Here is a 54,529-nt window from a genome sequence, read left to right as displayed (position 1 = left end):
TGTGAATTTCCGAAGTCGTCTGCACAGGCGACCTGCACGTTCGAGACAGTGTGCACAGAAGTTTGATCGCCCGGCGTGTCCGTACCCGTGTGCACGATCGGCTTGTTGTTCCATAGTTCTGTGCACGACGAAGCGGTCGCTGAGGACCGGGTTCCTGAGCGTGGCCTGCTGACCGTCCCCGAAGAGGTGTGGGCGGTTGCGGTGCGCCGGGCGGAGGTGATCGGCCCGCTGGCCGAGGCCGGGATGGCCGGTGAGGAGGCGGTGGCGGCGGCAGCCGAGCAGCTGGGCATCTCGCGCCGGCAGGTCTATGTCTTGATGCGTCGGTGGCGCGAGGGGCAAGGCGTGGTCTCCGATCTGGTCCCGGGGCGCTCCAGCGGTGGCCGCGGCGGCCAGCGGCTGTCGGTCGAGGTCGAGGCGGTCATTCGGGAGGTCGTGCGCAAGCACTACCTGACCCGGCAGCGCAAGACGACTGCCGCGGTCCACCGCGAGATCACGCGGGTATGCCGTACCCGCGGCCTGCCAGTGCCTTCACTGGGCGCGATTACGCGCCGCATCGCCGGCCTTGACCCAGTGGCCGAGACAACAGCACGTCAGGGAGCAGACGCGGCCCGGGCGCTGGAGTCGGCCGGCGGGCGGGTGCCACCGATCACCGGTGTGCTGGAGCAGGTGCAGATCGACCACACCGTGGTGGACCTGATCGTGGTCGACGAGCACCACCGCCTGCCGATCGGCCGGCCGTACGTGACGGTCGCGATCGACGTCTTCTCCCGGTGCATCGTGGGCCTGGTGATCACCTTGGAGGCACCCTCGGCGCTGTCGGTGGGCCTGTGCCTGGCGGACATGGTGACCGACAAGCGGGCATGGCTGGAGCGCCTGGGGCTCGAGGTGGACTGGCCGATGGCCGGCAAGCCTGGCGAGCTGTATCTGGACAACGCGGCGGAGTTCAAGAGCGAGGCTCTGCGGCGGGGCTGTGAGGAGCACGGGATCACGCTGGGCTACCGGCCACCGGGGCGTCCGCACTACGGCGGGATCGTTGAGCGGGTCATCGGCACGCTGATGGAGATGGTCCACGAGCTGCCCGGCACGACGTTCTCCAACCCGGCCCAGCGCGGCAGCTACGATTCCGATGCCGAGGCCGCCTTGACGGTCGCGGAGCTGGAGAAGTGGCTGGCCCTGGCGGTGGCGAGCTACCACGGCACGGTTCACGGCACGACGGGGCAGACGCCGCAGGCCCGCTGGGCGGCTGGCACGGCCCAGACGCCTGCGGTGACGGTGGCCAACGAGACTGCGTTCTTGGTGGACTTCCTGCCGGTGATTCGCAGGACGCTGACGCGCACCGGGTTCGTCATCGACCACGTGCGCTATTTCAGCGACGCGCTCAAGCCGTGGATCGCCCGTCGTGGGCAGCTGGACCGGTTCGTGATCCGCCGCGACCCGCGCGACATCAGCCGCATCTGGGTGCTCGACCCAGAGGGCGGGTCCTACCTGGCGGTGCCCTACCGAACGCTGTCCCATCCGGCGGTGAGCGTGTGGGAGCACCGCGCCGCGCTGGAACGACTCCGGGCGGAGGGTCGGGCGCAGGTCGATGAAGAGGCGCTGTTCCGGATGGTCGAGGAGATGCGCACCATCACCGACACCGCCAGGTCCACCACGCGCAAGGCCCGCCGTGACGCCGAACGCCGCAACAGAGCCGGCGCCGCGGCCCCACGGGACAAGCCAGCCGCGGCGGTCCCGCCCGACGACACCCCGGCTGATGGCGCCAGCAGGGCCAGCACCGCTGATGCGGGGTCCGTGGCGCCATTCGAGGTGATCGAGCAGTGGTGAGCCAGGGCGACTACGGGGCCGGTGAGGACGTCGCAAGTGATGACCTGGATCATCTGCACGACAGCGCCCGGGCCGTGGCCCGGCTGCCGGCGGAGGAGCGCGTGCGGCGCGTGCGCGCCGACCGGTGGATCGGCTACTCCAGAGCCACAGCAGCGCTGGAGCGACTGGAGACGCTCTACAAGTGGCCGGGCAAGCAGCGCATGCCCAACCTCTTGCTGATCGGCCCGACGAACAACGGCAAGTCGATGATCATCGAGAAGTTCCGCCGCCTCCACCCGCCCACGTCCCACTCCGATCGTGAGCAGATGCCGGTGCTCGCGGTCCAGATGCCGTCAGAGCCCTCGGTGATCCGCTTCTACGTCGCGCTGTTGGCCGCGATGGGAGCACCGCTACGCCCGCGCCAGCGCCTGGCCGAGTTGGAGCAAGCCACCTTGGCGCTCCTGCGCGCGGTCGGGGTACGGGTCCTGGTCATCGACGAGCTGCACAACCTCCTGGCTGGGCGCGGTGAGACCCGGCGCGAGTTCCTGAACCTGATCCGGTTCCTGGGCAACGAGCTGCGCATCCCGCTCGTCGGGGTCGGCACCCGCGAGGCCTATCTGGCGATCCGCTCGGATGACCAGCTGGAAAACCGTTTCGAGCCATTCCCCCTGCCCCGCTGGGAACCGAACGAGGAGACCCGCACACTGCTGGCCAGCTTCGCCGCCGCCTTCCCGCTGCGCCGACCCTCGACGATCGCCACCGAGGACATGGCCCGCTACCTGCTCTCTCGCAGCGAGGGCACCATCGGAGAACTCACCCACCTCCTCACCGACGCCGCAGTCGCAGCAATCGAGTCCGGCGAGGAGGCAATCAACCAACGAACCTTGCTCATGGCGTCCTACGTCGGCCCCACCGAACGACGCCGAATGTTCGAACGCGAGCTGGCATGACCGCTCGCTGGCCCCTCCACCCACCACCAAGTGAGGGCGAGGCGCTGACGTCCTGGCTCAGCCGACTCGCCGAGGTCTACGGCTTGAGCGTCGAGGAACTCATCCGGCACAACCTCGGTTCGCCGGGCCGCGATCTTCTCGACCACCGCACCAGCGCCCTGGATCTGAACCCGCCCTCTGTGGTGCTTTCCGTGCTGGCCGAGCGCACCGGCGTACCGCTGGACCAGCTGCGCCATATGACGATCGCCGGCCAGGTGCCCTGGCTCGTGGACACACTCGATTCCGAGCCAGTGTCCGGGGAGGCGTTCGACACCTACGTCCACCAGGACTCGGTGCTCCTGACCGCGAAGGAACGCCCCGGGCGGCAGGTGCCCGGCTGGCGTGCCTGGTTGCCGACCGACCCCAAGCGCGGGCCGCTGCGCCGGGCCTGCCCGACCTGCCAGAGCACCTCCGCGGCCGGCACCTTCGGATTCACCCTGATCTCCCAGCTCCCGCTCACGCTCAGCTGCCCGCACCACGGCTGCTACCTCGAACCCGCCTTCGGCGGCCTTGGCGCCTTCGCCGCCTGGGAGGAGCAGGACACCCGCGCCCGGGCTGCACCGGCCGCGGTCTTCGTCATGGACGCACGCACTCACCAGGCCCTACGCACCGGCACGGTGACCCTGCCGCGCCGATCCGTGCACGCGGGAGTGTGGTTCCGGCTGCTACGCACCCTCATCGACGAGCTTTCCGGCCCCGTCTCGGCGCTACGCACTCGCTCCCACCGAAGCGTCCGGCGCATCTGGCACACGGCCGGTCACCCCATCCGCGCCGGCATGGTCGCTCCCTGGCACCCCTACGAATCGCTGCCCCGGGCCCGACAGCAGATGCTTCTCGAAGCTGCCGCCGCCACCCTTGACCTCATCGAGACGGGCGAGGTCATCGCCCACGGCACCCTCGCGTCTCTCCTGACTCCTGAGCCGCACCGGCCCGTCCCCGACGGCACCCCACCAGACCGTCACTACTGGCAGGAAGCCGAGGACGCACTCAACACGGCAATCGCCCTCGCCCAGCATGACCCCGCCGCCGCCCGGCAGCTGCTGGCCACCCTTACCGCCCTGACCCGCAGCGAGGCGACCTTCCAGCGCATTCGCGATGACCTGATTGCCCTCGGTATCCCGGACGACCACCTCCCACCGACGCTGGCGGAGCAGCGTGCACGGCAGATACCGGCGAACGCCTGTCACATCTTGAGCGACGACCCTTCGCAGGACATAGAATAGATGACGGATTAAGTGACATGTTCACCATGGAGAGCCGTCTCGCTGCAAACTGTCACGTAATCGGTCGAATAAGTGATGGAGGTCGACGCCGGTGCTGGTGGGGTACACGCGGGTCTCGAAGGCCGACGGATCACAGACCACCGACCTGCAGCGCGACGCGCTCACCGCCGCCGGGGTCGACCCGAACGCTCTGTATGAGGACAGGGCCTCGGGTAAGAAGGAGGGCCGTCCCGAACTCACCGCCTGCTTGAAAGCCTTACGTCGCGGCGACACCCTCGTAGTCTGGACGCTCGACCGGCTCGGCCGGGACCTGCGCCACCTGGTCAACATCGTGCACGACCTCACCCAGCGGGGCATTGGCCTGAAAGTGCTGACCGGTCAGGGCGCGGCCATCGACACCACCACAGCCTCCGGCAAGCTCGTCTTCGGCATTTTCGCCGCGTTGGCCGAGTTCGAGCGTGAGCTCATCTCCGAACGCACCATCGCCGGCCTGGCCGCCGCGCGAGCACGGGGCCGAAAGGGCGGACGTCCCTACAAGATGACCCCCGCCAAGGTTCGACTGGCCATGGCCTCGATGGGGCAGCCCGACACCAACGTTGGCGAGCTGTGCAGGGAGCTCGGCATCGCCCGACAGACGCTCTACCGCCACGTCTCACCCAGCGGTGAACTTCGCGAAGCTGGACACAAAGTCCTCGCGCAGAGCCGGAGCAGGTGACGGCCCCCGGGTCAAGGACCGGTCGCAACTCACCTCGATGGTAAGCATTCCCCACGACCGGGTACCGGCGTCCACCCAATCGGCGGACGGCCCGGGTGGCGGCGAGCCTGCACCGATGACCGGCGATGAGCACCTGCGGCTCGTTTGGCCGCAGTGGCAGGGCGGGGGAACTTCCCGTCAACGTCACTACTCGGGCCGGTTCTGGTCGGCGACCGCGGGTGGGCACGTGCCGTATGAGAGCCGGCTGGAGCTGGCATGCGCACCGGCGAGCGGCGAAGCCTTGCGGTTTATCGCAGCCACAGTAAGGCGACCCGGCCGACACCGCATGGCGCGTCGAGTCGATCTGTTGTGGCCGCGAAATCCGAGAAGAGCTACGTGAGGCCCGTATCCCCGCTCGCGGCTGTCGATCCTGCCGCCGTGTGAGTCCCATAGGTCCGATGCCAATAGATCAGCGGCGCCGTTGGCGTGGCGTGCGCGGTATTGACAGTGCCGATGACAAGGGTGTGGTCGGCGATGGTGACGAACTCAGTCACGGTGAACGTAATCCAGGCGTGAGCGGTCGGCAGTCGCGGAGGCTCAGCGTCGATGAGTTCGTACTCGGCGGGGAGGTCGTCCTTGTTCTTGCGGGCGTAGCGTGCCGCGATGTCTGCTTGGTCGGCGGTGAGGACATTGACCCCGGCGACAGCTCCCACATGGAGCCTCGACAGCAGCGACGAAGCGTTGTCGAGTGAGACCAAGAGCATCGGCGGGTCCATCGACAACGAGGTGAACGCACTGACGGTGGTGCCGTGTGGTGAACCGCCCGCCCGCACGCTAACAACGGCAACGGCAGCCGGAACCTGCGCCATCACGCCACGAAACTGCTGCGTCGTGGTTCCGTCATGCACGTGCTGTGATGTCATCGGCTGACAGGCCTCAACGGTTCCGGCGACAGGTGTTCGGCGATGCGGTGCAGCACCCTAGCGGCATCGGAGAGCTGTTCCTGATCGATGCCATCCAGGGCATGACGCAAGATCTCACGACGCGCGGCATGGACGCTGCGCAGCGCACGGGCGCCTTCGGCAGTAATGCTGATCAGGTACGCGCGAGCGTCGCTGGGCACCCGCTCACGGCGCACCAACCCGGCATTCTCGATCCGCTTCAAGCGCGGCGTGATCGAGGAGACATCGACCCTGTGACAGGCCGCGATGTCCGAGACCCGCAGGGCACCGTAGGTGTCCACATACTCCAGCAACGCCCACGACGCCGGCGGCAGGTCATAGCCACATCGCTGCGCCACATCGCTGGCGGTGGCGCGATCGGCCAGCAGCCGCAACACCGTCGCCAGGGAACGCTCCAGATCATCCAGGACCCCGTCATCGAGGATCGCACCATCAGCCATGCTCGCCACGCTAACCACAACCACACCGAGAAACAAGTTTGGGCTAACTAACTACCTCACGTAGCATTGTGTGGTGCCCACCACCCACGTCGAGGAGCATCTGCTGTGAAACTATCCATCGTTGACCTCGGTACGGTCGCCCCCGGAACCACGGAGAAGGACGCCCTGGCCGACACTCTGGAGAATGCCCGACACGCGGAGCGGCTGGGGTACCACCGGGTCTGGTTCGCCGAGCACCATCTGAGTCGCTCGGGAGCCTCGCACCATCCCGAGCTGCTGATCGCGGCGGCAGCAGCATCGACCTCCCGCATCAGGTTGGGCTCGGGCGCGGTGCTGATGAACCACTACAGCCCGTTCAAGGTCGCGGAGATGTTCAAGCAGTTGGAGGCAATGGCGCCCGGCCGGATCGATCTGGGCATGGGACGAGCCACCGCGGGTCCGGTGCTCGATGCCGCGTTGCAACAGAACCGCCAGCACCCCGCTCAGGCCGATCACCAGCAGCAAGTCCTGGAGACTCTGGCCTGGCTGTATGAGTCATTCCCCGAAGACCATCCCTTCGCCGGGCACCCGCTGATGACCACCGTGCCCGAGGTCCCGCAGACCTGGCTGCTGGGGTCCAGCCCGAACGGGTCGAACCTGGCGGCTGGCCTGGGTATCGGCTACACCTTCGCCGGGTTCATCAACCCGCCGGGCGCAGCCCCGGCTCTGCGCCACTACCGCGAGAGCTTCGAGCCCCAAGGCTTCGGGCTGGACTCGCCGCGGGCGATCCTCGCGGTCAACGTCGCCGTGGGTGAGACCAGTGCTGAGGGCCTGCACCTGGCAGGCTCCCCCAAGGGCTACTACGCGCGGCTGCGCCGGGCCGGCCGGGAAGCAGGGGCGGTCATGGTCCCCACCCCCGAAGAGGCCGCCCGCGAGATGAGCCAGACCGAGAAGGACGAGCCGGTCACAATCATCGGCGGACAGTGGCCCAAGTTCGTCGCGGGCAGTCCCGACGAGGTGCGCGCCACGCTGGAGCAGATGGTCGAAGAGAGCGGGGCCGACGAGCTCATGATCCAAGACCTCATCGCCGATCCCGCCGACCGACGCCGCTCTCACGAACTCCTCGCCCAGGCATTCGACCTCAAGCCACAGCCGGAACCCGCCGAGACCGAACAGGGCCAGCGGTGAGATTCGAGGACTACTACGAGATCATGCAGACCATCGCCCGGTACGGGCATGCCCTCGACGCTGGCACAGTGCCCTTTGCTCAAGTGCTCACCGAAGACGTCGAATTCGACTTCACCCATGCCGTCCCGCCCGGTCAGCCGGGCTCCGTCGTCAAAGGCAGGGAACGTGTCCTTGAGGCGATGACCGGCAGCGCCGACGACCCGTACACCTACCGGTCGACCCTGACGCGTCCTGCGCTGTCCCACCACACAACCAATAGCGAGGTCGTCGCCGATCGCGGTGACGAGGTCCAGGTGCGCAGCAAATTCCTTCGGCTGGGAAACACCCAACCCGGCCCCATGCCAGTGCTGATCGGGCAGTACCTCGACACACTCAGGCGCACGGATGCCGGCTGGCGCATCAGCCGCCGCGAAATCATCTCCCACGGACTATGAATCTGCGCAGGAAAGACCGACGGAGTTGCCTTGGTCATCCTCAGCCGCGGGAGGGCGAGGGTGTGGCACCCAGCGTAGCCGCGACGCCTCTGCGCACTCGAACATGGATGCATGCCGATGAGCATGAGTGGGCGGAGGCTCGGTGAGTATCAAGTGTTACTCGCGCGGACCCGGATCGTGCACTGGGCCGGTTGGCCCTCTGCCTATGACCGCGTGACGGTTATCGTCGTGCGTGACGGCAGCGCGCTCCTTTAGCTCGTGCAGAGGACTTCGGGCATTTGTGCAACGGGCTTCGGACATTGACAAGAGGATGGATCACATGAAGGACAAAGCGATCGACGAGCTGCCCCAGGGGCACCCCGCCTGGATTGCTGCCTACGCGGGAGTGGTGATCGGCGGGCTAGTAGTGCTCGGCTGGTTCCTCACTCGCCTGTTCGAGGCCGCGCACCAGGAGGGCCGGTTCCCGTCCCTGTTCGAGCTGCTGACGGTCGAGAACATCTTGATCGGGGCCGGCCTGTTCGCCGTCCCGATGATTGCCGGGCTGATCGTCGTGCAGCTCGTCGCGAGGGGCCGGCGGCGTCGCCACCTGATCGCGCGATAGCGATCCGCCCGCGCCGCGGTGCGGACGTGTCCGATACGCTCCCGGAAGCTCTGGGGGGAGTTTCGATGACTGAGCGGGTGGCCGAACAAGTGCGGCGACTGCTGCACGAGCAGCCGGAGCTTGAAGTCGTGTTCACCGATGCGCTCACCGCCGACAGTTACCTCCACAGTGGGCGCAGCGGCCGCCCAGTGCTGTTCCTGCACACGGCGCACCGCCAGCTCGTTGACGAGCTGCGCGGCCGCGGTGATGACCCCGGCCGACCGCACTAGTCCAATGGGCGGGAGGCGTTGCGCAGCTCGTCGACGACTTCGCGATGCTGTGGGTGTACGAACAGGATGAGGGCTTGGCCGTGCGTGCTCAGAAGATGACTGTCGACGGTGATTGCGTCCACGAATCGGATGTCGACGGCAGGATCTTCCAGGAGAGCGCGGCGAATAGCCGCGAGGGTGCGAGCAACGGTCATGGCCGCGTCGGCAGGCTAGTGGGCCGCGCCGAGTTCGACGAGGAGGACGCCGCCGATGATGAGGGCGATGCCGAGCGCCATGACCCAGGTGAAGGGTTCTTTGAACAGGAACTTGCTGGCCACGGCGGTGAGGGCAACGCCCGAGGCGGCCCAGATGCCGTAGGCGACACCGATGCCGAGCCCGAGGGCAAGGACTTGGGTGAGGAAGAAGAACGCGCCGAGGTAGCCCACGACGACGGCGATGTAGAACAGTTTCCGTCCGCCGGTTGCGAGGCGCAGGGAGAGCGCCGCGCCGACTTCGAGGACGATCGCGAGGATGAGGAAGAGCCAGACCATCAGATGCTCGCCTCCCTCTTGCGCTGCGCCGCTTGCGATCCGAGTTCGACGGTGAGAACACCGCCGATGATCAACGCCAGGCCGAGGATCATCACGCCGGTCAAGGGCTGTCCGAACAGAAGTGCCGCCAGCACCGCCGTCAGGGCGACGCCCATCGCGCCCCAGATCCCGTACGCAACCCCGAGGGCCATCCCCTCGCGCAAAACGAGCGCGAGAAGCGTGAACGCGCCGACGTAGCCGATCGCCACAAGGATGTACCAGGCCGGGTGGTCCTGGCCGGCTTGGAGGGCGAGAGAGCCGGCGACTTCACTGATGATCGCGCCGGCAAGCAGGAGCCATTTCTTCATAGTCAGTCCTTCACGAGGTTGTGGGCGAAGGCGCGGAGCTGCGCCAGGTCGCCGGGGGTAGGAGGGGAGACGTTGGCGGCTTCAGCAAGCCACCCGCCGTCGGCCAGGAGGCGGGCGGCGAGCAACCGGGTGCGTTCGTCCGGGGCGACGTCATCGGGCACGACAAGCCAGGGCGCGAGACGTTCGGCCCAGCGCTGCGTGAGCGAGCGGCGCAGCTTCGGATCACTCATCGCCACCAGGTCGGTTTCATCGAACCCCCCGGACAGTGACCAGTCGACATACGCGCCGATGCGCGCGGCCGGGGCCGCGCCCTCCGGTGACGACCCGAGGCGTGCGACCAGTCCCTCTTCCCAGCGGTCCAAAACGGAGTCCACCAGGGCGAGCATGAGAGCTTCCTTCGTGGGGAAGTGATACATCACCCCCGGCTTGGTCAGCCCCACACTCCGGGCCACGGAATCCAGAGACACCGCCCGCCCCTCGTCGAGCTGAGAGAAGGCGGCCGCCAGGATCGCGGGGCGAGGATCGGTGCGCATGAGTGTAGGTTACCATCCGGAAGGTAAGGGTCATCACCGCGAGCCGAGTAGGCCGAAAACGATCGATTCCGGCACGGCCGCGAGCTGCACCGCGGCTGTCATTTTCAGGAGCCGGCTGCACGTCCAGCCCCGTGTTCTCGGGGTTGTGCAGTCAGGCTGTTGAACGCTGATCGTTCAGTACTCGTGTGCGCAACGTTGCGAATTGTCAGAAGTCGCCTGCACGAAACGCCCTCGTCCCGGGTGGCACAGCAGCCGCCGTCGGTCCTACTCGTTCGCCTCGTCGGTCACCAGTGCCAGGTATCGGTACACGGTGGCCCGGCTGACGCCCAGCAGTTTGGAGATCTCTGGAGGAGTGAGCCCCGCGTGCCGGTACTGGCCGGCCTGCCGGACCTTCTCGCTATCGGGGGTGACGGTCGGTCGGCCACCCTTGCGGCCGCGGGCGGCGGCCGCGGCCAGGCCGGCCCGGGTGCGTTCGGCCAGCTGGTCGCACTCGAGTTGGGCGAACGCGGACATGACGGTGAGCATAGCTTTGCCCATCGGTCCGGTCGTGGTGATTCCCTCGGTCAGTGACCGGAAGTAGATGCCCTGGGACTCGAGGGAGTCGACGAGGTCGAGTAGCTGTCGGGTGTTGCGGCCCAGCCGGTCGAGCTTCCACACGACCAGCTCGTCCCCGGCCCGGGCGTTGTCCAGCAGTCTCTCCAGCTCCGGGCGCTTGGCCTTCGTCCCGCTGACGCCGTGGTCGGTGTAGACCCTCAGGCACCCCGCGCTTTCGAGGGCATGGATCTGCAGGTCCGCATTCTGCTCCAGTGTGCTGACTCGCGCGTATCCCAGACTTGCCATCCGTACCTCTTCTCAAAAACTCGACCTGTTTCGCCTAGTTGAGACTGTAGCGAATGAGACAGGGTATTGAGACGAAACGCGCTGGCGGCCGCGGTTGGGAAATCGTTGAAATCACGGTCGAACTGGATGCTCGTTCGGTGTGCTTGGGCGAATAGGCCGGGCGTCGCATCAAGCGAACGATTGCTGAGGCAACTGGAACGCCGTGCTGTGCATACGACTTCTGGCATTCGTGCAGGCGACTTCTGAAACTGACAGGCGGCGCAGCGGCAGGATGCTGTCAGAGGAGGTCTAATTTTGCCTAGTCAGACAGAACTGCCCATAGGATCCGAGGACTCTGACGGGCACCCGCGCGGCCAGGTCGTCGGGTACGTGCGCGTCAGCAGCGCAGACCAGAATCCGGCTCGACAGTACGAGGCCATCGGTCGCTGTGACCGGGTATTCGAGGACCGCATGAGCGGGAAGTCGCGAGCGAAGCGGAAAGGGCTGGCAGAACTTATCAGCTATGTCCGTGAAGCGGACACGGTGCGGATCGCGAGCCTGGATCGACTCGGCCGAGACACGCGTGATCTTCACGCACTGGTCGACGAGTTGACCGCGAAGGGCTGCACTGTGGAGTTCGTGTCCGAGGGGATCGCCGTCGCCCGTAACCGCTCCCCCATGCATGAGCTGTCCCTCACGCTGCTGGCTGCTATCGCTCAGTTCGAGCGAGCCAGGGTCCGGGAGCGGCAGGAAGAGGGTATCGCTCTCGCCAAGGCCCGCGGCGTCTACGACAAGCAGCGCGCACTCACCGACGAGGACGTCGAGGCGGTCCGCGCGCTCATCGACATGGGGGTGCCGGCGGCGGAAGTTGCGCGGCGGTACAGCGTCAGTCGCCAGACGATCTACACCGCACTCCGAGGTGTTGGCGCATACAGGAGAGTCGGCTAGCGTGATAGCTCGCTCGCTTGCTAGCATGCCAGCATGAAGCTGCGCGAAGCTGGAGGAGATGGAGGAATCATGGGTGATCGCGAGGCTGGTGCCGCTGCGCCTGAAGCTATGAAAGGGGTCCGCCTCCTTCCTCCGCAGGGTGCAGGCAGTCCTTACGGGCTCCTGATCGAAAACACTCCGCGAGGCACTGCGGTCGTAGCCATGCATGAGGGGGTTCGGTCGGAGCCGGAGAGGAGGGTGGAGGAGTTGCGGGGTCGAATGGCCGCGAACGGGTGGATGACGATAATGCTCGGATTGGTAATGATCGGCTTGACCTCCTTCATCTTGGCGCTATTCGAGGTTCCAGCCGTGATAATCGCGGGAGTCATCATTGTGATGGTGATTGTGTCCTGGGGCATCGCGGCGCACTTCTACCATCCGGGAGATTACAGGGTTGTCGAGACGCCGGCGCCATCCAGGGATGACCGAGGCTGGGCCGCCAGAATGCACTCGAAAATGCAGTCGGAGGGCACCTTCGAGCAGGCAGCCGGGGCCTGCGTGTGTGGGTTTGACCCGCTCGGGAAGTTGATCGGACAGAGGGTGCTCACCGATGAGACCGTGAGCCGGCTTGCAGTGAGTCGAGACACAAAGTGGGCGCTGAAGAGTGGTCCCCGCTGGGCAGTTTTCGTTCTTCCAGGTGGATGGGCGGATGAGGTTCGCGGCATGGACGCTGATGACGCATGGGCGCGGCGAACGGCCTGGGAGCAGTGGTGCATGTCCCGTGAAGTGATGCGAGGAGAGTAGGGCTGCGCGCCATGCCACTAGTGACTCCACCGCCTCCCGAACGTGTGCGCATCCTCAACGCTCATCCTGTTCCGCGGTACTGGGAATACCGTCCGCGACTCCGGGTGCGCGCGCGGGTCGAATGGGAAACCGGCGTCGAGTACCGGGTCGCCAGTGCAGACCGCTACTCGCGCATGGGGCTCGTATTCGTGCACCTTCCCGATCCGCGGCTTGCCACCTGGGGCGCGTGGCTCAGCGTCGCTGACATTGACGTACTGAATGACGTTGCGCTGCCGGAGGACTAGCGCGCTATCCAGTTAGCACGCCTGCGTGCTTGCTCTATATCGTGCTATCACGCTATTCTGCTCGCATGGTATCTCACATTGAAAGGAGGGCGTCATGATCGTTGCGGTCATCAACACCAAAGGCGGAGTCGGGAAGACAACGACCTGCATGTACCTGGCCGAGGCCGCCAGGCGAGCCGGCCGGCGGGTGACAGTCTGGGACGCGGACCCGCAGGGATCGTCGCTCACGTGGAGTGACCAGGCTGCAGCCGACGAGGCGCCCATTCCATACTCGGTCGTCGGTGTGCATCAGCGCCGGCTCACGCGAGCGGCAGCTACGCAGGCCGGGGGAGACGTCCTCATTGACACTCCGCCGGGAGACCCGCAGATCATCTCCCGCGCCGTGGAGGCCGCTGACATTGCCGTCGTCGTCACAGGCCCTGGCGGAGCTGATGTGGAGCGGGCGATGGAGACGATGGACCACTACACCGGCACCACGCCTGCACTGCTCCTGCTGACGCAGTACATCAAGCAGGAGAAGGACTCATGGACCACCTGGCAATCGTTGCGGTCCTCTGACTATCCCGTCTTTGACACTCGCATTCCACGCCGAGCGGCCATTCAGCGGTCCTACGGAGCGACGATTGACGACGACCTGCACGGCTATGAGCGACTACTCGATGAAATCGTGCACGTACTTGATGAACTGAATGCTGAGGGGGACTCTGATGGCTGACGCAGGAAAGCTTGGGAAGCTGCGCGCGCGGACGGGCGCGGCCAAGAAGGATGAGCCGGCCGGCGGCGCTGATCCCGTCCCGCCGATCCGTCCGAGCACGAGGGTGAAGGCTGCTGACCGTAAGGCGCTCATGGTCCGACTCGATGATGACACTCACCGTGCTCTTAAGAGGTACGCCTTCGAGCACGACACGAGCATCCAGGCAATTGCCGAAGGGCTGCTGCTGGAGTTCCTCGAACAGAAGAGTTAGCAGGCTCTAGCGTGCTAGCACGCTAGCGCGCTATGGTGATAGCACCATAGGAGGTCATCATGCTCCCACCAGTCACGATGCTCACGAAACCGCAGTGCGTTCAGTGCAAGATGACGGCGCGCAAGCTCGACGAGGCAGGCATCGCGTACCAAACCATTGATCTGACCGAGAGCGAAGCGGCACTGGAGTGGGCGCAGGGACACGACTTCATGTCAGCGCCGATCGTCGTGGTGGGAGACATGGAGACCGAGGACTTCAACGCCTGGGCCGGCTTTCGTCCCGACAGGATCGACGCACTCGCAGCATTGGGGGAGCCGTGAGTGACCGAGCGTTGAAAGAGAAGCAACACCTTATGGATAGGTCCTGGATCATCGTGGCGGGAATGGTGCTTGCCGTCCCGCTGGGTGTGGTTATCGCGCTCGGACTGGACTTCCTGCCCTTAGGCACCTCAGCGGAACCAGAGGATGGCACGGGCGTCGCAGTGCAGCTCGTGCACGTGATCGACGGAGACACGCTCATCGTGGAGCGGGAAGCCGGCGAAGACGAGCGAGTCCGCGTCCTTGGCATCGACACACCCGAGGCCGCACGAGAGGGCGAGCCGGGGGAGCGGTGCGCAGCCGAAGCCACTGCCCTCACGGAAGAGTTGACCGCCGGCGGAGACGTGACGATCACCCCTGACCCCTCACAGGCGGAGACGGACCGCTACGGCCGCACACTGGCCTACGTCGAGGTCGACGGGGACGACGTGGGCGCAGCCCTGCTGGAGGCCGGTCTGGCCGAGGTCTACAGGGCAGCCCCAGACATCGAGCGATACGCGGCGTATGAAGAGCTGGAGGCGCAGGCTCCAGACCCAGCCTGCGAGGGAGGTTCATGATGATGTTGCGCAGCGACTGACCGTGTGCCCACTTTCATGGCCGGCTGAGCGCATCACGTCACCAGAAACTCGGGCCGGGACTCCCTGTAGTCACGCTCAATGACAAGACGATGTGGGCTCGATCACGGACGGTTACCGTGGGCGTATGGCACGGGGAAAGAAGAGCACGCACGTAGACGGGCAGGGATCGCTTTTTGACCTGCTGGACATGGAGCCAGATGCTCCGCAGCTGACACCCGGAGAGGATGAGCTAGATGCTGAAGCGAACGAACCCGATTCAGGACTACGTACGGCGGTACGCCCCGAGCCAGTACGCGGAGATTCAGAACCCGGAGACGTTCTTCCCGCAGATGCTGAACGAGCTGCAGGAAGCGGAGGACGCCGCCCTGGTGTCGATGCAGGGCGAGACGTGGAGGCCGAGCGACGAGGACAGGGCGAACCCGCTGAAGATGCTGGGCGAGTACCGGGCCAGGACGAACGCCGCGAGCGAACTGGCGTGGCAGGAAGTGGTGCTCGACCGGTTCCCGCCGGAGGTGGACGAGACCGGGGAGCCACTGGCCCAGGAGATTCACCCGCTGGAGCCGGAGGACGAGAGCCTGCTGGACTGACCCCCGACCCGCAGGAGCCGGCCGCCGAACCGTTTCGGCTGGCTGCGGGCGACCAGTATCCGCCCTCTGGTGCCAAGAGCCGCTTCCAGGCGAACCTGCGCGCTATCGAGACAGCCCGCGCCCTCGACGCCGAGGACCGCCCCGCGACGCGCGAAGAGCAGGAGGCACTGGCCGCGTGGTCGAGCTGGGGAGCCATCCCCGATGTGTTCGACGATCGCAAAGACGAGTGGGCGACCGAGCGGGAGCAGCTTAAAGCCGTCCTCAGTGCTGAGGACTACGAGGCCGCTGGCCGCACGATTCTCGATGCCCACTACACCGACCCCGCACTCATCACCGCGATGTGGCAGTCACTGTCCGACCTCGGCCTCGACACGGGGAAGGTCATCGAACCAGGTTCAGGGTCCGGCAACTTCATCGGAGCAGCCCCGGCCGGCATGACGATGACGGGGGTGGAGATTGATCCGATCACGTCCTCCATCGCCCGCCACCTGTACCCCGACGCAGACATTCGGAACGAGTCCTACGCAGAGACCACCATCCGCCCCGACTCGTTCGATGCAGCCATCGGCAACGTGCCGTTCGGCCGCGCGCGATTGCTCGATGAGACATGGAACCCCGGCCAGCGGTTCAACGTCCACGAGCACTTCATCCGTAAGTCACTGGGAGGGCTGCACGACGGGGGAGTGATGGCAGTCGTCACCTCCGCCTCGACCAGTGACCGCCGGAACCCCGTGCTACGCGCTGAGGTCGCTGCCGAAGCAGACCTCCTGGGAGCAGTGCGCCTGCCGAACGGCGCGCACCGCCGGCAGGCCGGCACCGACGTGGCCACCGATGTGCTCATCCTCCGCAAGCGGATGCCTGGAGAAGAACCCACCCAGGAGACCCTGGACTGGCAGACCGCCACACCCGTGACGGTCACCGACTCCCAGCGTGGACTGGAATCCGAGCAACGACTCAACACGTACTACCAGCGCCGCCCCGAGAACGTCCTCGGACGCCTGGATGTGAGTGGGCAGTGGGGCAATCTCGCCATCGTGGCCGATGACCTCACCACCGTGCCAGATCAGCTCCGGGGCAGGATGACGGCAATCACGGCCGCTGCCGTCGCGGCTGGACGAGGATACTCCCCGCTGTCCGCGGCCGCCGAAGCCGCCCGCGACCACCGCGCGGCCACGGAGACCAGCCTGACCCCCGGCACCGTCGTCGAAGAGGACGGGCAGTTCCAGAAGGTCACCGGGCAGGGCTACCTGCAGCCGATCACGGTGCCGAAGAACGCCGCCGCCGAGGTCCGCTCCCTGATGGGGCTGCGGGACGCGATGAGCGCGCTCATGCGCGACCAGGCGGCAACCGTCGCGGACACCGCTGAGTCCGTCCAGCTGCGGGAGGACGCCCGCGCAGCATGGCAAGCGCATGTCGACCGGTACGGCCCGGTCAACCGGTGGACGCCGAAGTGGAAGACGGTCACGCAGAAGAACGAGGAGACCGGCGAGACCGAGAAGGTCCGTGAAGAGACTCGTGAAGCCCCGAAGGCCACGCGGATCATGCGCCAGGACCCTGGCTTCGCACTGGTCATGGCGGCCGAGCAGTTCAACGACGAGGCGCAGACGGCCACACCCTCCGACATCCTCACGAAGCGCACCGTGACCGTGGAGCGGCCACTGCTGGGCGCGGACACCGCCGAGGAAGCTCTCGTGCTGGCGATCAACGCCACCGGCACCGCGGACCTGGAGCAGGTCGCCGTGCGACTGGGCACAGACGTGCCCACAGCGCGGCAGGAGCTCGGCACGCTGGTGTTCGACGATCCAGAGGACGAGTCCTCGATCATCACCCGCGCCGAGTATCTGTCCGGGCATATCCGCGACAAGCTCGACGTCGCGCGCGCGAAGGCCGAGCAGGACCCCGAGGGGCCGTGGCAGACAAACATCGACGCACTCGAAGCCGTCATCCCCGAGGACGTGCCGCTCGAAGACATCGAGGCGACCATCGGAGCAGTGTGGATCCCCGTCTCCGATCACGAGGCGTTCCTGCAGGAGATCTCCGATGACGACTACGCCGAAGTGATCCATCCGGGAGCCGGCTTCTGGGAGGTCAAGCCCGGCGCAGCCGGCCGGCAGACCGTGGCTGCCATGTCCGAGTGGGGCACCCAGGATCGCCCCGCGCACGACTTGTTCCGATCCCTCCTGCGCGGCTCGACCATCGAGGTACGCCGGAACATCGTGGATTCCGATGGGGGCAAGTCCAGCTACATCGACTCCGAGGCGACCGAGGCCGCCCGCGAGAAGGCCGAAGCGATCACCGAGCGGTTCTCCGAATGGGTGTGGGAAGACCCTGATCGCGCGGCACGACTCCACGCCGGCTACAACCGACTCTTCAACTCCTACGTGGCCCGCGATTACACCCCCGAAGCTGAACGCTTGGAGCTGCCAGGACTGTCAGCAGACTTCACGCCGCACGAGCATCAGCGCACCGCTGTCGCGCGCATGGTCGCTGAGCCCTCCGTGGGGCTGTTCCACCAGGTTGGTGCCGGCAAGACCGCTGCAATGGTCATGGGGCTGACGGAGATGAAGCGGCGCGGACTCGTCTCGAAGCCAATGATCATCGTCCCGGGACACATGCTGGAGCAGTTCACCCGCGAGTGGAAACAGCTTTACCCCAACGCACGTCTCTTGGCCGGCGACTCCACCGACATCGCGGCACCGAAGGGTGACACGGCCGCGCGCCGCGCCTTCATCGCCAAGGCCGCGATGAACGACTGGGACGGCATTCTCATGACGCACAGCGCGTTCGAGAAGATCAATGTCCGTGACAGCACCCGGAAGGCATACACCGACAAGGTGCTTGAAGAGCTGCGGGAAACGCTCTCGCGCGCGCAGCAGCTCGAAGGGGGAGACCAGCGCAGCCGCACGCAGAAGTACATCCGATCCGCCATCGAGCGCGCCCAGGCCAAGCTCGAAGGCAAGCTCGCCGGCGCAGACCAGGCGGGGCTCACATTCGAGGACATGGCAGTCGACTACGTGGCCGTCGATGAGGCGCACCTGTTCAAGAACCTCGCCACGACCTCGAACATCCAGGGAGCCGGCATCGACGGGTCCGGTCGCGCCAACGACCTGGAGATGAAGCTGAACTACCTGCGCGACACCTACGGTGAGCGCGTCACAACGATGGCCACGGGTACACCGATCGCCAACAGCATCACCGAGGCGCACGTGATGATGCGCTACCTGCGGCCCGACGTCCTCGAAGCGACCGGAGTCCGGCACTTCGACGACTGGGCCAACACGTTCGGTGAGTTGGTCACCCGGTTCGAGCGCGACGCCGCCGGCAACCTGAAGCAGCGCCAGCGGTTCGCCAAGTTCAAGAACGTGCCCGAGATGCTGGGTGGGTGGCAGCAGTTCGCGGACGTGAAGATGACGGAGGACCTGACCTACCTGAACCGACCTGACCTGCGAATGAACGACGATGGTGAACGGATCGCCCGGTACGAAATCATCCCGGAGTCAGAAGCTCACGCCGAGTTCATGGTCGACCTCGAAGAGCGACTTAAGAACCTGGAAGGCACGCGGCCGGAGAAGGGCGAGGACAACCACCTCACCGTCTACGGCGACGGCCGGAAGGCCGCACTTGACCCGCGCCTGGTCGGCATGGAGACCGACGAGACGGTGAAGCTCGACATCGTGGCCTCGAACATCGCTGAAATATGGGCGGAGAACCGCGACAACCTCTACACGCTCGATGACACGACCGATGAGCAGTCCTCGAAGCCCGGTGCCCTCCAGATCGTGTTCTGCGACCTGAGCGCCCCGAAGGAGGACGAGTGGAACGCCTACGACCAGCTCAAGGACTCCCTCGTGGAGCGGTACGGGATGGATCCCGACCGCATCCGCTTCATCCATGAGGCCGGCGACGCGGAGGAGAAGGCTGCACTCTTCAAGCAGGCCCGAGACGGCGACCTCGACGTACTGATCGGGTCCAGCGAACGAATGGGAACCGGCGCGAACATCCAGCGTCGCGCGGTAGCGCTCCACCATGTCGATTGCCCCTGGCGGCCGGCGGAGCTGACCCAGCGAGAAGGCCGCATCCTGCGGCAGGGGAACCAGAACTCCGAGGTCGATGTCATCCGCTACGCGACGGAGAATTCCTTCGACAGCACGAGCTGGGACACCATCGGTCGCAAGGCATTCGCCGTGCAGCAGATCATGCGCGGGAAGATCGACGTGCGCGAGCTGGAAGACCCCGGCGATATGGCACTCGATGCACAGCAGCTCATGGCCGCCTCCAGCGGCAATCCGCTGCTGGTGGAGAAGGTCGAGTTGGAGACTGAGGTGAACAAGCTCGACCGCCGGCGGCGGGGCCATGACCGCGCGCAGTTCGCGCTACGCGGCCGGCACGAGACCGCGCAGCGGGAGGCCGCCTACGTTGAGGATCAGTTGCCCCGGATTCGCCAGCTCATCGAGGCATCCACGGATACGAAGGGCGATAAGTTCAGTGCGCAGGTCAGCGGCCGGCTCTACGACGACCGCGGCGATGCCACGGCCGCCCTGGTGCGAACGATCACCGGGCAGGTGCCGAACCCGCACATGCCGGTGATTCCGCCGTTCATGGCCAACGATGTGGTGGCCCTCGGAGGCCACACGTTCTCCTTGCGCAGCTCCGGCGGTGACCGCCGGCGGGCTGAAGTGCGGCTGGAGATGAACGCGACAGACGTTCCCGGCACTGCGGTGTCGGTGCCGTGGCGTGACCTCGTGAAGGAGCCGCCGGCCCAGCTCGCTCTCATGGTCGAGAACCGTGTCGCCGGCCTACCGGCCGTCGTGGAGAAGCTGACGGAACGCGGGGCGGCAGCCGCTAAGGAAATCGAAGCGACCGACGCGCTGCTCGGCCAGCCGTTCAAGCAGGCCGCGGAGCTGAAGGAAGCCCGCGGCAAGCTGGATGCCCTCGTGGAGCGGATCACCGCCGAACAGGCAGCCGAGACTGCCACCGAGCCCGCCGAGCCACCCTCGAACGGCAGCACCGATGCGCCCGTCCGCGACCGCCACTCCGCGACCGTGAGCGCACGTGAGCGCCTGTTCGGCACGCAGGGAACCTCAGCGCAGGGCCAGAGTCAGCCGCGACGAGCGGTCACGGACTCTCAGCACACCCGCGAACAGCACGAGGTCGAACGCTCATAGGCAATGGTCTCGTTCCTCTTCTCAGTGAGCGTGAGTCCAGGGAGTCCCGGCCCGAGTATCTGGTGACGTGATGCGCGGTCCCAGCCATGAAAGTGGGCACACGGACAGCCGGCCACACTGCCTGAGAGAATGAGCGGACCAGACGGAGAGGGGAACACGGTGGAGTCATCGAGCGAGAACGCGCTGACTGAGTACATGCAGCAGACCGAGCCGGCAGCACCGCCGGCGGTGAAGGCTGATCTGACCCTTCCAGAGACGACCGAGCGGCGAGTGATGCCGGAGGACCAGGAGTTCGAGGTGATCGCACTCAACGAGCGCGACACCTGGAATGCGGACCTCACGGACGCGCCTCACGACAAGCTCGACTGAGAACCGGCCCCGGACGCCGCCGGCGCCGGACTGTTTCTCTCAGACGGACCCGCTTCGCGGGGCTCTGCTATGCGCCTGCGGCGCGGGTCCGCACCTTCGGTGCAGCCACCTGTCGGTGGCGGGGATGACCGACTGACGGTCCATCGTGCAGTGGTGGTGGGCGGGCGTCAAGGCACGCTCCGCTCTTCGGCCTTGACCCCCGCCCACCACCACAGGGAGGTCAGTCGGTCATCCCGCGGAGCCGCTGCGCGGCGCTGAAAACCTCTTGTCTGCCAGCCTTCGGCTGGCGTCGGCTGACCGTGTGGTCACCTTTATTGCCATCGAAGCGCAACAAGTCTAGCCGAGCGGGGACCCCGACCTTTCAACCCACATGCTCAACGGAACCTCAGAGTCGATCCTCGTTCCTCGTCACGACTCCAAGGTTCCGTCAAGCATTCTTCGGGGTTGAAAGCCCACCCACGCTCTCGCTTTTTCTTGCGCGTCTCCGATTGCTGGAGGCGGCTGGGCGAAAACCCGCTCAGCTACGCAGAGCGAGAAAGGGGCCATCATGGTCTACCGCATCACCAGCACGCCGCAGCTTGCGGCCGTGCTCCTGGGAGCGTCCTCCGTCCGCGAGTACCGGGTACTCCTCGCCCTCTACACCGAGGGCGGTGAGCTGCGCCTCACCGCCCAGACCGAACTCGGCGGTCTCCGCGACACCGCTGACGCGGTGCGCGAGTTCGTCGGGTCCCACCAGCAGGCCCTGGTGCTTGTGCAGACGCACGACCTCATGGAGGCTGTGCCCTACGTGCGGGTACTGACCGCGGCGCTGCCGCGCGAGGTCACGGTCGGTTCCCTCGCAGGTTCGGACCTGCTGGTCGACGGGCAGCTCCACAACCTCGACGAGTACTCCGTCGAGCTGCCGGCCGAGATGCGGCAGCGCATCACTCCGCTCACGCTGTGGGCGGAGGACTGCGAGACGGAGCACGTCGGGGTTCGGCCGGTCGCGGCCGAGCCGGTCGCGACCGTCACGGCCTTCCGCGAGGCGGTGCAGGCCGGGCAGAAGCCCGACCTGGGGCTGCTTGCGCAGCTGGGGTCGCAGTTCGCAGACGTGCGCACGCGCGACCTCGTGCTGGAGGCAGCACTCGGCGCTGATCCGGCCGACGCTTACGCGCGGTCGGGGGAGGCGTTCCGCCGCGCGATCTGGGACGCGGATGCGAGGTGGCCGGAGCAGACCGTCTGGCTCGCCGGTCTCCGCTACGTCGCGGAGCACGTCGACCAGGACGTCGCCGGCGGAGCCTGGGCGGTCCTCGCAGCGTATGCGTGGATCACTGGCGCGCTGCGCCAGGCCGACCACGCCGTCGAGCAGGCGCTCGACTTCGACGAGGACGAGGGCCTCGCGAAGCTGGTCCGGAAGTCGCTCGCGGAGGGCCTGAACACGCAGGCCGTGCAGAAGGCGCTGCGCGGCTGACGCGCGCAGTCCCGCCGGGGCCGGCTGACCGTCACAGGTCAGCCGGCCCCGGCGACCTTTGGGCGAACATGTCCCGCTTCGCGGGGCTGTGTCATGCGCCTGCGGCGCAGCCTCCGCACCTTCGGTGCAGCCACCTGTCGGTGGCGGGGACGACGGGCTAGGACAGCAGGAAGGTGCGGTGTGGTTGTGCAGGGGTCAAGGCACGCTCCGCTCTTCGGCCTTGACACCTGCACAACCACACCGGGGGAGTATTGGGCGGCCTACCCATCGTCCCTGCGGAGCCGCTGCGCGGCGCTGAAAAACTCGTATCTGCCAGCCTTCGGCTGGCGTCCGCGCTGACGCATCAGCGTCAGCCGCGCGCGGCAGGGAATGGCTTGGCGTGTCCTGCTGACACGTCCCCCTGAGCAGGCCCGCTCTGACTTATCCACTGTGCGCTGCACGCCTCTGGCGCAAGGCACGTTCCGTGGCGGAGCAGAACTTCTCCGGGCGCTCGTTCCTCGCTGAGAACTTCTGTTCCGCCACTGCACTCTTCGACCCTGCGCCTGCCGGCTATCACAGCGCATGGCGGGAACGTCATCACAGGCACAAGCACAGGAGGACACCATGTCTGTCGAACTCTGGACCAAGCCGAACTGCCCGAACTGCGACCGCACTCAGATGATGCTGAAGCAGCGCGGGATCGACTACTCGATCCGCTCGTTCATCGAGGAGCCGCAGCTCCTCGATGAGGCGAAGGCGCGAGGCTTCGCCTCCGCACCCGTCGTCATCGCCGGCGATGACGCCTGGTGCGGCCTTCGGCCTGACAAGATCGTCACACTGTGACGCTCTTGGAAGGCCCCCACACCCTGAAGGGTGTGGGGGCCTTTCTCGGCCACTGGCGTGGCCGTGCGGCAGGCGCTGCGCGCCTGCCGCAGGGGTTCCAGCGTGGTCACCTTGGTGGCGTCGATGGTCGCCCATGATAGCCCGACAGGGGACCCGACCTTTCAACCCACATACTCAACGGAACCTCAGAGTCGATCCTCGTTCCTCGTCACGACTCCAAGGTTCCGTCAAGCATTCTTCGGGGTTGAAAGCCCACCCTGTCGAACAATCAAGTGCTCCTGCCATCGACCGCGCACGGCGGTCGAACAACGTCAGGAGCACGACATGGAACAGCCCACTCTCTTCAACCTCATCGCGGCCGATGAGACCGACTTCGACCGCACCGCTGCGATGAAGCGGGCGCGCGAGCTGGACCCGCTTCCGAAGACAGCCTGGACCGGCTGGACGTTCGATGATGACGGTCGTCCGACCGCTCCCTCCTACGAGCGGGACAAGGTCTGGTGGCTGAACGAGTACTACCGGGACAGCTGGGACGGAGAGCCCATGTCCGGTGACGATACGGTCCGCGCGCAGGCGTGGACCGAGGCGGCCGGGTACCCGGTCCGCTATCAGCTCGGCGTGAACGTCGAGACCGGCGAGGCCGGCGTCACCGACAACAAGGGCAAGAACGTCTACGTTCTTCCCCTTGCCCGCATCCGCGCAGCGCTTGCGCAGCGCCGAGCGCGCCGCTGAACGCGGCCGGCGGGACGGGCACCGCCCGTCCCGTCTTGGGGTGCCGCAGCACCCCCCTGCCGGATGGACCCTCGGCATCCATCCGCCATGTCTGTCTCGTGAGTCCAGGGAGTCCCGGCCCGCGTATCTGGTGACGTGACGCGCGGTCCCAGCCATGAAAGTGGGCACACGGCTAGCCGGCCACACTGCGCTGTTAGGGCAACCGAACTCCCGGAGCGCCAGCGGAGGGAGTTTGGGCGGCAGCCCTGCGCAACTCAGCACAGCGATTCAGGCGGCGGAACCCACCGCCGATTCACCGTCGCGGTCGCCAGCACTCTCAGCGCTGGCGTGCTGCTGCTCGGCCATCGTCGCAGTCGATGCCGACTGCTTCGCCGCCGGCTTGCGCCGCCGCCGTTTGGTGGCCGGCTTGTTCGGAAGGTCGAGACCCATTGCGCGCAGATCGCGTGCAGTCCAGCCGGACTTCACGGCGGCGTCGTAGCGCTCCTTGTGCTCGCGCTCCAGCAGTCCGGTCAGTTCGGCCAGCTCAGCCTCCAGCTCGTCGCGCCGACGCTGCGCATCGGCTTCGCCGGAGACGCGCTCATTGTGCGCCACCGCCAGCGCCTCGACCGCTGCCACGCGGTCGTTGAGTCGTTCCTTGCTCTGCTGCGTGACGTCTTCGACATTCACTGTTCGTGTGCTCGGAGTCATGACTCGATCCTACCGGATCGAAACCGGACACGGCAGGTGCCGCGCGTACTTGCTGGCGCTCCGTCCGAGCGCCAGGGCATCACGCTGGTGCGTGACGCCGAACCGGAGTCCCGGACGGAGCGAGCTATAACATCTGGTGCCCAGATGTGCTCGAACGCTTGCCTGCGGCTGCGCGATGGCTCACCATGGAACCAGAGGTTCATGGTGTCGTTGCACTAGGCCGAGAAGCAGGGGAGGTGTTGGTTGTGTCCGAGCAGATGCGTCAGACGCATGCTGGACCGCGACGCGACGAGCGCGTCAATGTCCGGCTGTCGCCGGAGGACAAGGTGCGGCTGTCTGCCGCGGCCCGCAAGGCGGGCATGTCCCTGCCGGCGTTCCTCGTGCACTCGGGTCTGCACGCCGGTGGGTTCGAGACTCCGCGCGAGCGCGATGCCGCTCTCTTCGAGGCCATGAAGCTCGAACACCAGGTTGCCCGTGTGGGCAACAACGTGAACCAGATCGCCCACCGCCTCAACGCTCTTGACGAGGTTGATCCGGGCATGAAGGATGCCGCCGCTGAGGTGCGTCGGACGATGCGAGCCGTGCAACATCTCGGGCTGCGCATCGCGGAGATGCGCGACCAGTGATCCCGAACATCGTCCGCGGCGGCCGCATGGCCGGCCTCATGGTGTACCTGGCAGGACCAGGACGTGCGAACGAGCACGAGAACCCGCACGTCGTCGCCGGCGATGACACCGCTCTTGCGACCGTCGAGGAGGGCGCGAAGCTCACACGCGATGATGCGCTTGCGCTGGGTCGCACCCTCGACCAGCCGCGTGTGATGTTCGGACGATCCATCACGAAGCCGATCCGCCGATGGGACAAGGAGCAGGGGAAGCGCGTGAAGGTCGGGGAGACCGACGCGCACGTGTGGCACTGCTCCCTGTCGTTGAACGCTGCCGCGGATGAACCACTCACGGATGCGGCATGGAAGATGATCGCGGAGCAGTTCGTCGAGCGGATGGGTTTCATCGACCCGGACCGGGCGAAAACCTCCCGGTGGGTTGCGGTGCGACACGGGCTGTCGAAGAACGGCAACGACCACATTCACATCGCTGTGCAGATGGTCACCGAGGACGGTTCGCGTGCACGCGAACACAACGACCGGTCCCGGTCCCAGCAGGTCTGCCGAGAGTTGGAACGCGAGTTCGGTCTGGCAGTCACCGAAGGTGCGGCGATGAAGCAGACGCTGCCGCACGAGAAGGCGTGGGAGCGTCAGCGCACGGAGCGTGAGCGGTCCCCGTTCATTGAGCGGAAGGAGCTGCGGCGACGGTTGCGCGCCGCCGCAGCCGGCGCGACGAGCGAAGCGGAGTTCGTGCAGCGCGTCTACTCTTCCGGTGTCATCCTGCGGCCGCGGTTCGCCACTGGTCGCACCGACCAGATCACCGGCTACTCGGTCGCGCTGCCACCGCCTTCGGGGGTGGACCGTGAGCCGGTGTTCTACTCGCCGGCGAAGCACCTGGATAAGAACCTCAGTCTGCCGAAAGTCCGTGCTGCACTTGGTGTGCCCCGCGAAGGTGACCCGCGCGCAGTCGGGGCATGGCAGGAGCACCACAGTGCGACACGCGACAGTGCACCGAGGCAGACACTCGCGCCGCCGGCGGAGGCACTGCGGAACCGACTGGCGGCCGGCTCCGTGTCCGTTGCCGACCTGTCACGCATCTACGCGTCCGCGTCCATCCACTTCGAGCGCAGCGAGCACGGACCACTTGCTGAGGCCAGCGAGCAGATCGCAGCCGTCGCGACGAACCCCATGCAGGCCGGCCACTCCGCCCGCCTCATGGATCGTGCGCTCAGTCGCAACGCCATCGAGGGATGGACCGCCCTGCTGCGGCAGGCGATGAAGCTGTCCGAAGCGATGAGCCGCACACGGTTCGGCGGTGGCCGTGTGCAGCTCTCAGCAGCACACGACCGTGTGCTGGACGAGGCCGCGCAGCGGCACACCAGCACGACGGCGACCGCTACGCTCGAACGACCGCGCAGTGAGAGCGGCCGCCCAGGCGCATGGACACCGACGACCACGCACGAGCGACTGTTCGGCACCAGCGAGAACAGGACCGTGCGACCATCGACCCGAACCGATCACCAGACCCGCGACACATCACGGACCCGTGATGATGGCGTCGAACGATAAGGAGACGGAACCATGAGCATCAACCCCGCTGAGGAAGAGTCCGAGTCCGTCAACGAGCTGGGCCGCATCGCCCGCGGCGTCGGAATGGCCGGCATGCAGATGAAGGAAGCAGCCGAGCGGAAGCGCGACCGTATCCAGCGACAGACGCAGGCCGGGGAAGCCGAGCAGCAGCGGCAGGCGGAAGCCGCCCACCGCAACGGTGCCGAACACGCCAAGACCCTGCACCAGGAGGCGAACTCCGCGCAGTTCTGGAAGACGACCTCGAACGCACACCTGGCCCGCTCCATCACCGACGCGCAGGACCTCGCCGCTCAGGGGCACGGCACCGCGAACAACGCCTACATGGCGTACGCGGACCGCGTGCGCGACCTCCACGGCCTCAACATCGAGACCGTCGCAGTCGGAGGAACCAGAGACGAACGGTTCAACGCACTCCAGGCAGCCCTCGATGACCACAACTCAGCCGGCCGGCTCCGTGAGGAAGCGCAGTTGAACGATCACGCGGCCGAGTCGATCCGCGAAGAGCAGCAGGCGCAGGCCGAGGACGCACCCGCCTACGACGAACAGCTCCGCTCCGCCGCAGTCGAAGAAGCAGCCGAGGCCGGCCTCGACACCGACGACTACCTCGACCAGCTCTCTGTTGAGGACCGCGAAGCGATCCTCAATGAGCCGGACAACGCGGAAGCCCGCGACGCCCGCATCGAAGGAGCCACACACGAGGAAGCCGGCGCGGATGCCGACCGCACGCACTCCGAATCACACCCCGAAGAGCGCCACTACGACACCGCCGCGGAGACGGCACGAGACGACGCTGACCAGGCCCAGGCGGCCGCGCTGCCTAGCTCCCAGCACGGGCGAGACATGAACCGCCACCTCGACGACGCCGCGAAGCGCGACCCGCAGTCCGCGGCGGCACGCCGCAGCGCGGCCGCGAACCTTCCCGCGGACGGGAAGGACTACGTGAAGAACTCCATCGAGTCGAAGGCGCACGTGCGCAAGGCCGCCGGCCAGCAGCAGCGCAGCGGCCGCGAGCACGTCCAGCAACGCTGACCCGACGCCCGTGGCCCCCGCGCCGCCGGAGGCATTGGCGCAGCGGGTGGCCGTGGATAGCATCGTGTGATGACAGACACGCCTGGTCTGGCCTACCACTACACGTCCGCCGAGGCGTTCCTCTCCATCATCAGGAGCGGCTGCCTCCGCGCCAGCTCCACCCACGTACTCAACGACAGGCGCGAGACGGTCTACGGGCTGGAACAGTTCCGCCACTACGCAGCGAGCGGGCACGGGGGAGAGGGTGCCGACTATTTGATGGCTGTCCTCAACGACGAAGACTCGTTCTTCGATAGTAATGAGCACAACGACATCTTCGTCGTCAGCGCTTCAGGGCTAGGCGACTCGACATCGCACTGGTACGCCTACGGGGACGGAGGGCGAGGCTACGCGATCGGATTCCGCCCCGATGCTCCCCTCGCGCTCAGAACTGAACCGTCGTCGCAGGCGGCAGATGAACTCCAGAGGAGTCAGCCCGAAGCGGAACGCGAACGGGGTTCTTAGCGAACTCACGTTCGATCTCACGGGTCATCTGCCGGATGCCCTGCTTGTTGATCTTGAACCCGCTGGCCATTGGTGCTCCCTACTCCTCTATATCGAGCTGCTCGTCGCAGCCGGTGGTAGCTCCACCTAGCGTTCTCGCGATTATTGGAAGGTAGCGGCGAACCTGCTCGCGATCACTCTCGCGTTCATCGTCGGATAGTTGGTTGTATGGCGTGTTCATTTGGGTCGACCATCGTCGCGCCTGGTTCGCCGGAATGATCAGCGAGCCATCTGGACCGGGTACGCACTGATCATGGAGGTAGCGCTGCCAGTGAGACCATCGTTCGTGCTCGATAGCCGCCAACTCCTCTAGAAGGTCATCGCCCTCTAGCGCGGCTGTTAGCCCGTTGGGCTGGTCCGCCATCTCAGATCAACCCCTGCTTGACGAGCTTCCAATAGTGCTGTCCGAGGACGGTCAGTTCGCAAGCTCTGCTCTGCATGGCTGCGTGCCACATATGCGGCGCACCTACAGGGCGGACAAGGTTGACCTTTACGTAATTCTGCAAAATCTTGAAGGTCGCCGTGTTCACGGGATCCGGCTCCGGCACGTACGTGTCCTCAGCCCCGCTCCGCTCCGGTTCATAACTGGGATCTAGAACGAGTTGATGATCCGCTGTCGGGAAGTAGGTTGTGATTGCTTGCAGGTCGGCGAGGTCGATCGGTGGGTCGGTCTCGCGAAGTGACACGAAGGTCTTGACGTTGGTCTTGAACATCGGTCGCTGAGCCCAGGGCCCCAAGGACTGATCAATGTGGGCGTATGCGCTACCAGGGGTGATATCGCCCATGAGGTTGGCCGCAGCACCACTTAGTGCGTCGACAAGCAAGCTTGTAAAGACGCCTGAGCCACCGCCGGGTGTTTCGAGGGCGTACTGGGACGCCGTTGAGGCAGTGAGGATCGTAACGCCGTCAGAAATCTCTGCCACCCCGGAGACGAGGGCATTGTCTCCAGCATCCCCGCTGTGACAGCTGTCGAGAATAATGACCTTGTTCTTCGCCTTCGATGTGTTGGCAAACTTCATCACGTCCGCGAGCGCGAGGCCGTCATCACCTGTCGCGCAGTCGCTAGCGCAGAGATACCCGCCGGTGTCTTCGATGTGGCCGTGGCCGGCGAAGTAGAACAAAGCAATATCTGCGTCATCCGCGAATAGGTCACGAACAGCCTCCTTCAGCGCGTATCGACTGACCGGCTGGGCGGGGGCGGTTCCCAACAGCACGTTAGGTGTAGGGAAGTTGATGGTGCCGTCTGCGTTGCGTTCCAGGACAGCCTTCATCGCGTAGGCGTCATTCACGCAACCGCTCAGGCTACCGATGGTGTCGTAGTGATCGATTCCAACGATCAACGCTTTGCGCATGTCGGGCTCTACAAGGAGTCGATGAATCCGCTGATGTTTGCATCACTCCACGGATAGGTGGAAACGCCAGCGATGCTTGTCCGATCGGTCGAATAGGCCCAGATACCCCGGATCGGCTTGCCCTCGTCCTTGGCGCATTGGATTTCCCACTTCTGACCACTCGACGTAAGCGAGTTCTTGCTCACCAGCACGATCACGCCGTGGGACCGCTTGATGCGGGTGCGAACCCGTTCTTTCCAGTCACGGTCGTAGGGTTCTTTCACCGACATATCGATGAACTCGAACGGAGCACGGGGATGCAACGACTGCCCCTTGAGCAAGTCGCGCTGGTGCTCGTCTTCGATGGCGAACGCTACGAAAACGACCTTCTTGTCGGCCATGTCAACTCCTCTGTTAGACCTCCTACTCGGTCACCACAGAGATGAAGTTGGCTCAGCAAGGGTGAACGAGACTCACGAGTCCAGACTAGCTGTACTTCCCCGACACGGGATTCGTTGAGGACTTGCTGAAACAGCACAAGTACGAGGATGTGAACGTGAGGCGGTCGCTCGCCGCTATGGGCTGAGACCTGCCGGGGGTAATCTAACAATGTCTAACAGAATCTAACAGTCTCTAATCTGGTTGCGGAGAACTCATGACGGTCACGATCCCTCCACCGCCGGGAGAGCAGCACCGGCGCTCCCCGTTCACCCCGACGTTCGGGGCCACCCCACCCACGCTGGTGGGCCGGCAGCAGGAAGTCAACGACTTCGCCTACGCGCTCGATAACGGGCCAGGCTCGAAGGGCCGCGCCACCTTCGTCACCGGACAGCGCGGCGTGGGGAAATCCGTCATGCTCAGCGTCTACAGCCAGATCGCAGCCACACGCGGCTGGATGAGTGTGAACGAGTCCGCCTCCGCAGGCTTCGCGCGCAAGCTGACCGAGGCCCGCCTGCCGGAAGCCCTGGAACAGCTCGACACCGCGCACCTCACGACGTCCAAGACCATCGGCGTGAACGCCACCGTCCTCGGAGTCGGTGGTGGTTTCACGAACCGCACGGAATCGACGAACACACTGGTGCCAGACTTCCGGCACCAGCTCATGCGCACGCTCGACATCCTCGACAAGAACGAGACCGGCCTGCTCATCACCCTGGATGAAGTACACCGGTCGCAGCTGGACGAGCTGCAAGAGATCACGGACGCCATCTCCTACGCCGTCGCGCAGGAAGCGCCCATCGCCTTCGTCGGAGCCGGCCTGCCCGAGACGATCAACGGCCTGGTCAATGCCGACATCTCGACGTACCTGCGCCGAGCCGAGCGCGTGACCCTTGAAAACCTCACGCCGGAAGACACCCGCCTCGCACTGGAAACGCCGATCCGGGAAGCCGGCGGAGAGATTTCGGATGCCGCGCTGGACCTGGCCGTCGAAGGCACGGGCAACTACCCGTACCTCGTGCAGCTCGTCGGTGACGAGTCGTGGAGAGCCGCCGCCGGCGGCGACATCCGCGAATCCCACGTGCACGCCGCGCTCGACACGGCGGAACGGAGCATGTTCCGCCAGATCCACGAACCGATGATCGAGTCACTCTCCGGCCGCGAACGCGAGTACCTGCACGCGATGACCAATGACGAAGGACGGTCCTCGACAGGAGACATCGCCCGCCGCATGACGATTGATGCGCAGCACGCGAGCGTCTACCGCGACCGTCTGCTCACTGAAGGAGTCATTGAGCCCGCTGGCCGCGGATACGTCACGTTCGCCGTGCCCTACACCGACTCCTACCTACGAGCGAACACAGGCCGGGCGCAAGCCTCACATGCTGAGGTCGCCGCCAGCCGTGAACGCCCAGCGACACGCACCCGCCAGTCGCCCGGACAGTCCCGCTACATGCAGGAGACCAGCCCCCGCGAACGCCTGTTCGGGGGAACCGGCCGCTCCTCGTCCTCCGACAGCACTTACCAGGACCGCCAGCGGCAGCAGCGCGAGACCCGCCGCGAAGCCGGCCCCGAGCGCGAACGCTGACACCCACGCCGATTCAGTCGAAGTCGAGCCGGAACAGGTCAGGCACCGTCAGCGGCGAATGCGGCAGAGGCTCCGGCAGGTCCCGCTCACCGTCCCGATCATGCTTGTTCGGGTCGTAGGTGTGGAACGGCCCCTTGGGGTCGAGGATGACCCGCATCATCGGGTCCAGGTAGTCACGGAAGAACGCCACCATGCCCGGACCACCCTCCAGCCGCATCTTCTCCCACGATGCCCACAGCGCCTCCAGCCGCATGATGACCTCCGAGTAGCGCCACCACTGCGGGTCCCACACGAACTCCGAGGCATCACGCAGGGGCCTCGAGTAGTTCGGCAGCAGCCAGTCCGTCACCCACTCATCGACCGACTTGTAGAACGGCTCGAACGGCTCTTCCTCCGCCGCCGCCTCGTCGATGGGCTCGTCCTGCCCGAAGTCATCCGACATGCTGATCCTCCTTGCCGATCTGCGCTTCGTAGAACTCCTGCGACGCCTTCACATCACCCGCGTAGTCCTTCTGCGAGAAATGCTCCAGCTCCAGCAGCGCCGCCGGCTGACCCGAAGCAGTCATCACCGCGCGGCCGCGCGGCAACTGTGCGAGGTCAGACGGCTCCATGATCCGTTCGCGCTGCACCGACGTCGACGCCGACCGGCCGCCCACGCGGCCGCCCTGCGTCTGCGAGGTCCGCTTCACCACGTCACGGTCACCGATGAGCGAGGACAGGAACGGCAGGAACCGATCTTCCGACAGGCCCGAGCCGGCGACCCTGATGTTCGCCGCCGACCACATCTTCTTCATGCCGTGCTCTCCGAACGCCTCCACACCCTGCTCGAACGACTGGAAGAACGTCGAGACGACGATGCCGCGTGACCCGTAGTGGCTGTAGAGGTCCGGCAGCTCCGGCCAGCGCACAACGTTCGCCGCCTCATCGAGCACCGCCATCAGCGGAGTCGAGAGCCGGCCGCCGGCCTGCCGGGAAGCCACCCGTTCCGCCGTGTGCAGGATCGCCATAACCAGGGCCGCAGTGATCGCACGCGCCGAACCGCCGCCCTCACGGCTGATGAGGTAGATCGTGTCCGTGGACTTCACGAACGCCTCCGGGTCGAACTGCGGCCGGTTCGGGTTCGCATCCGGCCGCACCCACGAGGCCACCTTGGGATTGCCCAGGATGCCCACCCAGGTGCGCACCTGACCGAAGATGCCATCCCTCTGCTTCGAGGTCACCTTCTGGTTGCCCTCCAGGTTCTCCGCGTGCCCGAACTCCCCCGCGTCGCGCAGCAGCCGCACCGCCGTGAAGTCCGTCTCGTCGTTGACCCACCGGTACACGTCCGTGATCGGACGCTCCCCGAGCGCAGCGGCGAGGAAGTACCTCGCCAGCACGCCCTTCGCGGTCGGCCCGAAGTACGCATCCTCACGCGCATTAGCGTTCGTCATCGCAGAGACGAACACGTCCGTGAGCTTCTCCGCATTCTCCATGCCGTCAACGAAGCTCAGCGGATTCCAGTACCAGGCCGCCGGCTCCCCGATGATGCCCTGCACATCGTGGACCCACACCACGCCCTCCCGCGACCGCGGACCGCGCGTGAGGTCCACGATGTCGCGCTTGTTCGACGTAGCCACGACCGGCCCACGCGTCTCGAGGATCTGCGGCACGCACACGCACGAGGTCTTACCCGCACGCGGACCCATGATCCACAGCTGCACCCACTCCCAGGACGCGAACAACCGCTTCCGGTTGTTCACCAGCTTCGCCAGCGGCACACCGTCCGACGCGGCCGTCGCACCGAGCCGCTGCGCGTCCGCCGCCTGCGACTTCGCGGACAGCTCATCGAGGTCTTTCACATGCGCCATCGACTTCGCGCGATCATCGACCCGCGAACGTCCGCCGGCCTGCTTCCAGGCCGCCCACCCGAGCAGCGCACCGATCCCGGCGAGAACCACGACGATGCCGGCGAACACGCCGATCTGAGTAGCCGTGACCGGCACACTGCCACCGAACTGCCCGAGGATGATCGTCGCCGGATTCGCAGAGCCGGCCGCTTCACGGACCGGCTCACTGGCCAGTCCACCGGCCCACCAGGCGACTACCAGCAGCAGCACGAAACCGAGGCCGCCACCGAGCAGCATCCACGCCAGCTCGTCACTCTGCGGCTGCGGCCGCCTCCCTGCCTGCCTCGCCATCATTGCTTATCCTCCGTCTGATCGCCCGTGCCTGCCAGCAGCTGCACCCCGTCGCCCAACTGCTGCTGTGTTTCTGCCGCAAGGAGCGCTGCTACCGCTCCTGTCGTCGGCAGAGCCTGCCGCCTCTTCCGGCTCTTCTTCCATGCCATGTGAACTTCGCGAGGGTGCCGCGCCAGCAGCTCCCGCTCGTCGCGGCCGCGGCCAGCGAGCTCCACGAGGACCGCTCTAAGAGAGGCCTTCCTATCCACGTTCATGTGTCCGTCGATTTGGGCGAAGATAGCCGCGCCAACCAGAGGAATCGCGAACCCCGGTACCTCGCTCATAAAGACCGCCAGACTCCCCACATATGCGACCCCGGCAAGAACCCAGGACACCACAGGTGACGCCACATTCATCTGTTCGAGGGCTTCCTCAGCCTCCAAATAGTCGAGAGCGACCTCCACGCGCGCGTCGAGCCGTTCATGCTCCTGTTTCGCCGCTTGATCCACTCGCTCATCGAGCCGATCCGTCCAGTACGCCCGTCGGTTCGATCGGCCCTTACCTTTCCCGACGAACCTTTGGTACAGAAACGACAGCACGGGAGGGACAAGCACGAGGGAGGCTTCCCACGTCATTGAGGGCAGATCCATGATTATCCGCGCTTGCCGCGTCGCCCAGTCGTGACGGTCCACGCCTGGTTGGTGTCATTCACGTGCCGCTCCACGCTAGTCATCACCGACTGGAACGGAATCCCCGGCTTCTTACCGATCTTCAGGATGAACTTCCCCAGGCCCGGAGGGGCCGCGGCCCGGTTCGTATCCGGGTTGATGCCGCCCTCGGCGGACCAGTCGGTGATCATCGACTTCTCATCCTGGCTGAGCATGAACACCTCTTCGAGGTTGCCCATCTCCCGTTCTGCCAGCCCGCCGAGGAACACCATCGCGGAGCGCTCCACGAAGCCCCACGCAATCTCCGTGAGGTGATCGCTGGAGAGCTTCAGGTCGCCCATCGTGTGTGTGCACATGATCTGCCCGATGCCCAGCGTGCGGTTCAGTCGCGTCAGCGAGTCGAGGAAGTAGACCATCTGCTCCGAGGCGCGCAGCATCCGCCACATCTCGTCCATGATCAGCAGGTAGTGCCGCTGATCCTGACCCAAGCCGCTGGCGAGGTGCTTCTCCGCCGACACCATTGCGGAACCCAGCCCCCAGCAGACCGTCTGGATGGCCGCACCCATCGTCTTGTCTCCGTCGTCGATGCCGGAGATGTCGAACACAGCCGGCACTCCCGGCTTCAGGTGCTCCGACGTCGGCTCCGCGAACAGGTCTCCGAAGGGACCATTCGGCCCCAGAGCCGTGCACGCATCCAGCAGACCGGACACACGCTCGTCGTAGTACTTGTCATCGCCCCGATCCAGCGCGATCGCGCGCAGCCGATCATGGCGAGACTCGATCAGCGCACCTACGTCCCCGATGACCGGTGTGTTCTCCAGGTCAGGGTCGAGCACGCGCAGCGTCTCCGACAGCAGTGCTGTCTCATGCGCGTCGAGCTTCCGGTCGAGGACCAGGCTGACCAGGCCGGAGAGGACCGTCAGCCGGCGGCCGCGCATCTCTTCGAGTGCCGCGTGCCGCGCACGCTGCTCAGGAATCTCCCGCAGCTCCTGGACGAGCGGGCCGAGGTCGAGCGGGTTGAGGTGACCGCGACCGCGCGCAACCTCGATGACCTGTCCGTCCATCGCGGAGATGAGTGGCACGTAGTCCGGCTTCGTGTCCGACAGCACCAGCGGGGTCACACCCCATGCCTGGAGGATCGTCACGATCCGACGCATCAGCGAGGACTTCCCCAGCCCGGGCCGGCCGAGCACGAACGCGGACGGCTGGAGCACGAGGTTCGCCAGGAACCACATGATGGGGTCCGCGCAGACCGTCGTGCCACGCCGCAGGTGGTTGCCCAGGGGCACGCCGACCATCGGTGTCGATGAGCCGGCGACGAACGGCCACAGGCCGCACACCTGCACCGAGGTGCCCTGCGACTCGATAGGCGACTCGATGTAGCCCGCCGGCCCGCCGCCGGCGACATTCCAGCCGCGAGCACCGGGGCGTTCCAGCGTCTTCGCTCGCGCCTCCCGCGTGTTCTCCATCCACTGCCGCAGCGCAGACGGCCTCTTCCGGCTCGCGCGTTCCTCTTCCGCCACGTGGCGCTGGAGGGCCTTCGCCTCCTTCGCTGTCAGCCGCATGCTCCCGCTGACAGCGGGAACCACCTCAGCGCGGGGACGCTGGCGCTTCTTCCGGTTGAGCACAGTCATCACATCCAGTCACGAATCTCGTCTGGCAGGAGCATGTGGTCCGGCAGCACCAGTCCCAGCGGCAGCGCCGACTGGAACGTGACCGCCTGATTGCCGAGCGCTGGCCGCACCCGCAGGCGGGCTTGGTTGAACGATGCCGGAATCTGCTTGTCCAACTGCTTGAACCGCTCCGGATCGGCCACCGACACCGTGACCACCAGCCCGAAGCGCAGCAGGCCCGCGCCCTGCGCTTCCTCCTGCGCCGACTTCATCGCCGCCGCCCGACGCTGCGCGTCGCGCGCCGAGACCCGCTGTCGCTGGGACGCGGCGAACGTCGCATCGTTGATGTCGCGCTCCACCAGCTCCGTCGCGCGCGCGGCCGGGATCGGCCGGTAGAGGATCGTCACCCGCTTGCGCAGCACGTCCTTCGACGGCTCCAGCACCCGCCGCAGCGCGTTCGAGTGGAACACGCCGCGCGGACCTTCGTACATCGTCCACGACTTCGAGAACGCCCGGTCGTGCCGGTAGTGGTCGAACGCATCGAGTGCGAACACGGGGCCGGCATCAGCCCAGGAGAGTCCCGTCCCGCCTTCGGCGCGGGCCTCCTCGATCTGGCTGGCCGTCGTGGGGTCATAGGCCATGCGGGTGTGGTCGATGATGTCCTGCGCGGTGCACGCACGCACCGACGTGCCAGCGCCGGTGTCCATCAGCCCCGAGATGATCACCGGCAGTCGGTTGCCGATGTCCTGGGCCATCTCTTCGACACCGCGATCCTTCCCCGACCCATCGACGGCCTTCCCGTCGAACGTGACGGTGATGCGCGTGCTCAGCACCGGGGCTCCGCCCTCGTACTCCTGCGGGATCGCCTCGGCTACCGCCGTGGCGAACTGCGACCCCGCATCGTTGGCGTTCGCCGCCATCATGCGCCGCAGTCGCAGACCCGAGTCCGGTGCGGACTCAACGCTGACAGCAGCACCGCGGATGCCCTCTTCGATGCCGCGCTGGGCCAGCCAGCCGCCCCAGTGCGCGACCATCGAGTTCACGCGCTGCTGGTCGACCAGCTCGTCCCCGTCCGGGTACGCCTCGAACACGATGGAGTAGTTCTTCACTCCTTGCCCGACCACTCGGATCATGCCGAACCGGTTGCCGTAGGAGTCAGTGTGTTCACTCAGCTCGCTGGGAGCGAGTAGACCCGGCAGGCGCACAGCGCCGTCGCGGGTCCTTCCGGTCGGGCCTGCGAGGTAGACGTGCTTCCCCGCTCGTTCCTTGCGCTTCTGCATGATCTTCAACATCGTCCGTCCGTAGATCGAGCGTCCGTCTTTCCTTGTGATCAGGATCAGCACCGCGCCGATGACGCCGCAGAATCCGATCACCATTGCCACCAGGAACCAGCCCCGGGCCATAGCTCCCACGATCAGGAGCACCACCGGCACGCCTGCCAGTGACACACCCATCGGCAGGCCGAGGATGCCCGACCGGCCGGGCTTCGTCATGTTCCCGTAGGTGCCCGCCTGCACCTTCACCTCAGTGCTGCTGCTCATCGCGGCCACCTCCTTCCAGCGTCTCCCGCGCCCTGCTCACTGCGGCCTCTTCTGCCTCCGCTGCCGCGTTGCGCCGCCGCGTCTCCTGAATGTCCGTGCGGATCGCCGGCCAGAACGCGATCAGCACCACGTACACCCCCAGCGGCACGCACAGCAGGTACATCAGGACCGTGGTCATCTCCGGCGAGAGCCCGAGCATGAACACGCCACTGAGCCCCACCGGCACGATTGCCGCCGCAATGCGCCCCCACAGGGCCGAACCCTGCCGAGCGGGCATCGAGGCGAACCACTGCCTGATCGACACGACCCTCACGCCCCTTCCGCAGCCTCATCGAGGCCGCTGGTCGACTGCTCAGCACCCGACCCCAGCGCCTGCGTCATCACAGCCATGTCGGACGCCGACATGCCTCCACCGTCTGAACCGCCGGCCGGTTGCGGGGCAGGCCCACCGCTGTTGGTGCTGCTCTCAGACTGGTCGGCACCTGCTGCTGAATCTGCCGTCGTGTCTCCGCCTCCGTCGCCCGTCCCGCCGCCGGTTGACGAATCACCCGACGAGGACGACGCTCCCTCTGCGCCGGCCCCAGCAGTCCCGGTGCCTGAGTCGCCCGTCGCTTCCGTGGTCTCTCCGGCATCGCCGGTCGGAGCACCATTTGCCGAGGGTCCGCCGGTCCCGCCGCCGGTCCCGCCGCCGGTCCCGCCGTCTCCACCGGGGGGTGGCGCCGCACCTGCCGCTTCACCGCCGGCGGCTCCACCAGCCGAGCCCGCTCCCGTCGTCGCTGCACCCGAGGTGCCAGCGGCCCCCGAGGTGGTGGCAGCACCGGCACCGCCGGCCGCGGCTGCACCTCCGGTGCCAGCTGTGGCGGCCACGACGGCAGCTCCGCCAGCAACCGTGGCCACGCCAGCTAGCGCAGCTCCACCCGAAAATGCGCCAGACCCGGCCGCGGCCGCGGGCACAATGAACTTGATGAGGGCCGGGAGTGCGAGGGACGCCAGGCATACGATGAGAATCCCCGCGAGAGGCCGCATCAGATCGCCCTCGCCGGACCCGTTGATGTCCGTGTTGTCCTTCATCAGGGTGATTCCCAGGGCGAGGATCACCGCCGCGACCGGCTTGAACAGCAACAGGGCGAGGAGCCAGCCGTTGGCCTTCTTGAATGCCTGATCCCCTGTTTCGGTTCCGGTCGCCGCCGCAAGCGTGGGGATGAAGGCCAGCATGATCAGCAGCACCACGTCCCGGAAGATCATGAAACCGAACAGCACGGCTGAACCGACAATCGCCAGCAGCCCTACGATGAGGGCTCCACCGATTGCTGAGCTTACGGCTTGTGGATTCATCACAATCATGGTGGCGAGGACGTCCATCCCCACGGACTGGTCCTGGTTAGCTTCGATCTCCTCGAACATCCATACCGCCAGTGCATGGGTTGCTTCATCGAGGTAGCGAATGCCGGCGGCGTAGGTTCCGGTGACGATGATCAAGTTCACGATGGGCTTTGCCGCGCCGATCAATGTCTTGAAGTCGTTGCTGAGCACCATCCGGCCCAACGCGAGCAGAATGCCCAGAATCGCGATCATGCCGGTGAACCACCACAGATTCTCTTGAATCTGCGCCACGGCATTTGACTCAGTGTCGATACCGGGGGACCAGTGCAACCAGCGCGTCGACAGCCACTCGAGAACGCTGCCTGCCTTCTCCAGCAGGTCGTGAGCGATGGCGGCCACGCCGTCAGAGGCAGCCTGGCCGATCTTGCATCCGGCTTGGTACCACTTGCAATCGCCGCCACTGCTGCTCATGTGTCAGCGCTCCCACATCACGAACTGATCTGCGGACGGGCTCTCTTCGAAGCCGTCCGGCCGAGACCAATCCAGTCGCCAATCGTCGGCTTCCTCGTCCCACTTCAGCGAGAACGCGATCCCGACGGTGTACTCGTCCTGTTGCCCGTAGTAGGTGATCCGGGCGGCTTCATCGCTGTACTCGTCGATCCGGTACCCCGAGAACGACGGGAAGCTCGCCCCGGCCTCCGCGGCCTGATCCTCAAGTGCGGCCTCGGCCTGGGGGGAGTCGACTGCAGCTTCGTACTCTCCTCCAATGCTGAACGATGCAATGAGGCCGAGTCCTGCGTAGACGGCTCCCGTGGGTGAGTGCGCGTAGCACTCCCACAGCGACCCGTCACGCTTGAGCGGACCATACTCATCGGAGACAGGCACGGTCATCGACGAGGACGCGTAGGTCTCCCATTCGGTCGGCGGAGCCTCGGTTGGGTAGTCCTGGTTGTCCGACAACGTGCCGCACTCGCGGTCCTGTCCGCCCGTCGCTTCCGTATCGCCCGCGCCGGCATCCGGTTGCGTGCCCGGAGCTTCCGCCGGAGCGGTCTCGGCCGTGGTCGTCTCATCGCCACCCGACCGGCCGAGCTGGAATCCCAGTACCACCGCACCGACTATGACCAGCACGAGGAATCCACCTGCTGCCACCCACCACACGTTGAACGGGCTCTTGCCTTCGGTCTCTGCCATTGCTCGAACCTTCCTGCCGCTGCTAGTCGAATCAGATGAACACGGCGACGATCGCGCCTGCAGCCGATGCGAGGATGCACACGATGATCGCGATGATCAGGCCCTTGAAGCCCTGAATCTCCCGACCGGTGAACGATGCGAACGCCAGGTAGCCGGCCGAGCACAGGAACCCGGCCAGCCCGAGGATGATCACACCCCACACGATCCAGTTCAGGACCGTCGTGAAGCCCTCCGTGCCCGGAGGCTGCTCCGGATCGAGGTCCGGCAGAGCCAATGCCGACTCAGGCATCAGCAGCACCAGCACGGCCGCGAGGACTCCCGCGGCCACCAGCCAGACGCGCCGCCCAGAGAATGCGGTCTTCTCAGTCATTGTGAACTCCTTCTTCTTCTACCGTCTTACGGATGGAACGCAGGGTCTTACGAATCCGACGCGGAACCGCGTCGAAGGCTGGCTCAGCCACGCGCCACTCTTCATTCCAGGGCACATGCCACCCATGCGGTGTCATGCGAGCGATTCTGCGCACAGCCTGCTTCTGGGCCTCCAGCAGTTTCGGACCGTCATCGACGGCCACGATGCCCAGGAGCTGGGAGTCCGGAAGTGCGCTCTTCGCCCACGTGCGGGCGAACCGCTCGGCGGCCTCGACGCCGGCGCGGTGTGGCCGATAGACCGCCACTACGTTCAGCGGCGGCCGCGGTCGCGCCCAGCCGCCGGCGACCGGCCAGGCGGTTCCCACGTCGTGGGCCTCCCACGGCATCTCCCTGTGCTCGACGTGCGCGAGCAGTGAGGTGACCAGGCTTGTGCCCGCTCCCCCGTGCAGACCCATCACCATGAGTCCAGACGAGGTGGCAGCCTCCACGAGCGGCCATTCAACAACTTCGCCTGCGACAGGCGGAGCTGTCGCAGGCGAAGGGGGTCCATCGAGAACAGTGCGATCACCGAACACGGCATCGCGCAGCTCCACCTCCTCCGGTGGTGCCGCTTCCTCAACGGGCACGAACGGGTTGACGCTCATCCCACTCCCTTCGCCTGCGTGAACACACACCCAGTCTCACCGCTGCACACGCGGCTGTCAATCGCTGTCATTGCAATTAGCGAATTGGCAATCTGTTTGCCGTCAATGCGCGTCGCGCGCACTTGACTCTGCTGCGGTGTCGCCTCTACGCTCGGCACCATGAGTCGCCATCATCTGCAGCGCGCCGTGATCGTTGCCGGCCTACTGTTGACCGGCATCAGCCTAAACGGGTGCGGTGACGTGAATAACAGCTCAGATGTGACAGACCCGCCACCTGCGCCGACGTCTGCGATCGCCACGGATGATCCTGAGTCGCAGTACCTCGGGGACTATGAGGGAATCCCTGAAGACACGTCAGGCCCCCGCACTCCCAGCGCCGAACGACAGCAGCAGGCGATGGACAGCGCCGTGGCCGCCCTGGAGGCGTACTACGCCACCGACAAGGACGCAGACGAGTGGTTCGATGACCTGCAGCCCATGCTGAGCCGACAGGGCCAGGTCGCCTACGAGACCGTGGACCCCACAGTTATCCCCGACGTGGAGGTCACCGGCGACCCCTCGGTCGTGCGCCACGAGGGTGGCGGGGCTATCACCATCGCCGTGCCGACCACCGCCGGTGACGTCCAGGTGGAGCTCATCGTGGAAGAAGCTGGACATGACTGGTCGGTCGACCGCTTCCGCTTCCCCTCGGACGGCGGCTGATGGGCAAGTCGGTCGCGGGTGTAGCCGTTCTCATCCTCCTGGTGCCGCTCCTGGTGATTCTGATCGCCACCGCCGGCGGTGCGTGCGATCCGGCCCACGCCGGCGGAGACGACTCCGAGAGCGGCAAGCAGGTCGACCCGGACGACATACCCGTCGACAGCGTCGGCCCCTACGGCAAGGACCAGTTGCGCATCGCCGCGCTCATCATGAACGCCGCCGCCGACGCCGACCTGTCTGAACGGGCACAGGTCATCGGCGTCATGGCCGGCATTGGCGAGAGCGCACTGACGAACATCGACTACGGCGACGATGCCGGCCCTGACAGTCGAGGCGTGTTCCAGCAGCGCGCACAAGGATGGGGCACTCTCGAAGAGCGCATGGACCCCTACACCGCTGCGACCGGCTTCTTCGGCACCGGCGACCACGCCGAGGCCCCCGGCCTCGTCGACATCGACGGGTGGGAGGACATGGAACTGACGCTCGCGATTAACAAGGTTCAGCGCAATGCGGACCCGTACCACTACGAGGAGTTCGAGGCCGTCGCCCGCGACATCGTGGACGCGCTCAAGGACGTTCCCCTCGCACAGGGCGGAGGAGACACGGCGACGACCCTGCACGCCGCCGGCCAGGGCGGCCTCGACGCGCCGGGCAGCGTGTCCACGACCGCGCAGGGGAACTACGACGACTCGATCTACGACCAGCTCGAGAAGAGCCTCGGACCGGTCAAGCCGCATGTACTGGAAGCCACGACGGTCATCGCGACCGTCACCGATCACAGCCCCGGCGACATCGGCGGCTACCGCGAAGGCGGCAGCCGCGACCCGAACGGCCACCCTGCCGGCCTCGCCGTCGACTTCATGGTCCCCCTCACCGACGAAGGGAAGTCCGCCGGCGACGCGATCGCGCAGTACGCCATCGACAACGCCGAGCACCTGAACGTGAAGTATGTGATCTGGTACCAGAGGATCTACAACGTCGACCGGCCCGATGAGGGCTGGCGCGACATGGAGGATCGCGGCAGCGATACCCAGAACCACCTCGACCACCCGCACATCTCCTTCGAGCAGGAGGCCACCGGCGATCCCCGCGACGCCGACGACGCGCCCTCACTGCTGGACGGCGGAGGCGGCGGCCAGCCGCCGGAGTGCGAGGAAGACGGCGGCGGAGGCAACGTACCCCCCGGCGAGAACGAGCCAGGCCCCTGGGGCGGACACGAGAACGGCCGCATCCCCGACGATGCACTGAAGACGATCCCGTGGGCCTCCGACGAGTCCCTGCGCGCTGATGCAGTCGATCAGCTCATCGAGATGAACAATGCATTCCGAGACGAGTTCGGCACCGACCTGGGCATCACCGATGCCTACCGGACCTATGCCGAGCAGGAATACCTCTACGAGACGAAACCTGACGGCATGGCCGCGAAGCCTGGCACCTCGAACCACGGGTGGGCGCTGGCTGTGGACTTCGGCACTGGGATCAACCAGTTCGGAACCCCGCAGCACGAGTGGATGCGTGAGAACGCAGGCCGCTACGGGTGGAAGCATCCCGACTGGGCGCAGCAGGGACAGAAGAACGCCGAGGCGTGGCACTGGGAGTTCTACGGTGTCAAGGAGTGAGATGAGCAGTTCACGGAGTGAGATGAATGGCGGGTTCGACCCCGCAGCAGTCCCGCCGTTCCCAGTGTTCACCATACGTCAGACTGACGCCGGTGACACCCTCGACGGTGTGCCGATCGAGCCTGCCCACGGCGAGTCCGACCGCCACCGCGCGGCCACCGATGCCGCAGCCCAGAAGGCAGCCGAGCAGGGGCATGAGGCCGTGCGCGTGCGCGCGCACCTGAGTGATGGCCGGTCGGTCGATTTCGTCGTCCGCACCACCGGCGAGGTGTACGACACCACCGTGCCGGACGAGCCGGTCAAGCCCAGCCGGAAGAAGCGGGCACTCATCCTCGTCGCCGCCGGCCTCACCGGTGTCCTCGTGATCGGAGGTGGAGCCTTCGTCCTCGGACACGCCCTCGGAGACGAGGAACCAGTCGCCGTGGAGACGACCCCTCCCCCACCGGCCGGGGCCGGCACCGACATTCCAGTGGGACTGCCCCCGGCATTCAGCAGCACCGCCGCCTGGAGCGCCCAGGTCGACGACAAGGCAGTCGTGCGCGAGCTGAGCGACGGTCGCCTCCTGACCATCACGGAGGCGCGTACCCTCACGATCCTCGACCCGGACCGCGGCGAGCCGCAATGGGTCGGCAGCAGCGCACCCACCGACCTCACGGACGTGCACGAAACGACGTGGCAGGGCCGGCCCGTCCTCGCGGCCGCGTCCAGCCAGTCGCTGACGCTCTGGCCCCTCGATGACACAGACGGCACCGTCGCGCCAGTCTCCGTCGACCTCGACGCCCGCGCCGAGGTCACCTACGCCGGCACCGCACCGCTGATCGACCTCGGGGACTACACCGTCACCGCGCCGGCCACGGAGAGCAGCGAGGCCCACCGCGTCACGCTCCCACCAGGAGCCGTGCCGGCGGCCGCCGGAGCCGATGGAGTGATCCGGTCACTGACCGATGAGGCTGTCTGGACGACGAACCCCGACACCGGCGAGCATGAGCGCATCGACCTCGCCACACCGGAAGGCGCCGATGGAGCACCGGAAGACGTGATCGGGCTGACCGCAGACCACGCGCTCGCACAGTGGTCCGAGGACGGCTCCTCGGACACCACTCTCGCGCTCATCGACCTGACGACCGGCACGGTCGCAGCTGAGGCGACCGCGCGGCCGCCATCGGATTCCGATGTGCTGCGCTCGGACCCCGACGCACAGACCGCCGTGATCGGAGATGTGTTCATCTCCTACGGCGACGATCCCGCCGTCGTGGACCTCGACGGCCTCGATGTCACTGCCGTTGACGGCCGGCAGCTCTACGGCAGCCGGGACCGCACCGCAGTCACCGCCACCGTCACAGGCGACGAGACCAGCGTCGAGGACTACCCGCTCTACTCCCCCGACGATCCCAGCCCCGTCCTCGTCAGCGACGACGCGGCCTACGTCGTACACACCACCGTCGATGAGACCTACCTCTACCGTGCCGACCGCACGCCTTCGAAGGAGACACCATGATCACGATCAACCTTGATGAGCAGGGCCAGGGCACAGTGGTCCTCCCGACCCGGACCGTCCAGATCCACGGAGCCGGACTGGCCGAGGGACGCAACCAGGCCATCGGCGTGGTCGCGAACTACGCGCGCGAGACCGGCCGGCCGGCCTCCGCCCAGGCGGAGGGCGCGCAGCTGGTCATCCACGCCGATGGCCGCGTGCACGAAGAGCCGGCGGCCGCCGACACCCCGGTGCAGGAGTCGCCGGCACCGCAGCCAGGCGCGGACACGCAGACGCTCCCGGTCGTCACCGCTTCGGAACCGGTCACCATTCCGCCGCGGCCGGCCCAGCCGCCGGCGCAGCCGCAGCCGTCGCCGGCCGGTGGGCAGGACCCCGCGCAGCTGCTCGGTGCGGCTCCCACCTCCCAGCAGCCGGCCGCCAGCGCTCCCCGCAGCGGCAGCTTCGTGCGCGAGGACACCCCCGCCCCGACACAGGGCATGCAGTCAGTCGTCTACAAGCTCACCGGCGGTCTCTGGAACCTCGGCCCCGGCCAGCGCGAGCGCTACAAGGACGAGCTGCACCAGCGCGCCGCGAAGCAGATCACCGGCACCCGCAACGTGACGTTCATGTGCCTCAAGGGCGGCATCTCCAAGACCAGCACCACTCTCGGTGTCGGACTGACACTGGCGGAGCATCGCCCCGATTCCGTCCTGGCCATCGACGCGAACCCCGACGCCGGCGACCTGGCCGACCGCGCGCTCTCACACGAGCAGGTCGAGGCCGTCAGCCCCCGCACCATCACCGATCTGGTCCACGCGATTGAGGCCGACCAGATTCACAACCTCACCGACCTCAACCGGTTCACCCAGACCAGCGGCCGGCTGCACCTCATCGCCGGTGAGCAAGACCCCGACGTGTCGGAATCCCTCACCGCCGAGGAGTACGTGAACGTCCGCGACGTCGCGGACCGGTTCTACCCGATCACCCTCACCGACTGTGGCACAGGTGTGACGCACCCGGCGATGAAGGGAATCCTTGAGAACGCGCAGCAGCTCGTCGTCGCCTCCGGGTGGGCCGTGACCGGAGCGAAGCGTGCCGAGCGCACGCTGACCTGGCTCCATCAGGCCCACAACGGTGCGTATGCTGAATTGGCGCGCAATGCCGTGGTGGTGCTGACTGACACCGGCACCACGAGTAAGGCCATCGACCGTGATCAGATCGTGGAGACGCTGGGAGCGCTCTGCCGAGCCGTTCACGTCGTCCCCTTCGATTCCGCCGTGGCCAAGGGCGACCTGGTGCGCTTGCAGGACCTGAGCCCTCAGACCCGGCAGGCGTACCTCGAAGTGGGGGCTACGATCATTGACGCACTGTGACCACCGCCGACACTTCTCCTAAAGGACGACGATGCCGACCTCTTCAGACGACTGGATCACCAGCCTCCGGCAGCTTGCCGGCAGCGAGCAGCGCCTGCGAGTCCTCGCCGTCCTCGCCTCCCAAAGCGAGCCGATGTTCCACCGGCAGATCATGGATGCCCTCGACGAACGAGGCCAGCGAGTCCACCCCACCGGACTCGGGAAGATGCTGCGCGAACTGGAATCCTTCGGTTACATCAGCGGCGATCTGGCCCAAGAGCTGCGGCACGGCCGCACCGTGCGCTACACGATCAACCACGACGCCGTGGCATCCGTGCTTGATACCGCCAGGGACGCACTCACTCCAAAAAACTGACCAGACACGCGGAAATATCCTCGAATTGTGAATTCGAGTTCGTGTAGTGTGGAGCACATGACGAAGCCGGGACCGAAGCCACGAAAGGACAGAGCCCCGCGCCCGATGGCCTTCCGGCCGCACGCACGCGTGGGTGAAGTCCTCGAAGCACGCTCTACTGCCCTGGACGTCTCGCGCAGCGACTACATCGAGTACCTCGTTGCGCACGCACTCGGAATGGGCGAGTACGCCCCCGAGCTGTCCACTGATGAAGACAACGGCCAGGAGGCACTTCTGCCTGATCCTCTACACCCATAAAAGCTAATGCCCCCCGTGTTGGCGCACGAGGGGCTGTAAGCCTATAGGGGGAGCGAGTTGGCGCTCGACTCCCCGGTGAATCCGAAAGGACTCTGCTTTGTGGAAGCTGAGTTCAGGATACCGCACACCCAAAAGCGGGGACAACCACCCCCAGCAGCGTGTGTCGAGCGGTACACCTGGAACCCCACCCATCGACGGCACAGCCGCCGTCGCGATCCCGACTGACTGGCGCACGCACCCGCCGCAGCGGGTCCGCCGCGCCTCCCGCGCGCAGGAGACCTCTCTCCTGCATCGCGGCCGCGCCATCGCTCGCATGGAGGCGCACCTGGCGACCTCGCAGGTGCAGTGGCTCCGCGACGTGGACGCCCACCTTGCCTCGTTGCCACTGCGCGCGGACGCGAAGGCCCACCGGCGAGCGATCGCCCGCATGGTCGGCTTCCACGCCGAATGGGACGACCTCGTGACCCGCACGCTCACCTGGGGCACCATCGCCGCTCAGACCGGCCTCACCCGCCGCAGTGTGGCCCGCCACCTGAAGGCCCTCCACGAGGACGGCTGGATCGCCCGCGTGGCCGCCGGCCGCAGTGCCGCAGCCAAGAAGGCCGCCGGCTGGACTGGACCGACCGCCGACGAGAACGAGGCACCCGTCTACGCACTCACCTGCCCCGACGATGACGCAGACATAAATGTCACCCCTCCCACGCATAGTGGTTCTAGAAGGTTCCATGCGCGCGCGAGACCAGGCTTTTCCACAGGAGCGGCTTCGCCGCCAGAATCCGATGATGCTCACGCCGTGACCGGCGTGAGCGACCCTGGCCTCCCAGCATCCCCGGCCAGTGTCGTGTGGTCCGATCATGCTCAGGCCGAAGGCAAGGATGATCGAGTGCTGGCGTGTGAGAAGCTTCGTCGCCTTGGCCCCACGTTCAGGAAACTCTCAGCTCGGCATCTCGCGTTCGTGTTCAAGGATTTCTTCGCCGCCGGCTGGACCCTCGCGGACATTCGGCATGCTGTCGAGCACCTGCCCACTGGGCAGGCGCAGGGTCACTTCGTCGAGGGCGAGTGGGTGCCCTACTCCGGTTCTGACGGAATCCCCGCAGCTCGCATGGCTCACTGGCTGACGTTCCGCCTCGCACCGTGGCGCGACAGCGACGGGAACCCCATCGAGTCGCGGACCCAGCGCGGCGACCGCCGACGCGAAGCGGCCCTCGCCCGCCGCGCCGCGGCCGCCCGAGCCCGTGACGAGCAGGCAGCCCGCCGGCGCGCTCTGGCGGCTGATCCCGCCGCGGCCGCCGAGAAGGAAGCCGCGCTGGCCTTCATCCACTCACTCCGCACACGCCGCTGACCGATGTCCGCACCAGATGAGACGCTAGACACATCACCACAGGAGGTCACCATGCCGGAACAAGTACCCAGCAACCTCACCGCCGAGGCCGCAGCTCTCCCCGTGACCGATTGGGACGCCCACCGGCGGTTCGCGCAGGGCGCGGCCACCGAAGGCTACGCCGCTGAGGTCGAGCAGATCTTCACCAACGACCGTGCTGACGGCGAGTACATGCTGACGCATCGGACCACCCTCTCCCCCTACGATCCGCAGCAGGAAGCCGACTCCTCCGCCATCCACGAGGACGAAGGGCCGATGGGCGACACTCGGACCGTCGAGACATTCACCCCCGACCGACCCGAGGGGTACTACGGTGCCCGGACCCCGTGGGAGGACGCGCCCTACCTCTCCCCCGCGCAGGAGCTTGCATCCGATGCACTCACGCGGTTGACCGCACTCAACCGCGACGACCCCGAGGCGATGAGCGACAGCCGGCTGGCGCGCGTGCGTGAACTCATCGACCAGGACCAGACCACAGGCCTGGCGACGGCGCTGCACGAGGTGAAGCGCGATGTGGCCGAAGGCGAGATGTTTGAAGGCCAGGCACACGCCACTTCATCCTTCGAGGCCCAGCTGGAGGACCACGGCGCGCAGCTCGATGTCGCCCAGCGCGAGCAGGGTCACCTCGCGACCGAGGCCGCGAAGTTCCAGGCCGCTCTGCAGCCGCACGGCGCAGCGACGGAGGCACCGAAGCGAGACCGCTACGCCGAAACCGTCAGCGCACGCGACCGCCTGTTCGGCGCGACCGGCAGCAGCACGGCGAGCAACACCCCCAGTCAGCCGGCGGCGCACCTGCACACGCAGACCCGCACCGAGAGCCGCGGCCGCGAGATGTGATGCGCCAATAGCGTGCTAGCACGCTATCTCGGTTGCACGATAGCGTCGGCATGCGCATGACGGCCCCACCTGCTTGGTGGGGCCGTCATGCCGTTCAGCCTCAGTCCTTCGCTGTCGCGTTGGGAATGCGCTCGATGAGCGCGGCAACCTGTGCGGCCAGGCGATCCCGCTCCCCCTTGATGGAGGCTTCGCGGGACTCTGCTTCGCGGGCTGCCTGTTCGGCCGCCTCCGCCCGTGCGACGGCCTCGGCGGCCGCCGCCTGAGCCGCCTCCGCATCGCCGGCGAGCTTGTCGCGCTCGTCCTCCACCGCCCCTACTGCCGCCGTGAGCCCCTCGACTTCGGCCTCCAGCTCCTCGACGGAGGCGGCGAGCTTGTCGCGCTCCGGCCGCACTGCCGCATGTGCTGTGCGGTAGGCATCAGCCCAGATGGCGGCGAGCCGGCTAGTCACGTCCTCGGGCACCTCCGGCACCACGATGTCCGGCTGCTCGGCAGTCGCTTCCTTCCACGCTCGTGCGGTCTGCGCGGCGACGGCCATGCGCACGCCGGCAGCCTCGCGGACCGCTCTCGCGGTCACGGGCAGCCCGCGGTCCACGAGGTCGCGCGCCGCCGCTTCCGCGCGGTCCTCCGGCGTAGTGGTGTTCTGCTGCTCAGGCATGGGCTTCATCCTTTCAGTGGTTACTCGGGAACGCTTGTTTCTAGTTACCATGTTACCACAGGAGGGGCGCGGGGTGGGGTCTCTCTCAGGCTGTTGTGCAGCGGCTGTCCGTGTGCCCACTTTCATGGCTGGGTGGGTGCACCACGTCACCAGATACTCGAGCCGGGACTCCCTGGACTCGCATACCTCAAGCTGGGGTGAGGTGGGACGACCGATGAAAGCGAGTGGCATCGTCGTAGACCGGTGTCGTGGGAGAGCGTGACCCCTCCCGGGTGGGGATTGGGTCGGGACAGGTGGAGGCGCGCATCGGCTTGCGGAAGACGCCCGGCGACTACGATGACAGCATGTTTATGCAACCCGGCACGGCCGTGACGCGCTCATCGAAGGGCGTCCTCGACCAGGCCCGCCAGTTCCCCCGCCTCCGCTACATGGGGTCGAAGTACCGCCTGCTCCCGCACCTGGAGCGCGTCTTCGCGGACCTCGGGGGCGCAACCGCCGTCGATGCTTTCTCCGGGTCCGGTGTGGTCTCCTACCTGCTGAAGTGCCAGGGATTCGGCGTCACCAGCAACGACTTCCTCACGTTCCCGGCAACGATCGCCCGGGCTGCCGTTGAGAACAGCCATGTGCGGCTCAGCGACGAACTGGTCGATAAGATCTGTGGGCCTGCCGCGGACGACCGCGACTTCATCCAGTCGAAGTTCGACGGCCTGTACTTCAACGCGGCCGATCGTGCGTTCCTCGACAGTGCCTGGTCCCACATTGACACCCTCAGCGGCTACGAGCGGGACTTGGCGATCTCCGCCCTGGTGTTGTCGGCGGCGCGGAAGCAACCCCGCGGTGTGTTCACCTTCACCGACTCCAACCGGTACTCGGATGGGCGCCGAGACCTCTCCCTGTCGATGCGAGACCACTTCCGTGAGCGCGTCCAGTCGTACAACGAGATCGTCTTCAACACCGAACGCGCTAGCCGCGCAGTCTGCGGCGACGTGTTCGACCTCGACGCTGTCGCGCCTGACATCGTGTATCTGGACCCGCCGTATGCTCCGCCCAGCGATGACGCCGACTACATCAAGCGCTACCACTTCCTCGAAGGCCTCAGCGTGTACTGGCGGGGTGTCCGCATCATGGAGGACACCAAGACGAAGAAGCTGGAGAAGCGCTACACGCCGTTCGCGTACAAGCGGAGCATCGAGGATGCGCTCTCCCGCACCTTCGAGCACTTCCGGGATGCGGGGGCGATCGTCCTGTCGTACAGCTCCAACGCCCTACCCGGAGCCGACCGCATCACCGAGCTGCTGCGGGACGTGAAGCCCCGTGTCGAAGTCCACGGCGTCTCCCACAAGTACGCCTTCGGCACACACGCCTCCGCCGTCCGGAGGGATGTCACCGAGTACATCTTCGTCGGTCGCGACGCATGAGCAAGGCAGGTGCGTTTGAGGACTATCTTGCGTCCCTGGGCCGGCTGACAGCGCACATCGACCCCACCGCCTCGACACCAGAGGCGGAGGACATCCGGGAGGCCGCGGAGTCGCTCACAGAGCTGGGGGAAGTCACCGCAGCATCCCTCGCAGCGTGGGCACAAGCGCGCAGCAGAGACATCCCTGTCCTCGGGCTGACGGTCGGGCTGAGCCAGGAGAAGTTGAAGAACGCACTGCGGCACCGCTTCGGCACAGCCGGGTGGGTGACACTGGCGCGCGAACGCCCGGCTGAGCTCGTGCAGTGGCTCGACGAAGAGTACGACCTCGTGCGCCTGACCGCGACCCAGCTCGCTCGCACGTACTCGTTCGGCGAGATTCTGGTCGCCCGTGCAGGTACGAGGACGACAGCCACGAGTGCTGGCACGTCCGGGCGGATGGTGGAGGACCGGATCGAAGCCATCGCGCAGGATCTGGGCCTCGAGTACGAGACGCGCACCCAGTTCCTGGGCAGGAACGGCCAGACCGCGCCGTGCGATCTCGTAGTCCCCAGCGGTGGGAACGCGAGCATCGCAGTCGCTGCTAAAGGGTTCGATTCCACGGGCAGCAAGCTCAGCGACGCCGTGACTGAGATCGAGAAGATGGCGAGCGTGCGACTTCCCCGGCAGTACATCATGGCTGTCGTGGACGGGATCGGCTGGAAGAGCCGCCAGAGCGATCTGCGGAAGCTCCACAGGCTGTGGGAGCGGGAGGAGATCGACGGTCTCTACACGCTCGCGAGCTTCGACAGGTTCCGCGACGACCTGGAGGAGGCCGCCAAGCTCCGAGGGTTGCTCTAGCTCCCTTCGTTCGCAGCCCTGACAGGCCCTACTTTCATGCCCTTGGTCTGAGAGTCCCCGGACCAGCATGGTCCGGGGGTGCTTCTTGCTGGAGGCGAAGACCTCCTGACCCCAGTTGCGGCTTTCGACTGCACAGATTGATGCAGTGTCAAGTGGGTATACCCGATGAGGCGGTACGGCATGGACTCAACCCTCAAGAATAGGGAGAGGTCCACGCCGCACCGTCATCTCAAGCGGCTGCCAGCGTTGCTTGGGTGCACTCAAGCGGTCGACGGTCCGCTCATCGACACATGCACGCCGGTCTTATCGATAAACCCGAGCTCGACCGCTGCAGCGAACTGATCGATCATGCCCCACTGTTCAGCGATGCGTCCACCCTTCATACGCACGAACATCGTATCGATCGCTTCGAATGATCGCCCGGTGGCTTCGAAGCTGCCAACCGCTACTCCCGTATGGGTCCCACGGTTGATCATGCGCATCGCGACCATGTCACCTTCGACGACGACGTGCTCGGGCGACTCGGTGTAGTCGGGAAACGCTGCCCGTACGGTCTCGACGACTTCGCGCACCCCGTCGTGGCCCTCCCATGTAAGTCGCTTCGTCGCACCTACCCAGTTGATCTTCTGCTTCGGCTGGTGACAGGTGAAGTCTTCAGTATAGAACTCAGGGATCCGATCAACCTGCCCCTGCGACCACACCACGTCGACGACATCCCGCACGATCTGCCCATAATCTTCTGTCACTTCGGTTCCTTTCGGTAAATCGAATCAGCTCATGACCCTCGCTACCGCTTTCTACTCCGGATCGAGCAGGGAGGCTGACGGGGCTGTAACTGCTTGGCGCTCAGCGCGGCCGGTGGGGGAGGTAGATCTCCTCAAAAACGCGTTCGGCGAACGGCTGGAAGTCAATTGGGTTGTCCTCGACGGACTTCAAGTCCTCCCAGTCGCCGACATCTTCATAGCCGAGCTCCTCAGCGACATCAGTCCAATGCGCGAGAGCGGAGTCGACATCGTCAGCCATCTTCTTGCCATCGACCGCTCGTGACTCACCGACCTCAGCGCGGATGACTTCGACCTGCTCGCGGATTTTATCCTCCACGTCGGTCTCGAGCTCATTGAACCCGCCCGACTGCGCCTCTGCTGCGGCGACACCGTCGGCTGCATAGTTCAACCCCGCGTTCAACTGGCCCTCGAAGTAGTAAGCCAGGGAATCGAAGATCAACTGTTTTCCCGCCAGCGGCAGATCATCGTACTTACCTCCAGCAACGAGAATCGTGCCGTCACGACCCCATGACACATCGGACGGGAATGTTATTTCCGGAGCAACTTCGAGGAATCCCCCGTTAATGCCAACCTTCATCCCGTTGAGCGTGCAATCGGCAACGTTGCGCTGCAACGCTTCATACGTCTCGGTGTATGGCATCGAGACAGGCGCCGCCCCCGCTGCCTGCATCAGCTCGTACGACTTCTGGGCACCTACCCGAATCTGTCGCCCGTCGAAATCATCAGCAGAGGTCACCGATGTGCTACACATGAGCGCGTCAGTGAACTCGAACTCCACGGGGACCAGAGGCGTCACGCCCATGCTCGCAGTCTCGTCCACCACCTCGGGTGTCTCGAAAGCGACCTGCTGCAGTGCTGCAGCCGAGATGATCTCCGACAAATAAGGGCTCGTTGGTTGGGCAGGACTGAGGTCGACCAACGCGTTGATCGCCGGGTATTTCTCTGGCGAATTGAGCGGAACCTCTAGCGCGATATCAATCATCCCCGCCGCAACCGCTTCGGTGACCTGGTCGTACGATGCGATCGCCTGACCCCACTGAAGATCGAACGTGATCTTCCCGCCTGACCACTCGGTAATCCGCTCGGCGAACTCACGCTCACGATCAGCACTGTAGCCCGTTGGGCTGCCACCGCCCTGATATGTGAGCTCCACCGGTTCCATGTCGGAAAGTGCTTCCTGATATTCCTCAATGGAGGCGCCGAATTCGACGCCTTCGCCGGCGTCCGCAGCTGACTGGCTAGCTACTCCCCCACCACATCCCGCCAGCATGACTGCGCTGCACGCGAGAAGCGTTCCCCACTTTTTCAAGACGATGAATCTCCTTTGAAACTCCGACTGGATATTTAGTTTATAGATGGTAGAGATGCACGGTGAGCGACCGCTGATCGATCGCTCGATTATATGTGCGGCATGCTAGCACGCCCGCCTGTGACCTGCATCTCGCTCCGGGTGGGCGACGAAAGTCCATCTGGTCGTGCTCACCGCACTGTTGACCGCTAGGTGCGCGCGGGCATTAGGTTGCGGCCCGGCCATCTGGCTGGGCCGCAAGCGCATCGCGCATGATTTATTCGGCCTGCCATGTCAGTGCAGGTATACCCCTTTGACGCTCCGGCGGTGTCATTTTCAGGAGCCGGCTGCACGTCCAGCCCCGTGTTCTCGGGGTTGTGCAGTCA

Annotated in this window: 58 protein-coding genes; 35 read left to right on the top strand and 23 right to left on the bottom strand. The window is 66.0% G+C overall.

Translation table 11 applies throughout. From position 1 onward, the window contains the following. Window positions 1–120 precede the first annotated feature (120 nt). From HGBR_RS15355 to HGBR_RS15340, 4 genes are all read left to right on the top strand, one after another. Complete coding sequence (locus HGBR_RS15355; protein ID WP_026077648.1) at window positions 121–1,824, top strand: Mu transposase C-terminal domain-containing protein; 1,704 nt, start codon at window positions 121–123, stop codon at window positions 1,822–1,824. After that, window positions 1,821–2,753 carry a TniB family NTP-binding protein gene (locus HGBR_RS15350; protein ID WP_147522578.1) on the top strand — a complete coding sequence of 311 codons (933 nt, stop codon included), beginning with the start codon at window positions 1,821–1,823 and terminating at the stop codon, window positions 2,751–2,753. The genes HGBR_RS15355 and HGBR_RS15350 overlap by 4 nt, the downstream gene beginning before the upstream one ends. After that, a complete protein-coding gene (locus HGBR_RS15345; RefSeq protein ID WP_019160231.1) occupies window positions 2,750–4,015 on the top strand; it encodes a TniQ family protein in 1,266 nt (421 codons plus the stop codon). The genes HGBR_RS15350 and HGBR_RS15345 overlap by 4 nt, the downstream gene beginning before the upstream one ends. A 91-nt stretch (window positions 4,016–4,106) precedes the next feature. Next, window positions 4,107–4,730 carry a recombinase family protein gene (locus HGBR_RS15340; RefSeq protein ID WP_019160230.1) on the top strand — a complete coding sequence of 208 codons (624 nt, stop codon included), beginning with the start codon at window positions 4,107–4,109 and terminating at the stop codon, window positions 4,728–4,730. Window positions 4,731–5,101: 371 nt separating this feature from the next. Here the strand turns inward: HGBR_RS15340 and HGBR_RS18475 are convergent, their stop codons facing one another. Both HGBR_RS18475 and HGBR_RS15330 read right to left on the bottom strand, forming a co-directional pair. Then, complete coding sequence (locus HGBR_RS18475) at window positions 5,102–5,632, bottom strand: flavin reductase family protein (RefSeq protein ID WP_051013480.1); 531 nt, start codon at window positions 5,630–5,632, stop codon at window positions 5,102–5,104. Continuing rightward, a complete protein-coding gene (locus tag HGBR_RS15330; RefSeq protein ID WP_147522576.1) occupies window positions 5,629–6,111 on the bottom strand; it encodes a MarR family winged helix-turn-helix transcriptional regulator in 483 nt (160 codons plus the stop codon). The genes HGBR_RS18475 and HGBR_RS15330 overlap by 4 nt, the downstream gene beginning before the upstream one ends. Before the next feature lie 105 nt (window positions 6,112–6,216). Here HGBR_RS15330 and HGBR_RS15325 point away from each other — a divergent pair, with 105 nt between their 5' ends. From HGBR_RS15325 to HGBR_RS15305, 4 genes are all read left to right on the top strand, one after another. Next, entirely contained in the window at window positions 6,217–7,278 is a 1,062-nt protein-coding gene (locus HGBR_RS15325) for an LLM class flavin-dependent oxidoreductase (RefSeq protein WP_019160227.1), read from the top strand. Continuing rightward, window positions 7,275–7,712, top strand: coding sequence for a nuclear transport factor 2 family protein (locus tag HGBR_RS19155; RefSeq protein ID WP_019160226.1), 438 nt, complete (start codon window positions 7,275–7,277; stop codon window positions 7,710–7,712). Before HGBR_RS15325 ends, HGBR_RS19155 begins: the two co-directional genes overlap by 4 nt. 319 nt (window positions 7,713–8,031) lie before the next feature. After that, a complete protein-coding gene (locus HGBR_RS15310; protein WP_147522574.1) occupies window positions 8,032–8,313 on the top strand; it encodes a hypothetical protein in 282 nt (93 codons plus the stop codon). Window positions 8,314–8,378: 65 nt separating this feature from the next. Beyond that, complete coding sequence (locus HGBR_RS15305) at window positions 8,379–8,582, top strand: hypothetical protein (RefSeq protein WP_005053843.1); 204 nt, start codon at window positions 8,379–8,381, stop codon at window positions 8,580–8,582. On the opposite strand, the gene HGBR_RS15300 is transcribed toward HGBR_RS15305, so the two are convergent. The 5 genes from HGBR_RS15300 to HGBR_RS15280 form a co-directional block, all read right to left on the bottom strand. Then, on the bottom strand, window positions 8,579–8,776 hold the full coding sequence (locus HGBR_RS15300) for a hypothetical protein (protein WP_005053846.1): 198 nt from the start codon (window positions 8,774–8,776) through the stop codon (window positions 8,579–8,581). The genes HGBR_RS15305 and HGBR_RS15300 overlap by 4 nt on opposite strands. Window positions 8,777–8,791: 15 nt before the next feature. Further along, complete coding sequence (locus HGBR_RS15295; protein WP_019160223.1) at window positions 8,792–9,112, bottom strand: DMT family transporter; 321 nt, start codon at window positions 9,110–9,112, stop codon at window positions 8,792–8,794. After that, a complete protein-coding gene (locus HGBR_RS15290; RefSeq protein ID WP_005053852.1) occupies window positions 9,112–9,459 on the bottom strand; it encodes a DMT family transporter in 348 nt (115 codons plus the stop codon). The genes HGBR_RS15295 and HGBR_RS15290 overlap by 1 nt, the downstream gene beginning before the upstream one ends. A gap of 2 nt (window positions 9,460–9,461) precedes the next feature. Continuing rightward, entirely contained in the window at window positions 9,462–9,992 is a 531-nt protein-coding gene (locus HGBR_RS15285) for a TetR/AcrR family transcriptional regulator (protein WP_019160222.1), read from the bottom strand. Window positions 9,993–10,256: 264 nt separating this feature from the next. After that, window positions 10,257–10,832 (bottom strand): recombinase family protein, encoded by a 576-nt coding sequence (locus tag HGBR_RS15280; RefSeq protein ID WP_019160221.1) that lies wholly within the window; start codon window positions 10,830–10,832, stop codon window positions 10,257–10,259. Window positions 10,833–11,201: 369 nt separating this feature from the next. On the opposite strand from HGBR_RS15280, the gene HGBR_RS15275 reads away from it, so the two are divergent. From HGBR_RS15275 to HGBR_RS15215, 13 genes are all read left to right on the top strand, one after another. After that, window positions 11,202–11,759: a recombinase family protein gene (locus HGBR_RS15275; protein WP_245533364.1), complete on the top strand. Its 558-nt coding sequence runs from the start codon at window positions 11,202–11,204 to the stop codon at window positions 11,757–11,759. Window positions 11,760–11,792: 33 nt separating this feature from the next. Next, window positions 11,793–12,542, top strand: coding sequence for a hypothetical protein (locus HGBR_RS15270; RefSeq protein WP_147522573.1), 750 nt, complete (start codon window positions 11,793–11,795; stop codon window positions 12,540–12,542). Window positions 12,543–12,586: 44 nt separating this feature from the next. Further along, on the top strand, window positions 12,587–12,826 hold the full coding sequence (locus HGBR_RS15265) for a hypothetical protein (RefSeq protein ID WP_147522572.1): 240 nt from the start codon (window positions 12,587–12,589) through the stop codon (window positions 12,824–12,826). 94 nt (window positions 12,827–12,920) lie between these two features. Further along, window positions 12,921–13,541, top strand: a complete 621-nt coding sequence (locus HGBR_RS18465; protein ID WP_019160217.1) for a nucleotide-binding protein — start codon at window positions 12,921–12,923, stop codon at window positions 13,539–13,541. After that, window positions 13,534–13,791, top strand: coding sequence for a hypothetical protein (locus tag HGBR_RS15255; RefSeq protein ID WP_147522571.1), 258 nt, complete (start codon window positions 13,534–13,536; stop codon window positions 13,789–13,791). Before HGBR_RS18465 ends, HGBR_RS15255 begins: the two co-directional genes overlap by 8 nt. A 59-nt stretch (window positions 13,792–13,850) precedes the next feature. Beyond that, window positions 13,851–14,111 carry a glutaredoxin domain-containing protein gene (locus tag HGBR_RS15250; RefSeq protein WP_019160215.1) on the top strand — a complete coding sequence of 87 codons (261 nt, stop codon included), beginning with the start codon at window positions 13,851–13,853 and terminating at the stop codon, window positions 14,109–14,111. Continuing rightward, window positions 14,108–14,665 (top strand): thermonuclease family protein, encoded by a 558-nt coding sequence (locus HGBR_RS18460; protein WP_019160214.1) that lies wholly within the window; start codon window positions 14,108–14,110, stop codon window positions 14,663–14,665. Before HGBR_RS15250 ends, HGBR_RS18460 begins: the two co-directional genes overlap by 4 nt. Window positions 14,666–14,919: 254 nt before the next feature. Beyond that, window positions 14,920–15,273: a hypothetical protein gene (locus tag HGBR_RS20945; protein ID WP_019160213.1), complete on the top strand. Its 354-nt coding sequence runs from the start codon at window positions 14,920–14,922 to the stop codon at window positions 15,271–15,273. 338 nt (window positions 15,274–15,611) lie between these two features. Further along, window positions 15,612–20,438, top strand: coding sequence for a helicase-related protein (locus tag HGBR_RS21105; protein WP_315968878.1), 4,827 nt, complete (start codon window positions 15,612–15,614; stop codon window positions 20,436–20,438). A gap of 195 nt (window positions 20,439–20,633) precedes the next feature. Next, on the top strand, window positions 20,634–20,807 hold the full coding sequence (locus tag HGBR_RS15230) for a hypothetical protein (RefSeq protein WP_154653277.1): 174 nt from the start codon (window positions 20,634–20,636) through the stop codon (window positions 20,805–20,807). 547 nt (window positions 20,808–21,354) lie between these two features. Then, entirely contained in the window at window positions 21,355–22,257 is a 903-nt protein-coding gene (locus HGBR_RS15225; protein ID WP_019160211.1) for a DUF4192 family protein, read from the top strand. A gap of 603 nt (window positions 22,258–22,860) precedes the next feature. Beyond that, complete coding sequence (locus HGBR_RS15220; RefSeq protein WP_019160210.1) at window positions 22,861–23,079, top strand: glutaredoxin family protein; 219 nt, start codon at window positions 22,861–22,863, stop codon at window positions 23,077–23,079. Window positions 23,080–23,403: 324 nt separating this feature from the next. Further along, window positions 23,404–23,811, top strand: coding sequence for a hypothetical protein (locus HGBR_RS15215; protein ID WP_019160209.1), 408 nt, complete (start codon window positions 23,404–23,406; stop codon window positions 23,809–23,811). A 267-nt stretch (window positions 23,812–24,078) separates the two neighbouring features. Here the strand turns inward: HGBR_RS15215 and HGBR_RS15210 are convergent, their stop codons facing one another. Continuing rightward, on the bottom strand, window positions 24,079–24,498 hold the full coding sequence (locus tag HGBR_RS15210) for a hypothetical protein (RefSeq protein WP_147522569.1): 420 nt from the start codon (window positions 24,496–24,498) through the stop codon (window positions 24,079–24,081). Between the two features lie 185 nt (window positions 24,499–24,683). On the opposite strand from HGBR_RS15210, the gene HGBR_RS18450 reads away from it, so the two are divergent. The 4 genes from HGBR_RS18450 (at window position 24,684) to HGBR_RS20065 (ending at window position 28,225) form a co-directional block, all read left to right on the top strand. Continuing rightward, window positions 24,684–25,124, top strand: coding sequence for a plasmid mobilization protein (locus HGBR_RS18450; protein WP_147522568.1), 441 nt, complete (start codon window positions 24,684–24,686; stop codon window positions 25,122–25,124). Beyond that, window positions 25,121–26,671: a relaxase/mobilization nuclease domain-containing protein gene (locus tag HGBR_RS19150; protein WP_019160206.1), complete on the top strand. Its 1,551-nt coding sequence runs from the start codon at window positions 25,121–25,123 to the stop codon at window positions 26,669–26,671. The genes HGBR_RS18450 and HGBR_RS19150 overlap by 4 nt, the downstream gene beginning before the upstream one ends. A 12-nt stretch (window positions 26,672–26,683) precedes the next feature. After that, window positions 26,684–27,721, top strand: coding sequence for a hypothetical protein (locus tag HGBR_RS15195; RefSeq protein ID WP_019160205.1), 1,038 nt, complete (start codon window positions 26,684–26,686; stop codon window positions 27,719–27,721). A 69-nt stretch (window positions 27,722–27,790) separates the two neighbouring features. Beyond that, entirely contained in the window at window positions 27,791–28,225 is a 435-nt protein-coding gene (locus HGBR_RS20065; RefSeq protein WP_154653276.1) for a hypothetical protein, read from the top strand. Window positions 28,226–28,629: 404 nt separating this feature from the next. On the opposite strand, the gene HGBR_RS15180 is transcribed toward HGBR_RS20065, so the two are convergent. Further along, window positions 28,630–29,616, bottom strand: coding sequence for a caspase family protein (locus HGBR_RS15180; protein ID WP_019160203.1), 987 nt, complete (start codon window positions 29,614–29,616; stop codon window positions 28,630–28,632). Window positions 29,617–29,624: 8 nt separating this feature from the next. Further along, window positions 29,625–29,996: a TIR domain-containing protein gene (locus HGBR_RS15175; RefSeq protein ID WP_019160202.1), complete on the bottom strand. Its 372-nt coding sequence runs from the start codon at window positions 29,994–29,996 to the stop codon at window positions 29,625–29,627. A gap of 254 nt (window positions 29,997–30,250) precedes the next feature. Here HGBR_RS15175 and HGBR_RS15170 point away from each other — a divergent pair, with 254 nt between their 5' ends. Beyond that, complete coding sequence (locus tag HGBR_RS15170; RefSeq protein WP_019160201.1) at window positions 30,251–31,621, top strand: ATP-binding protein; 1,371 nt, start codon at window positions 30,251–30,253, stop codon at window positions 31,619–31,621. Between the two features lie 13 nt (window positions 31,622–31,634). Here HGBR_RS15170 and HGBR_RS18435 read toward each other — a convergent pair whose 3' ends face one another. Genes HGBR_RS18435 through HGBR_RS15120 form a run of 10 tightly spaced genes read right to left on the bottom strand, consistent with a single transcriptional unit; the run spans window position 31,635 to window position 41,126 of the window. Further along, window positions 31,635–32,063 carry a DUF4913 domain-containing protein gene (locus tag HGBR_RS18435; RefSeq protein ID WP_019160200.1) on the bottom strand — a complete coding sequence of 143 codons (429 nt, stop codon included), beginning with the start codon at window positions 32,061–32,063 and terminating at the stop codon, window positions 31,635–31,637. Further along, complete coding sequence (locus HGBR_RS15160) at window positions 32,053–33,798, bottom strand: type IV secretory system conjugative DNA transfer family protein (RefSeq protein ID WP_245533363.1); 1,746 nt, start codon at window positions 33,796–33,798, stop codon at window positions 32,053–32,055. Before HGBR_RS15160 ends, HGBR_RS18435 begins: the two co-directional genes overlap by 11 nt. Further along, window positions 33,798–34,427 carry a hypothetical protein gene (locus HGBR_RS15155; protein WP_147522567.1) on the bottom strand — a complete coding sequence of 210 codons (630 nt, stop codon included), beginning with the start codon at window positions 34,425–34,427 and terminating at the stop codon, window positions 33,798–33,800. Before HGBR_RS15155 ends, HGBR_RS15160 begins: the two co-directional genes overlap by 1 nt. 2 nt (window positions 34,428–34,429) lie before the next feature. Then, complete coding sequence (locus HGBR_RS15150; protein WP_019160197.1) at window positions 34,430–36,079, bottom strand: hypothetical protein; 1,650 nt, start codon at window positions 36,077–36,079, stop codon at window positions 34,430–34,432. Next, the gene (locus HGBR_RS15145; RefSeq protein WP_019160196.1) at window positions 36,079–37,599 is read right to left on the bottom strand and encodes an SCO6880 family protein; all 1,521 of its coding nucleotides are present in this window, start codon (window positions 37,597–37,599) and stop codon (window positions 36,079–36,081) included. The genes HGBR_RS15150 and HGBR_RS15145 overlap by 1 nt, the downstream gene beginning before the upstream one ends. Further along, the gene (locus tag HGBR_RS15140) at window positions 37,583–37,903 is read right to left on the bottom strand and encodes a hypothetical protein (RefSeq protein ID WP_147522566.1); all 321 of its coding nucleotides are present in this window, start codon (window positions 37,901–37,903) and stop codon (window positions 37,583–37,585) included. Before HGBR_RS15140 ends, HGBR_RS15145 begins: the two co-directional genes overlap by 17 nt. Window positions 37,904–37,908: 5 nt before the next feature. Further along, the gene (locus HGBR_RS15135) at window positions 37,909–39,393 is read right to left on the bottom strand and encodes a hypothetical protein (RefSeq protein WP_019160194.1); all 1,485 of its coding nucleotides are present in this window, start codon (window positions 39,391–39,393) and stop codon (window positions 37,909–37,911) included. Between the two features lie 3 nt (window positions 39,394–39,396). Next, a complete protein-coding gene (locus HGBR_RS15130) occupies window positions 39,397–40,113 on the bottom strand; it encodes a DUF8175 domain-containg protein (protein WP_019160193.1) in 717 nt (238 codons plus the stop codon). A gap of 31 nt (window positions 40,114–40,144) precedes the next feature. Further along, complete coding sequence (locus HGBR_RS15125) at window positions 40,145–40,483, bottom strand: hypothetical protein (protein WP_019160192.1); 339 nt, start codon at window positions 40,481–40,483, stop codon at window positions 40,145–40,147. Further along, on the bottom strand, window positions 40,476–41,126 hold the full coding sequence (locus HGBR_RS15120) for a DUF6668 family protein (RefSeq protein ID WP_147522565.1): 651 nt from the start codon (window positions 41,124–41,126) through the stop codon (window positions 40,476–40,478). The genes HGBR_RS15125 and HGBR_RS15120 overlap by 8 nt, the downstream gene beginning before the upstream one ends. Before the next feature lie 159 nt (window positions 41,127–41,285). Between HGBR_RS15120 and HGBR_RS20060 the strand changes: the two genes are divergently transcribed. The 7 genes from HGBR_RS20060 (at window position 41,286) to HGBR_RS15070 (ending at window position 49,161) form a co-directional block, all read left to right on the top strand. Beyond that, window positions 41,286–41,828 (top strand): hypothetical protein, encoded by a 543-nt coding sequence (locus HGBR_RS20060; protein ID WP_147522564.1) that lies wholly within the window; start codon window positions 41,286–41,288, stop codon window positions 41,826–41,828. Further along, window positions 41,828–43,444, top strand: a complete 1,617-nt coding sequence (locus tag HGBR_RS19145) for a M15 family metallopeptidase (RefSeq protein ID WP_019160189.1) — start codon at window positions 41,828–41,830, stop codon at window positions 43,442–43,444. The genes HGBR_RS20060 and HGBR_RS19145 overlap by 1 nt, the downstream gene beginning before the upstream one ends. A gap of 109 nt (window positions 43,445–43,553) precedes the next feature. Next, the gene (locus tag HGBR_RS19140) at window positions 43,554–44,942 is read left to right on the top strand and encodes a flagellar basal body-associated FliL family protein (protein ID WP_147522563.1); all 1,389 of its coding nucleotides are present in this window, start codon (window positions 43,554–43,556) and stop codon (window positions 44,940–44,942) included. Next, window positions 44,939–46,291 (top strand): MinD/ParA family ATP-binding protein, encoded by a 1,353-nt coding sequence (locus HGBR_RS18415; protein ID WP_245533362.1) that lies wholly within the window; start codon window positions 44,939–44,941, stop codon window positions 46,289–46,291. The genes HGBR_RS19140 and HGBR_RS18415 overlap by 4 nt, the downstream gene beginning before the upstream one ends. 31 nt (window positions 46,292–46,322) lie before the next feature. Beyond that, window positions 46,323–46,646, top strand: coding sequence for a hypothetical protein (locus tag HGBR_RS15085; RefSeq protein ID WP_019160187.1), 324 nt, complete (start codon window positions 46,323–46,325; stop codon window positions 46,644–46,646). A gap of 610 nt (window positions 46,647–47,256) precedes the next feature. Next, window positions 47,257–48,285 carry a helix-turn-helix domain-containing protein gene (locus HGBR_RS20055; RefSeq protein WP_147522562.1) on the top strand — a complete coding sequence of 343 codons (1,029 nt, stop codon included), beginning with the start codon at window positions 47,257–47,259 and terminating at the stop codon, window positions 48,283–48,285. A 51-nt stretch (window positions 48,286–48,336) separates the two neighbouring features. After that, window positions 48,337–49,161 (top strand): hypothetical protein, encoded by an 825-nt coding sequence (locus tag HGBR_RS15070; protein ID WP_019160184.1) that lies wholly within the window; start codon window positions 48,337–48,339, stop codon window positions 49,159–49,161. Between the two features lie 100 nt (window positions 49,162–49,261). Here the strand turns inward: HGBR_RS15070 and HGBR_RS15065 are convergent, their stop codons facing one another. Further along, window positions 49,262–49,816, bottom strand: coding sequence for a DNA-binding protein (locus tag HGBR_RS15065; protein ID WP_019160183.1), 555 nt, complete (start codon window positions 49,814–49,816; stop codon window positions 49,262–49,264). Window positions 49,817–50,109: 293 nt separating this feature from the next. On the opposite strand from HGBR_RS15065, the gene HGBR_RS15060 reads away from it, so the two are divergent. After that, the gene (locus tag HGBR_RS15060) at window positions 50,110–51,234 is read left to right on the top strand and encodes a DNA adenine methylase (protein WP_019160182.1); all 1,125 of its coding nucleotides are present in this window, start codon (window positions 50,110–50,112) and stop codon (window positions 51,232–51,234) included. Then, the gene (locus tag HGBR_RS15055; RefSeq protein ID WP_019160181.1) at window positions 51,231–52,070 is read left to right on the top strand and encodes a hypothetical protein; all 840 of its coding nucleotides are present in this window, start codon (window positions 51,231–51,233) and stop codon (window positions 52,068–52,070) included. The genes HGBR_RS15060 and HGBR_RS15055 overlap by 4 nt, the downstream gene beginning before the upstream one ends. Window positions 52,071–52,330: 260 nt before the next feature. Here HGBR_RS15055 and HGBR_RS19135 read toward each other — a convergent pair whose 3' ends face one another. After that, window positions 52,331–52,816 (bottom strand): ester cyclase, encoded by a 486-nt coding sequence (locus HGBR_RS19135; protein ID WP_019160180.1) that lies wholly within the window; start codon window positions 52,814–52,816, stop codon window positions 52,331–52,333. Window positions 52,817–52,916: 100 nt separating this feature from the next. Continuing rightward, complete coding sequence (locus HGBR_RS18405) at window positions 52,917–54,164, bottom strand: type 2 periplasmic-binding domain-containing protein (RefSeq protein ID WP_147522561.1); 1,248 nt, start codon at window positions 54,162–54,164, stop codon at window positions 52,917–52,919. Window positions 54,165–54,529 lie beyond the last annotated feature (365 nt).

The sequence above is a fragment of the Brevibacterium senegalense genome, from assembly GCF_000285835.1.
Classification (GTDB): Bacteria; Actinomycetota; Actinomycetes; order Actinomycetales; family Brevibacteriaceae; genus Brevibacterium; species Brevibacterium senegalense.
The sequence above is the reverse complement of the archived record's forward strand: the minus strand, read 5'-3'. Positions and strand labels throughout refer to the sequence as shown.

Bases quoted from the DNA above. Each gene is read 5' to 3' on its own strand.
- HGBR_RS15345 (WP_019160231.1), top strand. From the start codon at position 2,750: ATGACCGCTCGCTGGCCCCTCCACCCACCACCAAGTGAGGGCGAGGCG.
- HGBR_RS18475 (WP_051013480.1), bottom strand. From the start codon at position 5,632: ATGACATCACAGCACGTGCATGACGGAACCACGACGCAGCAGTTTCGT.
- HGBR_RS15330 (WP_147522576.1), bottom strand. From the start codon at position 6,111: ATGGCTGATGGTGCGATCCTCGATGACGGGGTCCTGGATGATCTGGAG.
- HGBR_RS15310 (WP_147522574.1), top strand. From the start codon at position 8,032: ATGAAGGACAAAGCGATCGACGAGCTGCCCCAGGGGCACCCCGCCTGG.
- HGBR_RS15305 (WP_005053843.1), top strand. From the start codon at position 8,379: ATGACTGAGCGGGTGGCCGAACAAGTGCGGCGACTGCTGCACGAGCAG.
- HGBR_RS15300 (WP_005053846.1), bottom strand. From the start codon at position 8,776: ATGACCGTTGCTCGCACCCTCGCGGCTATTCGCCGCGCTCTCCTGGAA.
- HGBR_RS15295 (WP_019160223.1), bottom strand. From the start codon at position 9,112: ATGGTCTGGCTCTTCCTCATCCTCGCGATCGTCCTCGAAGTCGGCGCG.
- HGBR_RS15290 (WP_005053852.1), bottom strand. From the start codon at position 9,459: ATGAAGAAATGGCTCCTGCTTGCCGGCGCGATCATCAGTGAAGTCGCC.
- HGBR_RS15285 (WP_019160222.1), bottom strand. From the start codon at position 9,992: ATGCGCACCGATCCTCGCCCCGCGATCCTGGCGGCCGCCTTCTCTCAG.
- HGBR_RS15280 (WP_019160221.1), bottom strand. From the start codon at position 10,832: ATGGCAAGTCTGGGATACGCGCGAGTCAGCACACTGGAGCAGAATGCG.
- HGBR_RS15270 (WP_147522573.1), top strand. From the start codon at position 11,793: ATGAAGCTGCGCGAAGCTGGAGGAGATGGAGGAATCATGGGTGATCGC.
- HGBR_RS18465 (WP_019160217.1), top strand. From the start codon at position 12,921: ATGATCGTTGCGGTCATCAACACCAAAGGCGGAGTCGGGAAGACAACG.
- HGBR_RS15255 (WP_147522571.1), top strand. From the start codon at position 13,534: ATGGCTGACGCAGGAAAGCTTGGGAAGCTGCGCGCGCGGACGGGCGCG.
- HGBR_RS15250 (WP_019160215.1), top strand. From the start codon at position 13,851: ATGCTCCCACCAGTCACGATGCTCACGAAACCGCAGTGCGTTCAGTGC.
- HGBR_RS20945 (WP_019160213.1), top strand. From the start codon at position 14,920: ATGCTGAAGCGAACGAACCCGATTCAGGACTACGTACGGCGGTACGCC.
- HGBR_RS21105 (WP_315968878.1), top strand. From the start codon at position 15,612: ATGTGGCAGTCACTGTCCGACCTCGGCCTCGACACGGGGAAGGTCATC.
- HGBR_RS15230 (WP_154653277.1), top strand. From the start codon at position 20,634: ATGCAGCAGACCGAGCCGGCAGCACCGCCGGCGGTGAAGGCTGATCTG.
- HGBR_RS15225 (WP_019160211.1), top strand. From the start codon at position 21,355: ATGGTCTACCGCATCACCAGCACGCCGCAGCTTGCGGCCGTGCTCCTG.
- HGBR_RS15220 (WP_019160210.1), top strand. From the start codon at position 22,861: ATGTCTGTCGAACTCTGGACCAAGCCGAACTGCCCGAACTGCGACCGC.
- HGBR_RS15215 (WP_019160209.1), top strand. From the start codon at position 23,404: ATGGAACAGCCCACTCTCTTCAACCTCATCGCGGCCGATGAGACCGAC.
- HGBR_RS15210 (WP_147522569.1), bottom strand. From the start codon at position 24,498: ATGACTCCGAGCACACGAACAGTGAATGTCGAAGACGTCACGCAGCAG.
- HGBR_RS18450 (WP_147522568.1), top strand. From the start codon at position 24,684: ATGGAACCAGAGGTTCATGGTGTCGTTGCACTAGGCCGAGAAGCAGGG.
- HGBR_RS15195 (WP_019160205.1), top strand. From the start codon at position 26,684: ATGAGCATCAACCCCGCTGAGGAAGAGTCCGAGTCCGTCAACGAGCTG.
- HGBR_RS20065 (WP_154653276.1), top strand. From the start codon at position 27,791: ATGACAGACACGCCTGGTCTGGCCTACCACTACACGTCCGCCGAGGCG.
- HGBR_RS15180 (WP_019160203.1), bottom strand. From the start codon at position 29,616: ATGCGCAAAGCGTTGATCGTTGGAATCGATCACTACGACACCATCGGT.
- HGBR_RS15175 (WP_019160202.1), bottom strand. From the start codon at position 29,996: ATGGCCGACAAGAAGGTCGTTTTCGTAGCGTTCGCCATCGAAGACGAG.
- HGBR_RS15170 (WP_019160201.1), top strand. From the start codon at position 30,251: ATGACGGTCACGATCCCTCCACCGCCGGGAGAGCAGCACCGGCGCTCC.
- HGBR_RS18435 (WP_019160200.1), bottom strand. From the start codon at position 32,063: ATGTCGGATGACTTCGGGCAGGACGAGCCCATCGACGAGGCGGCGGCG.
- HGBR_RS15160 (WP_245533363.1), bottom strand. From the start codon at position 33,798: ATGGCGAGGCAGGCAGGGAGGCGGCCGCAGCCGCAGAGTGACGAGCTG.
- HGBR_RS15155 (WP_147522567.1), bottom strand. From the start codon at position 34,427: ATGGATCTGCCCTCAATGACGTGGGAAGCCTCCCTCGTGCTTGTCCCT.
- HGBR_RS15150 (WP_019160197.1), bottom strand. From the start codon at position 36,079: ATGACTGTGCTCAACCGGAAGAAGCGCCAGCGTCCCCGCGCTGAGGTG.
- HGBR_RS15145 (WP_019160196.1), bottom strand. From the start codon at position 37,599: ATGAGCAGCAGCACTGAGGTGAAGGTGCAGGCGGGCACCTACGGGAAC.
- HGBR_RS15135 (WP_019160194.1), bottom strand. From the start codon at position 39,393: ATGAGCAGCAGTGGCGGCGATTGCAAGTGGTACCAAGCCGGATGCAAG.
- HGBR_RS15130 (WP_019160193.1), bottom strand. From the start codon at position 40,113: ATGGCAGAGACCGAAGGCAAGAGCCCGTTCAACGTGTGGTGGGTGGCA.
- HGBR_RS15125 (WP_019160192.1), bottom strand. From the start codon at position 40,483: ATGACTGAGAAGACCGCATTCTCTGGGCGGCGCGTCTGGCTGGTGGCC.
- HGBR_RS15120 (WP_147522565.1), bottom strand. From the start codon at position 41,126: ATGAGCGTCAACCCGTTCGTGCCCGTTGAGGAAGCGGCACCACCGGAG.
- HGBR_RS20060 (WP_147522564.1), top strand. From the start codon at position 41,286: ATGAGTCGCCATCATCTGCAGCGCGCCGTGATCGTTGCCGGCCTACTG.
- HGBR_RS19145 (WP_019160189.1), top strand. From the start codon at position 41,828: ATGGGCAAGTCGGTCGCGGGTGTAGCCGTTCTCATCCTCCTGGTGCCG.
- HGBR_RS18415 (WP_245533362.1), top strand. From the start codon at position 44,939: ATGATCACGATCAACCTTGATGAGCAGGGCCAGGGCACAGTGGTCCTC.
- HGBR_RS15085 (WP_019160187.1), top strand. From the start codon at position 46,323: ATGCCGACCTCTTCAGACGACTGGATCACCAGCCTCCGGCAGCTTGCC.
- HGBR_RS20055 (WP_147522562.1), top strand. From the start codon at position 47,257: ATGGAGGCGCACCTGGCGACCTCGCAGGTGCAGTGGCTCCGCGACGTG.
- HGBR_RS15070 (WP_019160184.1), top strand. From the start codon at position 48,337: ATGCCGGAACAAGTACCCAGCAACCTCACCGCCGAGGCCGCAGCTCTC.
- HGBR_RS15065 (WP_019160183.1), bottom strand. From the start codon at position 49,816: ATGCCTGAGCAGCAGAACACCACTACGCCGGAGGACCGCGCGGAAGCG.
- HGBR_RS15055 (WP_019160181.1), top strand. From the start codon at position 51,231: ATGAGCAAGGCAGGTGCGTTTGAGGACTATCTTGCGTCCCTGGGCCGG.